This is a genomic window from Variovorax sp. LjRoot84, assembly GCF_964254305.1.
In the GTDB taxonomy this organism is placed as follows: domain Bacteria; phylum Pseudomonadota; class Gammaproteobacteria; order Burkholderiales; family Burkholderiaceae_C; genus Variovorax.
In genome coordinates this window covers 612328-667891 of record NZ_CAXUTE020000002.1, presented here as the reverse complement: position 1 = coordinate 667891, position 55564 = coordinate 612328, and the positions used below count along the sequence as shown (strand labels likewise).

The following is a 55564-nucleotide window of genomic DNA, read 5'->3' as shown; positions in this document are numbered from 1 at the left end:
CTGCTTCTGCAGGAAGGCCGCGACCGCGCCGGTGAAGTCTTCCGTGCGCGCATTGGCGACGAACTCCGCCTGCTCCAGATCGAGCTGCGTGGGCAGGTCGTTTTCGAAGGAAGCGCGGATGAGCCGCTTCATGCGACCGATGGCCAATGTCGGGCCGGCGGCCAGGCGCTGCGCCACCGCGTCCACGCCGGCGTCGAGCTCCGCCAGCGGCACCACCTTGTTGACAAGGCCATAGCGCCAGGCCTCGGTCGCATCGAAGCTTTCGCCGAGCAGCGCGATCGCCATCGCATTGCGCATCCCGGCGACGCGCGGCAGCGACCATGAGGCCGACCCGTCGCAGGTGGCGCCGATGTTTACGTAGGCCAGGTTGAATTTCGTGCCCTCGGCGGCGATCGCCAGGTCGCACGCCATGGCCAGGCTCAGGCTGCCGCCGGCGACCACGCCATGCAGGCGGGCGATGAAGGGCACGTCGAGCATGGCCATCAGCTTGACCGCCTCGTGCACCGGCCCGATGAGGCCCGGCACCGCCGAGGCCGCATCGTCACCGGCGAGCTCGTTGAGGTCACCGCCGACGCCGAAGACATCGCCCTCCCCGCTGAGCACGACGGCGCGGATGTCCGGGGACGCCGCGATCGCCTGGCAGCACGCGAGGAAGGCGCGGGCCGTAGGCACGTCCACCGCATTGAGTTGCGCGGGGCGGTTGAAGCGCAGGCGGGCGACGGCGCCCTCGCGCTGCAGGATGACGGGTTCGCTCATGAAAGATCCCTTGAAAGAAGGCCAATGCGCATCAACCGAGCCACCGTTTTCGGCGACGATAGTGCTTGGTCGCGCGATAGTTCTTGCGCTCGCCCGCGACGCTGACCCCGAGATAGAACTCCTGGATGTCCTCGTTCGCGCGCAGCTGTTCGGCCGGCGCTTCGAGCACCACGCGACCGCCTTCCATGACGTAGCCATGGTCGGCCAGTCCCAAGGCAGCCTGCGCGTTCTGCTCGACGATGAGCAGCGACAGCCCCTGGGTCTTGAGCTTGGCGAGCAGCGCGAAGATCTCCTCGATCATCTTCGGCGCCAGACCCAGCGAGGGCTCGTCGATCAGCATCAGCCGCGGCTTACCCATCAGCGCGCGCCCAATCAAGAGCTGCTGCTGCTCGCCGCCCGAAAGGTAGCCGGAGGTGCGGTCGCGAAGTTCGGCGAGCCGGGGGATCGTCTCGTAGACGAATTCCAGTCGCTCGCGCACGCTCGCCATACCGGGCAGCAGGTGGCCACCGATGACCAGGTTCTGTTCCACGTTCAGGTGGCGCAGCACCTTGCGCCCCTCGACGACGTGAATCAGTCCGCGCGCCACCGTGTCCAGCGCAGCCAGGCCGGTGATGGCCTGGCCGCCGAAGCGGATGCTGCCGGCCGACACCGCGCCGTCGTCGATCGACAGGATGCCCGAGATGGCCTTGAGCGTCGTGCTCTTGCCGGCGCCGTTCGGCCCCAGCAGGACCGTGCAGCGGCCCTCCTCCACGCGCAGGTTCACGCCCTTGAGCGCGAGAATCACCTTGGCGTAGAGCACCTCGAGGTTCTCGATCGCCAGCAGTTCGCTCCGCGCAGCCTCCTGCGCCACGGTCGCCGCGGGCCGCTCCATAACCGCCGCGTCCATGTCGTTCACCAGAGGTCCATCTTCGGGACCGAATAGCCCAGCACTGCCGGCATCAGCTTGCCGTCCTTGACGACGCCGATGTTCACCTTCGGGTTCTGCACCGGGAACGGCGCGGAAATGTCGTACTTGATATCGCTCGAGTACCCGAACAGGCTGGCGCTCGTGAAGGTGGTCTCCAGCAACGTCTTGTGGATCAGCTCGCCGGTCAGCTTGTCGGGCCCGTACTTCTTCGCGCCCGCCTCGACCGCTCGCACCAGCAGCAGCGCTTGCGCGATGCCGCCGATCGTGATGCCGTTCCACGGTGCCTTGAGGCCGTACTTCGTCGCCAGCATGTCGTAGAAGCGCTTGACTTCGGTGTCGTCGTCCGTGGCCAGGGCGCCGCCCTGGGTCTCGTAGTCCCCTTCCATCGAGCCGATGCCGCCCATCGGCTTGGCGATGAAGCCCGGCGCGTTGTGCATCGCGAAGGCCACCGGCACCTTCTTGTTGAGCGCCTGCAGCGCGCGCTTGATGGCGATCGCCTGCTGGATCGATGCCGGTGCGAGGATGACTTCGGCGCCCGAATTGGTCACGCGCCGCATCTGCAGCGTCAGGTCGGCCGGCTGCGCTTCGGCGAACACCACCTCGACCAACTCGACCACCTTCGGATTCGCCTTCGCGAACGCGGTCACGCCCTTGGCCACATCGACATAGCTCGGCGACGACTCGGAGGTGACCAATGCCACCTTGATCGGGCGCTTGCCTTCCGCCTTGGTCTTCTGGTACCAGTCGATGAAGCCCACGAACTCATGCACGAAGGTGGGCCTCAGCGACAGAATCCACTGGTTGGGCCGCCACGCGAAGCCGTTGCTGGCCGAGGCGCTGAACATCACCACCTTGTCATTGGGCAGACGCTGCTGCAGCGCCGCGGTGTCGGGCCCCCCGAGCGCGAAGCCGACCAACGGCTTCTCGGCCAGGATGCCGGGCCACAGGCTTGCCGTCTGCGCGGTTTCGAAGCGCGTGTCGTAGGCCTTCATCTGCAGCTTGATGCCCTGCTTGGCGCCGACTTCCGCGTTCCACCAGTTGATGACCGCCTCGCGGCCGCCGCCGATAGAAGGCATGACGGTCGAGAACGGCCCTGAAAAGTCGGACAGCGAGGGCACGACGTAGGTCGTCTGCGCATGGGCCGTGCGCGGTGCGATCGAGCAGGCCAGCGCGGCCGTGGCGAGCGCCGCAGCGTATCGGATGGATGCGGTGAGTCTCATGATGTGTCTCCGGTGTAGTGGGCTAACAGGGGCGCCGTCGCGCAGGGAAAAATCCGCCGTCAATAAGGGAAAGGCCAACGCCGCCAGGCCTGCTTCGCCGTGTTCACGCGGTGCATCAGCCCCTTGGGCTCGAACAGCAGGAACAGGATCACCACCGTTCCGAGCAGTACGTTCATGCTGGCGAAGACGATGTCCTGCCCGACGATCGGGAAGGTCTGCGACAGCGACGAGCCGAGGTTCGCGACGCCTTCGCGCGCCAACTGGATCAGCACGGTGCCGATCAACGCGCCGACGATGGAGCCGAGGCCGCCGACGATCATCATGGAGATCAGCCAGATCGAGCTGAACAGCGTGAACTGCTCGACCGACACGTGCCTCAGCGCGATTGCCCACAGCCCGCCCGCGATGCCGGCATAGAACGCGCCGACGAGGAAGGCGCGCATCTTCGTCATCATGACGTTGATGCCCATCATCCCGGCCGCGACATCGTCGTCGCGCACGGCCTCGAAAGCGCGGCCGTGGCGGGAGCGCACGATGCCGAAGGCACCGAAGGTCATGATCACCAGCACGATCAGCGCGAAGTAGTAGATCGCCGTGTCGTTGGCCAGATTGATGCCGAAGGCCGTCGCGCCCTCCAGGTGCACGCCGCCCGGCCCGCCGAACCAGTTACGCGGCAGGTTGAGCGCGAAGAAATGGAACAGCGCCTGCGCGGCGATGGTCGTCAAGGCCAGGTAGAAGCCCTTGATGCGCGCCGCGGAGAGTCCGAACAGCGAACCGAAGATGGCCGCCGCCACGCCGCCGAAGACGAGCGCCAGCGGCACCGGAAAGGACCAGTGCGCCACTGCGACCGCGCAGGCATAGGCGCCAACGCCCATGAAGGCCGACTGCCCGATGTTGATCTGCCCGGCATAGCCGGTGCAGATCTGCAGGCCGATTACCGCCACCGCGGTGATGAAGATCGTGTAGCCCATGCTGATCCAACGCTCGGGCGCCACCCAGGGCAGCACCACCAGGGCGAACACGAACAATGCAAGAGCCACCCACTGCGGGCGGGTGCGGATCAGCGAACGGTCGCCGCCGTAGCTTGTGAAGTAAACACCGGAGGCATCCATTTCAGACCCTTTCGATCGCGCGCCATCCGAACAGGCCGGTCGGCCGTACGAAAAGCATGAACAGCATGAAGACGTAGGGCACGATGGTCGATGCGGAGCCGCCGACCGCCGAGTCCACGTAGGCGCTCACCAGCGACTGCAGGATGCCCATCACCGCGCCCGCCAGCAGCAGGCCGAAGATCGACTCGAGGCCCGCGAACAGCGCCACCGGCAGCGCCGCCAGCCCGATCTCGGCGGACACCAGCGTCAGCGAGCGGCCGTTGAGGTAGACGATGGCGCCGAGCGTGGAGATCGCCGCGCCCATCATCCAGGCCAGCGTGGTGGCGCGCTTGACCGAGATGCCCAGCGAGATCGCGGTGGCCGGATCCTCGGCCACCGCCGTGAGCGTGAGACCGAAGCGCGAGCGGTTGAAAAACCACCACAGCCCCGCCGCCAGGACCACGGTCAGCACGGCGCCGATCGTGAGCGAGGTCGGCAGGATCAGGTCGCCGACGATGATGGGCGCTGCCGGCAGCAGCGCCGGGAACTGCCGGTCCATCGGCCCCCAGATCACGAGGATCAACCCGCGGATCAGGATCACGAGGCCGATCGTGACCATCACCATCGAGAACACCGACTCGCCGATCAGTCGCGAGAAGAAAAGGCGCTCGATGATGACGCCATAGGCCAGCGCGGCGACGAAGGCCAGCGGCAGCGCCACCACCGTCGGCAGCCCGCTGGCCATGGTGAGCGTCCACACGGTGAACGCGCCCACCAGCATCAGCTCGCCCTGCGCGAAGTTGAAGACCTTGCTGGCCCGGTAGATGACGACGAAGCCGAGCGCCAGCAGCGCATAGAGCTGCCCGATCAGCACGCCGTTGAGCACGTAGTTGAGAAATTCCATCATTGCACCTCTTGGGCCTCGAGGGCCGACAGCACCGGGGAAGGCGCCCGGACGGGGGTGGCTGGCTGCGCCGGCAGGCTGGCGGTGCCGAGCCGCATCGCGGCGCGCAGCGTGCCGCTGCGCCCGTCCTGATAGCGCACGGGGATCGCGACGTTGACCTGCGAAATCCCGGCGTACAGCGCCTCGATCACGTCGCGGTAGCGCTCCTCGATGAACTCGCGCTTGAGCTTGCGCGTGCGCGTCAGTTCGCCCTCGTCGGCATCGAGCTCCTTGGGGAGGTTCGCGAAGCGCAACACGCGGGCCGCCGGTTCCAGCTTGGCGTTGACGGCGCGGATCTCCGCGGCCACCTGCTCGACGATCTCCGGCCGCTGCGACAGGTCAGTGAAGGTCGTGAAGCCGATGTTGCGCTGCTCGGCCCAGCGGGAGAACACCACCTCGTCGATGTTGACCAGCGCGACCACGAAGTCGTGCTGCGGGCCACCGATGACCAGCACCTCCTTGATGTAGGGCGAGAAGCGCAAGCGCACCTCGATGAACTGCTTCGGGTACTTGGCCCCCGAGCGCAGCTCGCTCATGTGCTCGATGCGGTCGTAGTAGATCAGCTCCGAGGCGGGCGAGCGGCCCACCGCGTCACCCGTGCGGTACCAATCGCCGTCGAACTTCTCGGCCGTCTTCTCGGGTCGCTTCCAGTAGCCGGTGAAGCCCGCGCCGCCGCGCAGCTGCAGTTCGCCCGCGTCGGAGATACGCCATTGCAGCGCTTCGCCCCACTCGGTGGGTTCGGTCAGGGGCCGCCCGATCGTTTCGGGGTCGTACTGCGCGCCGGTGTGTGCCGACACGAGGCCGAACTCGCTGCAGGCGTAGATGTTCCGCAGCGCGATCCCCATGCCTGCGAACAGGCGCACCACGTCGGGCGACATCGCCGCACCGCCGGTGATCGCAACCTTGACGCGCTTGAGGCCCAGTTGGTCGCGCAGCCCACGCAGCACGCTCCATTCCGCGACGACGTTGGCCAGCCGCGCCATCGGCGTCGACTCGCGGCCTTCGATGCGCGCCAGGTTCACCTTTGTGCCGGCGGCCAGGGCCCAGTCGACCCACTTCCGCCGCAGCCACCCTGCATCGATCATGCGGCTGAACACGCCCGAGGCCAGGTTCTCCCACTGGCGCGGGCCGAGCACGATCACCTCGACGGCCAGCTCGCGGATCGCTTCCTGTACCTGGTCCGGCCGTTCGGCGAAGTTGACGCGCATCGGCAGCGACATGCCCAGCGTCACGCCGAACCACTGCTCAGGCACCCACGAGAGCGGGATGTACGACAGGTACTCGCTGTGGGGCCGGATCTCCAGCGCACGCCGCAACCGCTCTGCGCAGTCGAGCAGCGCGCGGTGCGTCGTGACCACGCCTTTGGGGTGGCCGGTCGTGCCCGAGGTGTAGGCGAGCAGCGCGATGTCGTCGGTCTGCCCACGCTCGATCTCCTGCTCGACCCGCTGCGGGAATTCGCGCGCCAGCGACCGGCCGCCTTCGATCACGGCGTCCAGGCTCTGCAGCGCCGGCTGCCGGTAGTCCCAAAGGCCGCCAGGCTCACAATAGAAGATCGTGCGCACCCGCGGGCAGTGCGCCAGTGCCGAGAGCGACTTGTCGACCTGCTCCTGGTCCTCGGCGAAGATGGCCACCACCTCCGCATCGTCCGCGACGTAGCGCAATTCATCCTCGGACGAGTCCGGGTACAGCGTCACGGTCTTCGCGCCGATCGCCATCGCGGCCCACTCGACCCAGTAGATCTCGGGACGGTTCTCGCCGATCACCATCACGGTCTGCCCGCGCTCGATGCCCAGCGCCAGCAGGCCGAACGCCGTGCTTTGCACTTTGTCGTAGATTCGGCGCCAGCTGTACTCCGTCCAGATGCCACGCTGCTTGTAGCGATGGCCGACGAGCTCGGCGCGCTCCCGGCTGTTGTACAGCAGCCATTGCGGCACGGTCTGCGGCTTCATGCCTTGGCTCCCAAGTAGGCGGAGATCACCGCCGGGTCGTTCTGCACCTCGGCGGGTGTGCCCTCGGCGATCTTGCGGCCGAAATTCAGCACCACCACGCGGTCGGCGATGTCCATCACCACGCCCATGTCGTGCTCGACGAGCACCACGGGAATCTTCTTGAATTCGCGCACGTCGAGGATGAAGCGCGCGAGATCTTCCTTCTCCTCGGCGTTCATGCCGGCCATCGGCTCGTCGAGCAACAGTACCTGCGGCTCGGTCGCCAGCGCGCGGCCAAGGTCGACGCGCTTGCGCATGCCGTAGCCGAGCGTGCCGACCGGCTGGTGGCGGATGTGCTCGATCTCGAGGAAGTCGATGATCTCCTCGGCCTTCTCGCGGTGGCGGACCTCTTCGCGGTGCGCGAACGGAAAATAGGCGAAGGCCTGCAGCAGGCTGCTGTTCATGTGCGCGAACCGGCCGACCATGATGTTGTCGATCACGCTCATGCGCCCGAGCAGGTGCGTGCCCTGGAAAGTGCGCGCCATGCCCGCCACCGCCACGCGGTGCACTGGCCAGCCGCCGATGTCGGCGCCCTTGTAGCGCACGCTGCCGATCTGCGGCCGGTAGAAGCCCGACAGCACGTTGAGGAAGGAACTCTTCCCGGCGCCGTTCGGACCGATCAGCGCCACAAGCTCGTCGGCGTGCACCTCGATCGAGAGCTTCTCGAGCGCGGTCACACCGCCGAAGCGCAGCGTGACGTCGCGCACGTCGATGACGTTGCCGGCCGCCTGCTGGGTGCTGTTCATCGCGCGTCGCCTACGACAGCGTGAAGCCACCGCCGCAGACGATGGTCTGGCCGGAGATGTAGTTGGACTCGGGCGTGCAGAACAGGTAGACCGCACCAGCCGCCTCCTCGGGCGTGCCGCCGCGGCCCAGCGGGATCTGCACTTCCATCGCCTTCATCAGGTCCGGGTTCACGCCGACCTTGATCTCGCGTCCCTCGATGTCGATCTGCGCATTGGCGTCGGCCGTGGCCTCGGTCAGGCGCGTATGGATCAGCCCGAAGGCCACCGTGTTCACGTTCACGCGCAGACGGCCCCACTCCTTGGACAGCGCCTTGGTCAGTCCCGTCACGCCGGCCTTTGCCGCCGCGTAGTTGGCCTGGCCGGCATTGCCGCCGAGCCCTGCGATGGACGAGATGTTGACCACCTTGCGGTAGTTCTGCACACCGGCCTCCGCATCGGCCTTGACCAGCGAGCGGATCGCCGGCTGTGCGGCGCGCAGGATGCGGAACGGTGCCGTCAGGTGGCAGTCGAGCATGGCGTACCACTGCTCGTCGGTCATCTTCTGGATCACGTTGTCCCAGGTGTAGCCGGCGTTGTTGACGATGATGTCCAGGCCCTGGTAGGTATCGACCGCTGACTTGATGAAGCGGTCGGCGAAGTCCGGCGCGGTCACGTTGCCCCAGCACGCGACAGCCTCGCCGCCGGCGGCCTTGATCTCCTGCGCCGCCTGCTCGGCGACATCGCGGTCCAGGTCGTTGACGACCAGCCGCGCGCCCTCGGCCGCCAGCTTCAGCGCCAGTGCACGGCCGATGCCGCGGCCCGAGCCGCTGACCAGCGCGACCTTGCCGTTGAGATTTCCCGTTGTCATTGAAGTTCTCCGATCGATACGACGGCTTCGCCAAGCACCTTGGCCTCGCCATACTGGTTGTTCAGGTGGATCTCGACCCGCACGGCGCGCTCGCCGCCGTCCAGCGTGATCTGCTCGACCACGCGGCCGCTGCAATGGGCCTCGTTGTAGAGTTGGAAGATGCCGACGAAGCGCAGCTCGATGCTGCGGATGCGGTCCTGCTCGACCCAGTTCGTCAGCAGGCGGCCGAGCCAGGCGGCGCTCAGCATGCCGTGACCGAGGACGTCGGGCGCGCCGGCCTTGCGGGCTGCGTCGGTGTCGATGTGCAGCGGCACGTGATCGCCCGATGCGCCCGCGTAGAGCGCCAGCGTCGCCCGCGTCAGCGGCGGGACGACGAGTTCCGGCAATGCGGCGCCGACCTCGAAGGAAGGAGTCGATGGACGGCTCATGTCATTTGCCCTTCGCGTAGGCAGGATCACGGTAGATCACGGTCGAGGACAGCGTGGCGATGCGCGCATCGCTCTGGTTGCGGACCTCGGTCTTCTTGAAAATGAACTGCAGCGCCCCGCCCTTCTTCTCCTGGATGTCCTCGATGGAAGCGTCGAAGCTCAGCACGTCGCCCGCGAAGGCCGGCGCGTGGTAGTCGAAGCGCTGCTGCCCGTGCAGGATGTGCAGCAGGTTGACGCCCAGGTCCGTCAGCCAGTCGAGCGGTTCGGGGCCGTCGATCATTTCCAAGCAGAACAGGTAGGTCGGCGGCACCTGCGGCGCCTGCCCCGCTTCCTTGGCCGCGAACGCCTTGTCCTTGTCGCCGATGACATTCAGGAAGAAGCGCAGTTGCCCGGCCTCCACCGTGCGCGTCACGCGCCGCAGCGAGCGGCCGATGTGTGTGCGATCCAGCATGCGCGACTCCTAGGCCTGGCCGTACATGGTGACCACGGCAGCGCCGCCGAGGCCCAGGTTGTGTTGCAGCGCAAAGCGCGCGCGCTCCACCTGCGTGCCTTCGGCCGTGCCGCGCAACTGGCGCGTCAGCTCGTAGCACTGCGCCAGACCCGTGGCGCCCAGCGGATGGCCCTTGGACAGCAGGCCGCCCGATGGGTTGACGACCACGTCGCCGCCATAGGTGTTGCGCGCCTCGTCGACGAAACGCGCCCCCTCGCCGACCGGGCAGAAGCCCAGCGCCTCGTAGCTGAGCAGCTCGTTCTGCGCGAAGCAGTCGTGCAGCTCGCAGACGTCGACGTCTTTCGGGCCGATGCCGGCTTCGGCGTAGACCTTGGCCGCCGCGTCCTCGCTCAGGTGGAAGCCGACCAGATCGATCATCGAGCGCGAGTCGAAGCTGTTCGCGCGGTCCGTCGTCATCGCCTGGCCGAGGATCTGCACGCGCGGCGTCAGCCCCTTGCGCGCCGCGAATTCCTTCGAGACCAGAATGGCCGCAGCCCCGCCACAGGTCGGCGGACAGGCCATGAGCCGCGTCAGCACGCCCTCCCACAGCACCGGCGAGGCCAGCACCTCCTCGGGCGTGACCTCCTTGCGGAACAGCGCGAGCGGATTGCGCGCCGCATGGCGGCTGGCCTTGGCGCGGATCTTCGCGAAGGTCTCGAGCGTCGTGCCGTATTTCGCCATGTGCTCGCGGCCGGCACCGCCGAAGTAGCGCAGAGCCAACGGCAGCTTCACGCCGTCCGTCAGGCTGTCGCACAGCGCATCGAAATTCTCGAAGGCATTGGGGCGGTCCTGCCAGTGCATGGCCAGGGCGCCGGGCTGCATCTGCTCGAAGCCGACGGCGATCGCGCAGTCCACCGCGCCGCTGGCCACCGCCTGGCGGGCCAGGAACAGCGCCGTCGAACCGGTCGAGCAGTTGTTGTTGACGTTGACGACCGGAATGCCGCTCATGCCGACCTCGTACAGCGCACGCTGGCCGCTGGTCGAGTCGCCGTACACGTAGCCGGCATAGGCCTGCTGCACCTCGTCGTAGTGCAGCCCCGCATCGGCGAGAGCCTGGCGTGCTGCCTGCGCACCCATCTCATGGTACGGCAGGCTGTCGCCCGGCTTCTTGAACGGGATCATGCCGACCCCTGCGACCAGTACTTGCTTCATCTCAGTCCTCAAAAAGAAACCTTGTCCGCGCCCTTGAGCGCGAGGATCGCGCGCGCCTCGTCCGGCGTCGCGACCTCGAGGCCCAGGCCTTCGACGATGGCGCGCGCCTGGCGCACCTGCTGCGCGTTGGACTCGGCGAGCCGCGCCTTGCCGGCCCACAGCGAGTCCTCCAGGCCAACGCGCACGTTGCCGCCTTGCGCCGCGCCCATCGCCACCAGTGGCATCTGGCTGCGGCCGGCGCCGAGCACCGACCAGCGGTAGTTGTCGCCGAACAGCCGGTCGGCCGTACGCTTCATGTGCTGCACGTCCTCGGGATGCGCACCGATGCCGCCCAGCAGCCCGAACACGGTCTGGATGAACAGCGGCGCCTGCACCAGGCCCTCCTGCCAGAAGTGTTGTAGGTTGTAGAGATGGCTGGTGTCGTAGCACTCGAACTCGTAGCGCGTACCGGTCTCGTTGAGCGTGCGCAGCGCGTAGCCGATGTCCTTGAAGGAGTTGCGGAACACCAGGTCGCGCGAGTTCTCCAGCATCTCCGACTCCCAGGCGTGCTTGAAGTCCTTGAAGCGCTTGAGCATCGGAAACAGGCCGAAATTCATCGAGCCCATGTTCAGGCTCGCTACCTCGGGCTTCCAGACGGCGGCCGGGCGAATGCGCTCCTCCATCGACATGAAGGGCGAGCCGCCGGTCGTGAGGTTGACCACGACGTCGGAGCGGCGCTTGATCTCGCGCAGGAAGGGCTCGAAGGCCTCGGGCGACTGGTCTGGCCGACCGTTGACCGGATTGCGCGCATGCAGGTGCACGATGGCCGCTCCAGCCTCGGCGGCGCCGACGGCGGCCTCGGCGATCTCCTCGGCCGTCACCGGCAGGTGCGGCGACATCGAGGGCGTGTGGATCGACCCCGTGACGGCACAGGTGATGATGACTTTGCGCTCAGGCATGGGGGCTTCCTTCGGATGACGTTGAATCGCCGAAGTGATCAGGGCGGCCAGCGGTCCAGAGTTCGCCCCACAGGCGCCCGCCTCCGTCGACGGTCATGACCTCGCCGGTCATGAAGCTGGCGGCCGGACTCGCGAGGAACACGGCCGACTCGGCGATCTCGCGCAGGCTGCCCGGTCGGCGCAGCGGATTGGCGCGATGGAATTCGCGGCGCGCCTCGGGCGGATAGACCTCCAGCCCTTCGCTGGCCGTCAGCCCCGGCGCGAGGCAGTTGACGCGCACGCCCAGCGGCGCCCATTCGACGGCCACCGTGCGCGTGGCGCCGATCACGCCGGCACGCGCCGCGATGGAATGCGCGATGCCCGGGATGCCGCGCTCGACAACGGCAACCACGTTGACGATCGCGCCGGGCGCGGCGGCGTCGCGCCAGTGGCGCGCGGCCGCCTGCATCATGTACCAGGTGCCGTTGAGGTTGGTGTCGACCACGGCGTTCCAGCCCTTGGGCGAGAAGTCGATCGCCGGCTGCGGAAACTGCCCGCCCGCGTTGTTCACCACAGCCGCCAGCGTGCCGCACTCCGAGGCAATGCGCGCGAACAGCGCTTCCACCTGCTGCGGGTCGCGCACATTGGCCGCGATGGGCAGTACGCGCGCACCCCTCTCCTTCGCGAAGGCGGCCACCTGGTCCAGTTTCTCCTGCGTGCGCCCGCAGACGATCACCTGAGCGCCGAGCCGCGCGAACAGCAGCGCGATGGCGCGGCCGATGCCGCTGCCGCCGCCCGACACGAGCACGCTGCGGCCCTCGAACAGGCTCGCGTGATAGACCGTCGGCTCTGCCCAGAGCGATTCAGCCATCGATGCCGCGATCGAGTTCGCGCTTGAAGCCGACGGCGTGGAGGTGCTCGCGCTCATGGCCGTCACCCGCGCAGCAGTTCGCCGCTGATGATCAGCTTGCGCACTTCGGTCGTACCGGCGCCGATCTCCAGCAGCTTGATTGACCTGTAGAGCCGATTGATCTCGGATTCCCAGATGTAGCCATAGCCGCCGTGCACCTGCACGGCTTCGTCGAGCACCGCATTCATGGTGTTGGCGGCGAACATGACGGAGGCGGCCGTCAACTTGTGGATCTCGCCGCGGCCCGCGTCGCCACCGTGCAGCGCACTGACCGCCCGCAGAGTTTGATAGGTGAACAGCCGCATGGCCTCCACCCCGACGTACATCTTCGCCAGCTTGTCCTGGATCATCTGGAAGTTGCCGATCGGCTGGCCGAACTGCTGGCGCGTGCGCGCGTACTCGATGCTCAGCTCCAGCGCGCGCTCGGCGATGCCCAGGCACAGCGGCGCGATCATGGCGCGCTCGAGGTCAAGCCCGCTCATCACCACCTTGACGCCGGCGTTCTCCTCGCCGATGCGATTGGCGGCCGGCACGCGGCAGTTGTCGAACACCAGCTCGCCGGTCTGGCTGCCGCGAAAGCCCATCTTTTCGAGCTTCTGCGCCACGCGGAAGCCCGGCGCGTCCTTGTCGACCAGGAAGGCCGAGATGCCGCGCGAGCCAAGCGACTTGTCGGTCTTGGCATACACCAAGAGCACGTCGGCGACCGGCCCGTTGGTGATGAAGATCTTCGTGCCGTTGAGCACGTAGTCGTCGCCGTCGCGTACCGCCGTCGTGCGCATCGAGCCCAGCGCGTCGGAGCCTGCGCCCGGCTCGGTCAGCCCGAGGGCACCGACCCGCTGACCGCTGCACATGCCGGGCACGTAGCGCGCCTTCTGCTGCTCGTCGGCGTTGCGCAGCACGTTGTGCAGGCACAGGTTCTCGTGCGCCACCCAGCTCAGGGCCAGCGCGTGGTTCCAGCGCGCAAAGGCCTGCAGGACGAGGCCGCTCGTGAACAGACTCAGCCCGGCACCACCCAGCGCTTCCGGCGCGGTGATGCCGAAGTAGCCGTTGGCACCGATTTTCACGAACGCCTCGGCCGGCCACCATTCCTCGTCGTCCATGCGCTGTGCCAGCGGGTAGAGCTCGGCCTTGGCGAAGCGGTCGGCCTGCGACAGCATTTCCACCTCGTCGTCGGACAGGCCACTGAAGACCTGTGCGATCGGGCGTTGGGCTGCGGACAAAACACTCTCGGACATCGGTACTCCAGACGGTCGGCGGCCGAAGACGGCGCCTTGTTCACAAGCTTCCACTGCGAAGCGTTAATTGAGTCAGCCTCATAAAGTTACCACCATATGCGCCATCTTCGACTGGGGAAAACCATCATGTGATTAAATGAGTTGAACTCAATAATGAAAATCCGACGGGCCGAAGGCTCGCAAATATGGAGTGCAAGTGCAAAAAGACTGGCCGTTCGATTCGGTACTGATCGCCAACCGGGGCGAGATCGCGCTTCGCATCGTTCGCAGCGTGCAGCGGCTGGGACTCAAGGCGGTGGTGGTCCACCACGCCGTCGATGCCTCGTCGCTCGCGGTGCGCCACGCCGACGCGGCGGTCGAGATCCACGGCAGCACGCCGGTGGCCGCCTACCTCGACGGGGCGCAGATCATCGAGGCTGCCGGGCAGTCGGGGGCCGGCGCCGTCCACCCCGGCTACGGCTTCCTGTCGGAGAACGCCGGCTTCGCGCGCGCCTGTCAGGCGGCCGGACTGGTGTTTGTGGGACCCGCGCCGGAAGTCATCGACCTGATGGGCGACAAGGTCACGGCCCGCGCCTTCGTCGCGCGCAGCGGCTTTCCGGTCGCGCCGTCGGCCATCGAAGACGACGACCCGGCCAGCTTCGTCGAGCGTGCCCGCGCGGTGAGTTTTCCCCTGCTCATCAAGCCGGCGGCCGGCGGCGGCGGCAAGGGCATGCGCATCGTGCGCGATCCGAAGCTGCTGGCCCCGGAGATCGAACGCGCGCGCAGCGAAGGCCAGCGCTACTTCGGCGACGGCCGCCTGTACGTCGAGCGCTTCGTCGAGAACCCGCGCCACATCGAGGTCCAGGTACTCGGGGACAGCCACGGCAATGTGCTCCACCTCTTCGAGCGCGAATGTTCGGTCCAGCGGCGCTTCCAGAAGATCGTGGAGGAGACGCCCTCCCCGGCACTGACGCCCGAACTGCGCCGCGACATCTGCGCGACAGCGGCCGGCATCGCGCGCAGCGCCAAGTACAGCAACGCGGGCACCGTGGAGTTCATCTACGGTGACGGCGTCTTCTACTTCCTCGAGATGAACACGCGGCTGCAGGTCGAGCATCCGGTGACCGAAGAACTCCTGGGTCTCGATCTGGTCGAGCAGCAACTCCGCGTGGCGGCCGGAGAGCGGCTGGGCTTCGGGCAGGACGACCTGCGGCCCCAAGGCCACGCAATCGAATTCCGCGTCTATGCCGAAGACCCCGCCGCCGGCTACCTGCCGACCACCGGCGCGATCCTCGCGTTGCACGAGCCCGACGGGCCTGGTGTGCGCATCGACGCCGGCATCGCGGCCGGGCAGGACGTCACGGCCGCCTTCGACCCGATGCTGGCCAAGCTGATCGTCTCCGGCGCGACGCGCGCGGCAGCGATCGAACGTGCGCAGCAAGCCCTGCGCGACTATGTGCTGCTCGGCTGCAAGACCAACATCGGCTTCCTGCGGCGGCTGCTGTCGCATCCCGCATTCGCAGCCGGCGAGATCCACACCGGCTTTCTCGACGCACACCCGGAGGTCGCCGCCGAGCCCGCACTCGACACGGCCAAGCTGCACAAGCTGCTGGCTGTCGCAGCACTGGCCTCGCGGCCCGTGCGCGACGCGGCCGATGCCGTGCCCACCTTGCATGCCGCCATCGGCGCCTGGAGGAATTGATGGCCCATGCATTCCACCTGCTCGGCGCCGAACACGAAGTCTGGCTCGCGCGCGCGGGCACCACCTACCGGCTGCACGTCGGCGATGGGAGTCTGGCCGTGGCCCTGTCGCCGCGCGGCGACCATGCGCACGAACTGATCTTGCACGACGACAGCCACCGAGTGTTCGTCGCACGGCGCGGCGACGACGTCCACATCCACCTCGACGGCGACACCTACCTGCTGCACTACTCGCACAGCCTGGCGCGCTTCGCCGACCAGACGGTCGACGAAGGCGAGGCCGTCGCGCGCGCGCCGATGCCCGGCTCGGTGATCTCCGTCGCCGTACAGCAAGGCGAAGTCGTGCAGCGCGGACAGGCACTGCTCGTGATCGAGAGCATGAAGATGGAAACGACGATCAACGCCAGTTGCGATGGCGTCGTCCAGGCCCTGCACGTCGGCCTGGGCCAGACCTTTGAACGTGACGCTCCGCTGGTGACACTGGAGCGAGGAACAGCAGCGCCATGAAACGCATCGACTCTGCACTCAACACGCGCTCTGCCGACTTCCAGGCCAACCGCCAGCACAATCTGGCGCTGGTGGAAGGGCTGCGGCAGCAACAGGCCAGCGTGCGCCACGTCCGCCCGGAGCGTGACATGGAGCGCCTGGCCCGGCAGAACAAACTCTTCGTGCGCGAGCGGCTGCAGCAGTTGCTCGACCCCGGAACGCCCTTCCTGGAACTCTCCACCCTCGCCGCCAACGCGGACTACGACGGCGAGGTGCCGGGCGCCGGCGTGGTCACCGGCATCGGCGTCGTCAGCGGCCGCGAGGTGATGGTGAATGCGTCGGACGCCAGCGTCAAAGGCGGCGCCTGGTACCCGCTGTCGGTCAAGAAGATCGTGCGCGCCACCGACATCGCGGTCGAGAACCGGCTGCCGATGGTCCACCTGTGCGACAGCGCCGGCGGCTTCCTGCCGCTGCAGGCCGACCTCTTTCCGGACCGCCACAACGCCGGGCGCATCTTCCGCAACCAATCCATCCTCTCGAAGATGGGCGTGCCGCAGGTCTCCATCGTGCTAGGCCATTGCACGGCCGGCGGCGCCTACGTGCCGGCGCTGTCGGACTACAGCGTCATCGTGCGCGGCAACGGCGCCATCTTCCTCGGCGGCCCGCCGCTGGTGAAGGCGGCCACGGGCGAAGAAGTCAGCGCCGACGAGCTAGGCGGCTGCGACGTGCACACGCGGATCTCGGGGACCGCCGACTATCCGGCCAGCAACGAATACGAAGCCATCGCCATCGCGCGCGATGTGGTCGCGCAATGGAAGCGCCCGGTCAAGGCCGACGTGCAATGGCAGGAGCCCGAGGCCCCCCTCTACGACCCGCAGGAGCTGTACGGCATCATCCCGCGCGACATCAAGGTGCAGTTCGACATGCGCGAGATCATCGCGCGCATGGTCGACGGCAGCCGCTTCCACGAGTACCAGCCGGCCTACGCGCCCACGCTGCTGTGCGGCTTCGCGAACCTGTGGGGCTACAAGGTCGGCATCCTGGCCAACAACGGCGTGCTGTTCAACGAGAGCGCGCAAAAGGGCACGCACTTCATCGAGCTGTGCAATCAGAACCGCACGCCGCTGATCTTCCTGCAGAACATCACCGGCTTCATGGTCGGGCGCGACTACGAGCGCCGCGGCATCACCAAGGACGGCGCCAAGATGATCATGGCGGTGGCGGGCTCCGAGGTGCCCAAGTTCACCGTGATCTGCAACGGCTCCTTCGGCGCGGGCAACTACGGCATGTCGGGCCGCGCCTTCGATCCACGCTTCCTGTTCATGTGGCCGCAGAGCCAGATCTCGGTGATGGGGGCCGAGCAGGCGGCCAACGTGCTGGCCGACGTGAAGTTGCGGCAGCTGGCTCGCACGGGCGCGAACCTGAGCCTCGAGGAAGTCGCGGCCATCCGCGACCCGGTGCTGGAGGACTACCGCCGCCAGTCGAGCGCGCTCTATTCCACCTCGAAGATCTGGGACGACGGCATCCTCGACCCGGTCGACACGCGCAACGCACTGGGTATCGCGATCTCGGCGGCGCTGAACCAACCGATCGCGCCGCCCAGCTACGGCGTGTTCCGCATTTGAGGCCGATGGTGTCCGAAGACGACGCGCGAGTCCATGCCGCACGGCCCGAAACCGGCGTGGCGGTGCTGACGCTGCGCCGCAAAGCAGGGCCGAACGTCATCGACGGCGCCTTCTGCGAAGGGCTGAGCAGCGCCTGCGCCTCCTTCGCTAAAGACGATACCCTGCATGCGGTGCTGCTGCGTGCCGAGGGACCGGCCTTCTGCGTCGGCGCCGACATCGACCAGATGCGAGCCCGCCTGGACGACCTCCCGGTCTACCTCAGCGAGTTGATCGACCAGGCGCATGCGGCGGTGCTGGCGCTCAGCGGCCTGCCGGTGCCGGTCATCGCTTGCGTACACGCCGTGGCCGCCGGCGGCGGCTTCTCGCTGGCGCTCGCTTGCGACAGCGTGATCGCGTCGCGCTCGGCGCGCTTCGTCGTCGCCTATCCGCAGCTCGGCGCCACGCCGGACACCGGTTTCACGCATTCGCTCGCGGCGCGGGTCGGTCCGCACCGCGCGCTGGAGATCTGCCTTTCGCCGGCACCCCTGGGGGCCGAGCTGGCGCATCGGCTTGGCATCGTCAGCGAACTGGTCGATGAAGGGGGGCTCGATGATGCAGGCCTGGCGGCCGCCCGGCGCCTGGCCGCGCTGCCGCGTCTGGCGGTGGCCGGCGCGAAGGCCCTGCTCCAGGCCAGCGCACTGCCGGCCCTTGAGGAACGCCTGCGGCGCGAGAAGGAATGGTTCCTCCGCTGCGCTCGCACAGAGGTGCTGCGCGAGCGCGTGCGCGCCTTTGCGCAGCGCACCACCGGCGCCGCACATTGAACATTTTCAAGGAGCAAGACGATGGCAGGCCACTGGTTCGAGGAGTTCAGCGTCGGACAGGCGTTCGAGCACGAGATACGCCGCACCGTCACCGAAGCGGACAACATGTGGTTCAGCAACGCGACCTGCAATCCGGCCGCGATCCACATCGACGCCGAATACTGCAAGGGCACCGAGTTCGGCCGCCCCTTGGTCAACAGCATCTTCACGCTCGGGCTGGTGATCGGCCTGTCGGTGCAGGAGACGACGCTGGGCACGACGGTGGCGAATCTCGGCATGACCGACACGCGCTTTCCTTTTCCGGTGTTCACTGGCGACACGATCCGCTCGCGCACCACGGTGAAGGATTTGCGCGAGAGCAAGTCGCGCCCGAACGCCGGCATAGCGACCTTCCTGCACCAAGGCTTCAACCAGCGCAACGAAGAGGTCTGCACCTGCACGCGGCAGGCACTGATGCTCAAGAGGCCGACATGAGCGGTTTCAAGCTTCGCTCGATGCTGTTCGTCCCGGCGGACAGCGAACGCAAGCTCGCCAAGTCGGTGGAGAGCGCGGCAGACGTGCTGATCCTGGACCTCGAGGATTCGGTCGCGGATTCGCGCAAGTCCCGCGCGCGCGGCGCCGCGGCTTCCTTTGTCGGCGCCCAGGCGACCACACTGGCCTCGCGGCTCTTCGTGCGCATCAACCCGCTCGACACGGCGCTGGCGATGGATGACCTGGCAGCCGTTGTCACCCGGGGCCTGGCCGGCATCCTGCTGCCCAAGATCCGCAGCGCCGCGGACATCATCCACCTCGGCCATTGCTTGGATGCGCTGGAGGCGCGCGCCGGCATCGCGCCGGGCACCATTCGCGTCGTGCCGGTCGCAACCGAGACGCCACAGGCGATGCTCGGCATGCAGTCATTCACCACACCCCTGCCCCGACTGGCCGGCCTGACCTGGGGCGCCGAGGACCTCTCGACGGCCATCGGCGCGGTCTCCAACCGCGAGGAAGACGGCTGGTATTCGCCGCTGTACACACTGGCCAACTCGCTGTGCCTGTGCGCCGCGGCCGCCGCTGGCGTGCCGGCGATCGATACGCTGCACGCCGACTTCCGCGATGTCGCAGGCCTGGAGGCTGCCTGCCGGGTGTCGCGCCGGCGCGGCTTCCGCGGGCGCATCGCGATCCATCCCGACCAGGTGGCGACGATCAACGCGGCCTACTCACCAACCGAAGCCGAACTGGCGCATGCGCGCAGCATCGTCGACGCCTTCGCCGCGCAGCCGGAGGCCGGCACGCTCAGCATCGACGGGCAGATGGTGGACAAGCCCCATCTCACGCAGGCACTGCAGACGCTGGGGCTCGCGGCATGAACGCCCGGCCCGCGCCGCATAGTAAGCTCCGTGCGAAGACAACAGGCGCAATCCCGCACCCCATGAAGATCAGCACAAAGCGACCGCGCAGCAAGAGCGAGAAGGCCGACAAGCGCGCCACGGACAGCGCGCTCGCCCCGCTGTCGGAGCGGCGCCAGCGCCGCGCCAACGAGATCCTCGCGGCCGCGCGCGAGGTGTTCCTGGAAAAAGGCTTCCAGGGCACCTCCGTCAGCGAGATCGCGAGCCGCGTCGGCATCGTCGAAGGCCTGGTATTCAGTTACTTCCCGACCAAGCGCGACCTGCTCCACGAAGTGCTGCGCGAGCTCTACGAGCCACTGATCCGAGATGTCGGCGAGGGCTACGCGCGGCTCCAGGGCCTGCGCGCGCGCCTGCGCTTCATCATCTGGCGCCACGTGCGCGTCTACGTCGAGACGCCCGGCCTCGCCAAGCTGGTCCTGCACGAGGTGCGCACCGGTCCCGAATACACGAGCTCCGGCCTGCACGCGCTTCACGTGCGATACACGCAGTACGTCAGGCTCGCGCTCGAGGATGCGGCCCGGGACGGCGAACTCGGCGCCTCCGTCGACGTCGAATTCGTGCGTTCGATGCTCTACGGTGGGCTGGAGCACCTGATGTGGCCCGTGCTCTTCGGCACGCAGCGCGTCGACGTGGAGCTCGTCGCCGACCGCTATACCGATCTCATGCTGCGGGGCTTGCAACCTGCGCAGGAGCTCCGCGAGGACAACGTGGAGGCCCGCCTCGCGCGACTCGAGGCACTGGTCACAACAGCCAAGGCCACGCAGCGAAAATCTTCCTGACCCTCTTCTGAATCAAACTCAAAGGCCGCCGGCGACATCGCCCGCGGCCTTTTTCATTTGAGAGTCTCCCAGGAAAACTAAGTGTTTGCACCTAAGGCTCATTCATTTATTTGACCTAGACTCAAATTATCGCGAGCCGAAGCCGGCCGATGGCTGTTGAAAGTCTTCGAAGCCAAAACGAGCTCGACTCAAACAACCGCGCCCTGACACGGGCGGATACTGGAACGGAGACAGCGTGAGCGCAACGGAATCCGGGAGCCCTGTGGTCCTCGAATGCGAGGGCATCGAACGCTCGTTCGGCGGCCTGAAGGCGCTCAAGGGCGTGAGCTTCGCCGTTCGCCAGGGCGAGATCTTCGGGCTCGTGGGCCCGAACGGCAGCGGCAAGACGACCATGATCAACGTCGTTACCGGCTTCTACCCGCCGCAGGCAGGCCGCGTGCACCTCTTCGGCCAGGACATCACCGGCATGCGGCCCTACCGCATCGCGCAGCAGGCCGTGGCGCGCACCTTCCAGAACCTCGCACTCTTTCGCGGCATGAGCGTACTCGACAACATCCTGCTCGGTCGCCACGTCCACATGCGCCCGAGCGCGCTGGCCTCGCTCTGCTACTGGGTCTGGGCGGCGCGCGAGGAAACGGCGCACCGCCGCATCGTCGAGGAGATCATCGATTTCATGCAGTTGCAGGGCATCCGCGACGAACCGATCGAGTCGATCCCGCCGGGCCTGCAGAAGAGCGTTGAACTGGCGCGCGCCCTCGCCTCGGAGCCGAAGTTCCTGATCCTCGATGAGCCGATGGCCGGCATGAACCAGGAGGAGAAGGAATACCTCGCGCGCTACATCCTCGATGCTCGCGACGAGCGTGGCGTTTCCATCCTCCTGATCGAGCACCACATGGACGTGGTCACGTCGCTGTGCGACCAGGTGCTGGTCCTCAGCTACGGCGAGGCCATCGCGCAGGGACCGGCCCGCGAGGCGATCTCGTCGCCGGCCGTGGTCGAAGCCTATCTGGGCCATCGAGCAGCGCAGCGCGCGGGGGCGATCGCATGAGTGCCACCCGAACGAGCGAAGGCGCTCGCCTCCGCTTTCAGGAGGGGGCAGGGGCAGCAGACGAAGTGGCGCAGTCTGGCGGAGAAGGCCGTGCAACCGAACTGCGCACGCGCCTCGTTGCCGCCAGCGAACGCTGGCAAGGCGGCAGCGAAGGCGAACCCGCATCGCTGATCGCGGCCATGGCGCGCAACGTGCTCGCGTATCCAGCGCGCGTCGCGGTGCGCGAGCGCGATCGCGGCATTTGGGTCGAACACGACTGGGCGGCGATCCTCGGCGACGTGATCGCCCTGGCCGTCGGACTCCAGGAAGCCGGCGTGCGGCCCGGCCACGCGGTGATGGTGATCGGCGACAACCGTCTGCGACTGTACGAGGCGATGCTCGCCACCATGGCGCTGTGCGCCTTCCCCGCCCCCATCTATCCCGACGTGCCGCCGTCGGAGCTCAAGCACTACAGCCAGTTGGGCCACCCGGAGGTGGCCATCGTCGAAGACCAGGAGCAGGTCGACAAGCTGCTGGAGCTGCGCAAGCACAGCGACGGCCAGCCGCGCACCATCGTCTACCACGACCCGCGCGGTCTCAAGGCTTGCAACGAGCCGGGGCTTGTCTCGCTGGAGGCGCTGCTCGAGCGTGGACGCGCACGGCTGGGCCGCGAGCCGGCGCTCATCGACGCACTGATGATGCAGGCGACGCCGCGGGACACGGCCGTGCTGCTTCATTCCTCGGGCACCACGGGCATGCCCAAGGGCATTCCGCTGAGTCAGGCGAACATCATCGGCGGCGTACGCAACGCGGCCGCCGCGGGCTACTTCCAGCTGCACGAGGAGCACTACGCCTACCTGCCGATGGCCTGGGTCGGCGACTTCGTCTTCACGCTCGGCGCGGGGCTGGTGCTGGCCTTCACGATCAACATTCCCGAGCGCCAGGAGACGGTGCTGCACGATCTGCGCGAGGTGGCGCCCACGATGTATCTTGCGGCGCCGCGCGCCTGGGACCACATGCTCACGCGCGTGCAGGTCGGCATGGCCGAGTCGACGCGCTTCAAGCGCTTTCTTTACGAGTGGTTCATGGGCCGCGCCATCGAGGTCGAGCGACGGCGCCTGGACGGGCACGCGCCGAACATCGGCGAACGCTTCGTGCGGCAGCTCGGCGAATGGCTGGTCTTCGCACCGATCCGGGACATCCTGGGCCTCTCGCGCGCGCGGCGCGCCTACACGGGGGGCGAGGCGCTCGGCGAAGACACCTTCCTGACCTTTCGCGCACTGGGCATCAACCTGCGCCAGTTCTACGGACAGACCGAAACAGCGGCGCTCACGGCCGCCCAGGGCGATGGCGATGTCAAGCTGCACACGGTCGGCCGGCCGATGCCCAACGTCGAGATGCGCATCGACGAACGCGGCGAGATTCTGGTGCGTTCGGCCTCGGTGTTCGACGGTTACTACGAGAACCCCGACGCTACGGCCGAGGCATTGCACGAAGGCTGGCTCTCCACGGGCGACACCGGCTACTTCGAGCCGGATGGGCAACTGGTCGTGCTGGGCCGCGTCAGCGAGGTCAAGCACACCGCGGGCGGCGAACGCTTCGTTCCGAACTACATCGAGAACCGGCTCAAGTTCAGCCCCTACATCCGCAATGCGGCCGTGGTCGGCGCGGGGCGCGACCGGCTCGGCGCGCTGGTATGCATCGACTTCGAGGCAGTGGGCCACTGGGCCGAAGAACGCGCCCTGCCCTACACCTCCTATGCGGATCTTTCCCAGCGCCCGGAGGTGGTGGCGCTGATCGCAGGCGTGTTCGAGCGCGTCAACCGCGTGCTCAAGCCGGAGCTGGCCCTGCGCCGCTTCGTCAACCTGCCCAAGGATTTCGATGCCGACGACGGCGAGATCACGCGCACCCGCAAGCTGCGCCGCGGCACGGTCGAGGAGCGCTATGCGGTGGTGATCGAGGCACTGTACGGCGCTGCCGAGACGGTCGATTTCGACACCGCCATCACCTACGAAAGCGGCCAGACCAGCGCGATGCGCCGCACCTTGCAACTCAAGAGGGTCGACTGATGGACATCCTGCTGTATGCGGAACTCACGATCAATGGCGCCCTGGTGGGCCTGATGTACGCGCTCGTGGCGCTGGGCATCGTGCTGGTCTACAAGGCCTCGGGCTATGCCAACCTGGCGCAGGGGGCCTTCGCGATGGCGGGCGGCTACGCCTGCCTGCTGATCACGACGGCACTCGGGCTGCCGGTCTGGGCCGCAGCCCTGCTGTCGCTGGTGGTGCTGTTCTTGGCGGGCATGCTGGTCGAGCGCCTTCTGCTGCGTCGCATGATCGGCCAGCCCGTGGTGATGGTCATCATGCTCACGCTCGGTCTCGAGATCCTGTTGCGCGGACTGGTTCCTGGGTTGCTGGGCTCCTCGGTGAAGCGGCTGGACCTGGGGATCCCGCAGGCGCCGGTGCTGCTGGGCGACATCCTGGTCAACCGCGCCTATCTCGCGGGCGGCGTGATCGCCCTGGTGCTGATCGTTGGCTCGATGGCCTTCTTCAACTCGCCGCTGGGCGTGCGCATGCGCGCCGTGTCGGACGACAAGATCGCGGCCTGGTCGGTCGGCATCCGGGTCGAGCACGTGATCGCGGTCGCCTGGGGGCTGGCGGGCGTGTCCGCCGGGGCCGCGGGCATCCTGTGGGGCTCGGTGCAGGGCGTCGACTGGACGTTGTCTCTGCTGCTGCTCAAGGCGCTCGCGATCGCGATCCTCGGCGGGCTCGATAGCGTGCCGGGCGTGCTGGTCGCCGGCCTCGTGATCGGCATCGCGGAAAGCGTCGCGGCCGGCGTGCTGGACCCGCTCGTGGGCGGAGGCACGCGCGACATCGTCGCCTCGGTCTTCATTCTGCTGACGGTGCTGGTGCGTCCGCACGGCCTGTTCGGCAGCGAGCACATCGAACGGGTCTGACACCATGTTCTACCGCGCCGCCGGCATCCGCCACGTCAACTACCTGCAGACGCGCAAGCTCTGGCCGCTGCCGGCCGACCGAGCGACGCTCGGCATCATCGCGGCGCTGTTCCTCACGGCGCCCTGGCTGTTGAGCGCCCTGTACCTAAACTCCTACCTGACGCCGCTGCTGCTGTGGACCAGCGCGGCACTGGGCCTGAACCTGCTGATGGGCGGCGCGGGCCAGGTCCACCTGGGCTACGGCGCGGTGATGGCGATCGGCGCCTACGGCACCGTGCACATGACGCGCGCCGGCCTGCCCTTCGAGCTGGCGCTGCTGCTGGGCGGCACGCTGGCGGCGCTGGTGGGCACCGTGTTCGGTGCGGCGGCGCTGCGGGTCAAGGGTCTGTACCTCGCGGTGTCCACGCTGGCGCTGCAGTACCTGACCGACTTCGTCATCGTGCACGTGCCAGCGATCAGCGGCGGCTCGCAAGCCTCGCTGCAGGTGCCGGTGCTGCGGCTGCTGGGCATGCCGGTCACGTCCGACGCCGGGATGTACTTCGTCGCGCTGGGCGTCTGCGCGCTGCTGACGGTCTGGATGCTCAACATCCGGCGCACCAGCTTCGGCCGCGCGCTTGCGGCGATCCGCGAGAAGGACTACGCGGCGGAGATCCTCGGCGTGAGTGCCTTCCGCTACAAGCTGCTGGCCTTCTGGGTCAGCTCCTTCATCGGCGGCATCGTCGGCGCGCTGTACGCCTTCTGCTACTACAAGGCGGTGTCGCCCGAGCAGTTCCACATCGAGTTGTCGATCCAACTGCTCGCTACCGTCATCGTCGGCGGCCTGGGCAGCGTGCTGGGCTGCTACTTCGGCGCGGCGCTGATCCTGCTCGCGCCGCCCCTGCTCAACAACGCGCTGGCGGCGCTGTCGCGCCAGTACGGCGGCGCAATCGGCAGCGACCTGCTGACGCACGCACCGCTGATCCTCTACGGAGCGCTGATCGTCGGCTTCCTGCTCTTCGAGCCGCTGGGGCTGGCCAAGATCTACGACAACGTGCGCAAGAGCCTCCTGGTCTGGCCCTTCCGCCACACGCGGCGCCAGTGAGCATGAAACACGGCGATTTCGACAAAGCGAAAAGCCAACCGTCGCACGGGCGCCCGCCGGGACGGTTCGAACGCCCTCGTGCGGCGCTCTGGCACCTCTGAGCGGGCAAACACCCAGGAGACACCATGAAGGTAGACAGACGACAGTTCGTGGCTGCGGGCGCAGCAACCGCACTCATCACCACCCTGCCCCTCGCCCAGGCCCAGGAAAAGATCATCAAGTTCGGCATGGCGCAGGACTTCACGGTGGTCTACACCTTCGTGACCGCCGAATACAGTCAGGGCCAGCGCGACTACTTCTCGCTGGTCAACGAGCGCGGTGGCGTGAGCGGCTGGAAGATCGCGGCCGATATCGTGGACACGGGCAACGCGCCCCAGCGCGGCATCGAGGCCTACGAGCGCTTCAAGCGCAACGGTGTCGTGCTGGTCGACCCGTTGTCCACGCCGGTGAGCCGGGCACTCGTCTCGCGCGCGCTGCAGGACAAGATCAACCTGGTGACGACCTTCTCGGGACGCAGCGACGCGGCCGACGGTGCCACCTTCCCCTACGTCCTGCCGCTATCGGCCAGCTACTGGTCACAGGCCGCGATCCTGATCGAGTACATGGCGCGCCAGGACAAGGACCTCAAGGGCAAGAAGATCGCGTTCGTCCACATCGACACGCCCTACGGCCGGGAACCTCTGCCCCTCCTGCAGGCGTTGGCCAAGCGCCGCGGCTTCGAACTGCTGCCCTTCCCCTATGCACCGCCCGGCAACGAGCAGTCGGCCGTATGGACGCAGCTGCGGCGCGCGCGGCCGGACTGGACTTTGATCTGGGGCGGCGGCGTCGGCCAGACGGTGTCGCTCAAGGAGGCCTTGCGCAATGGCATCTCGCCCGATCGCATCGCGTCCGTCGTGTGGCTGTCGGAGTCGGACATGAAGGTGGTCGGACCCGATCAAGTCAAGGGTGTCCTCAAGTTCGAAGGCGCCGCCGCAGGCAGCGAACCCAAGGTGATCCAGGACATCATTCGCGACGTCGTCGGCAAGGGCAAAGGTGCGGGGCCGAAGGAGATGGTCGGCACCGCCTACTACAACATCGGCGTGATGGCCGCCGCGGTCATGGTCGAGGGCGTGCGCCGGGCGCTCGAAGTGACCAAGGGCGGGCCGGTCACCGCGGAGGCCCTCAACGAAGGGCTGCGCAGCATCAAGAACTTCACCGCCGACGGACTGATTCCGCCGCTGACGACGAGCAAGACCGATCACCAGGGCGGCGGCATGGGCCGCGTCGCCCAATGGGACGGCAGCCGCTGGGTACCCAAGAGCGACTGGCTTGCGAGCGACCAGGACGTGGTCTGGCAACTGATCCGCGCCTCGTCGGAAGAGTTCAAGAAGACGGGAACCTGAGATGCCCCTCCTGGCGCTCAACAACGTCGAGGTCGTCTACGACAGCGTGTCGCTGGCCGTCAAGGGCGTCTCCATCGACATCGAGGCGGGCGGGCTGGTCGCGTTGCTCGGCGCGAATGGCGCCGGCAAGAGCACCGTGCTCAAGGCAATCAGCGGCTTGTTGAGCGCAGAGCGCGGCAAGGTGAGCGGAGGGAGCATCACCTTCGACGGCGGCGATCTGCTGGGCCTCGGCGCACCCGAGCGCGTTCGCCGGGGCATCGCCCACGTGCTGGAAGGCCGGCGCGTCTTCGAGCATTTGACACCGGCCGAGAACCTGTTCGCCGCATCGTCGATGCACCGCGACCGCGGCCATGTCCGCGAATTGATGGACAAGGTGATGGCCTGGTTCCCGCGCCTGGCGCAACGGGCGGGATCGCCGGCGGGCTACCTCTCCGGCGGCGAGCAGCAGATGCTCGCCATCGGCCGCGCCCTGATGACCGAACCGCGCCTGCTGATGCTCGACGAACCCAGTCTCGGCCTGGCGCCGCTGCTGGTCGACGAGATCTTCGACATCGTGCGGCGCATCAATGCGGACGCGAGGCTGTCGGTGCTGCTGGTGGAACAGAACGCCGTTGCGGCGCTCGGCATCGCACAGCGCGCCTACCTGATCGAGAACGGACGGGTCGTCATGACCGGCAGCGCCGAATCCCTGAGCAGCAATCCGGACGTGCAGGAGTTCTATCTTGGGGGCGCGCAGGGTCAGCAGAAGGACTACCACGCCGTGAAGCACTACCGCCGGAGAAAGCGGTGGCTGACATAGAAAGCGGAGGGACTCGAAATGTTTCAAACGGCGACCCCATGCCTCCATTCCCGTCGAGAGCCGCGCGCATCCATCGCCCACACGGTTGTCCCTTCCCGATCATCCGATGCCTTAACGTTCGAGTCCAAACTCGGCTCGCATGACAATATAATACCGTAGTGTATAGTACTGCAACGCATCAAAATAAGCATGCGGCAGCGATGGCTGCATTGCCCGATCCATCATGAAGGCCAAGAAGAAGCAGCTCGACACCTTCAAGCCCGAAGACCTGGGCGTGGACGTCAAGCCGCGCCTGAAGACCCTGAAGGTCAGCGAGCCGCCGAAGCGCGGCGCCGGCATCAAGGTGCCCGATGTCGCCACCCTGGTGGACAAGCTCAAGAACGAAGCGAAGGTGATCTGACCATGACCGTACTTGTTATTGCCGAACACGACCACGCCACCGTCAAGCCGGCGACCCTCAACACCGTGACCGCGGGCATCGCCTGCCAGAGCGGCGACGTGCACGTGCTGGTGGCCGGCGCCAACGCCGCCGAAGCCGCGGCTGCTGCCGCCAAGATCGCGGGCGTCGCCAAGGTGATCGCGGCCGACAGCCCGTCGCTGGCCGAGAACCTGGCCGAGAACGTCGCAGCCCAGGTTCTGGCCATCGCCAAGAACTACAGCCACATCCTGTTCCCGGCCACGGCCAACGGCAAGAACGTGGCGCCGCGTGTGGCGGCCAAGCTCGATGTGGCGCAGATCAGCGACGTCACCAAGGTCGACAGCCCCGACACCTTCGAGCGCCCGATCTATGCGGGCAATGCGATCGCCATCGTGCAAAGCAGCGATGCGATCAAGGTGGTCACGGTGCGCACCACCGGCTTCGATCCGGCGGCAGCCACCGGCGGCAGCGCCACGGTCGAGAGCGCCGAGGGCGTGGCCGACAGCGGCAAGTCGAGCTTCGTCGGACGCGAAATCACCAAGAGCGAGCGTCCCGAACTCACGGCCGCCAAGATCATCGTCTCGGGCGGCCGGGCACTCGGCAGCGCCGAGAAGTTCACCGAAGTGATGGCGCCGCTGGCCGACAAGCTCAACGCCGGCCTGGGCGCCAGCCGCGCCGCAGTGGACGCGGGCTACGCGCCCAACGACTGGCAGGTGGGCCAGACCGGCAAGATCGTGGCGCCGCAGCTCTACATAGCCTGCGGCATCTCGGGCGCGATCCAGCACCTGGCGGGCATGAAGGATTCCAAGGTGATCGTGGCGATCAACAAGGACCCGGAAGCGCCGATCTTCTCGGTGGCCGACTACGGGCTGGAAGCCGACCTGTTCACGGCCGTGCCGGAACTGGTGAAAGAGTTATAGCTTCAGCCCTGCCTACTGCCCCACGGAATCTCCATGGCTCTTCTTCGACACTGCCTTCTCGAGCTCCGCGCCAAGCAAGGAGATCTCGATGCATGCGCGATCGAATATCCGGCGTCCATGTGGGAACAGGAGGCATGCATCTCCCACCCAAGCTGGCCTTCCAGTGCTTCAAGCGAGTCGTTCAGCGATGAAGGCCCGCCCCACATCGCAGAGGCGAGCCTGTTCTCTCGACGCACTCAGGATTGAACCTTCCTGTTCCGCATCGCCAAGCGGCGCTCTTCGATTTGCGCACGCGTCACACCCGTATTGTTGGAAACAGAGGCCTCGCGCTCCAGGATCAACGCGTCCGGCAGCGAGCGCTCGTCCTCCTGCTCCAGCAGGCGCTTGTAAAGCTTGAGAGTCTCCGGCACGCCGCTGAGCATCAGGGTGGCCAGCGTCACCGCGGTCGGCAGCAACTGCGCGGCCGGTACAACCTGGTTCACCATTCCCCAGCTGTATGCCTCGTTCGCATCGAAGAAGCGACCCGAGAAGGCGAGCTCCTTCGCCCGGTGCAGTCCCACGCGGCGCGCGAGCCGGACCGAGCCTCCCCAGCCCGGCAGCAGCCCGACCTGAACGTGCGTATCGGCGAAGCGCGCTTCGCTCGAGGCGATCAAAACATCGCATGCGAGTGCGATCTCCAGCCCGCCGGTGATCGCGAAACCGTTGACCGCACCAATGACCGGCCCGCTGAAGCGCGCCAGCGCAGCCACCGCATCAGCTTCATAAGCACCCGCCGCCGCGGGCAGACCTTCGGCGCCCCATTCGTCGAGGTCGAGTCCGCAGCTGAACGCGCGACCAGTCCCCGTGAGCACCAGCACCCGGACATCGGCGTCGGCCTCCAGCATGTCGACTGCCTCCAGCAACTCGGCCCGCAGCGCGAGCGACAGGGCATTGAGCTTGTCAGGCCGATTGAAGCGCAGGATCGCGACGCCGGCGACCGGATGTTCCACGAGCAGGTTCTGATACATGCTCAGCGTCCCCGAAAGGACGCCTTGCGCCGCTCGAACATCGCCGCCACGCCCTCCTGGGCATCCTCCGTGGACGAGATGCGCGCCAGCGTCAGTGCCTCGTCTTCCAGCTGTGCCTCCAGCTGCGCATGACCCGCACGCAGGAAGAGCCGCTTGATTTCGCCATAGGCCAGGGTCGGCCCAGTGGCCAGGCGCACAGCGATCTCACGGGCCGAATCCGTCAGCTGCGCATCGGGCACGACCTGGTCGGCCAAGCCCGCAGCCAACGCTTCAGCGCTGGACAGAACCTCTCCCATGAGCACGAAGCGTCGTGCGCGCGCCGCTCCCATACGAAACGTCAGCGTGACGCTGGAGCCGGAGTCACAGCTGAAGCCGAGGTGGGAGAACGCCGAGCCGAAGCGCGTCGACTCGGCCGCCACCACCACGTCGCACCCGGCCAGCAAACCCACCGCGCCGCCCATCGCCCAGCCCTGCACCTCGGCCACGATCGGCACCGGCAGCTGCCAGGCGCGCGACAGTCCCACATGAAGATCGCTGGTCAGCCGCCGCACCATTGCAGGCAGCGCATGGCGAACCGGATGAAAGGTCTTGAGATCGCCGCCGAAGCTGAAATTCGAGCCCTCCGCGCGCAACAGCACAGCGCGCAGGCCCTGCGTGTCCCAGAGTTCGAGAAAGACTTCCTTGAAGTCTCGCGTGAAATCGCCGTCGATCGGGTTGCCGCGCGCGGGCTGGGTTAACGTCACCGTCGCAAGGCCGTTTTCGATGTCGAGTCGCAGCGAGGAGAGATTCGTTGTCATTCGGGTTCTCCAGGTTCGGAATCGCTCATGGCTTTGCCTGCACCTCTACGCCGCTGGACATCTCCGCAAACATGGGCCTGGGCGAATACTTCAGCTCGAGGTCGAGTTCGGTGCGCATGCAAGCGCGGGCCAGCTGCTCGACATCGGCCACGAGCGTCGGTTCCAGGCTCTCACGCTCGGCGGCGAGCCATGCCAGCAGTTCCACGATTGCGCGATTCCCGCCATCGCGGAGAGATGCGAGCTCGGTGGGTGTGATCGGTTGCGGGACTTCGTCGATCGGCAGCGTCGGCGCGGCCGCCGCGCCGCTCTCCTGCAGCAACGCGCCGATCCGGGCAAAGGTGTGGCGCTGCGCGTCGACCTGAGCCCACAGGAAGTTCGTCGACCAGTCCGCGCGAACCTTGAAGGTGTTGAGCAGGTTGATGACGCCGAAGACCTGACCGCGCGCGAACTCATCTTCCAGCCGCGTCAACACTTCGCCGCGCAAGGTCGCGCACATGCCATCGATCAAACGGACGAAGGAGTTGTTCATGAGGCGGCCTCGATCGTTTTTTCCATCTGGCGCAAGCAGGTAGCGATCTGGCTGCCCATCGCCGGCATGCGCATGTCGTTGAAGCGCCCTTCCTCGAAGCAGCGCGCAGCCGCCATGTGCGTGGCGGCGAGCTTGAGCAGCGACAGCGCCTGGTAGTAGCGCACCGACGCCATCGAGACATCGAAGCCGGCCTTCTCGCCGTAGCGCGCATAGAACCAGTCGGGCTCGGCCAGCCGGCTGATCAGCTTGCTGCCGCCCATGTACATCGGCAGGCTGGCCCAGCCCAGGTCTTCATGTGGGTCGCCCAGATGCACGAGTTCCCAGTCGAGGATCGAGGTGATGCGCCCGTTCTTCTCGAGGAAGTTGCCGGTCCGGTAGTCGCCGTGCACGATCGCCACATGCGGCGCCACCGGGCAGTGCGCCTTCAGCCAGCGGATGCCCCAGTCGACCAGCGGATAGGGGCGCATCGCCCACCGTTCGATCTGCTTTTCCCAATACTCGACGTTCACCCGGGCAGCAGTTGCGGGCGTGATGCCCTGCGCCATCGCAGCGATCGGCTTGTCCTGCCACGGCACGCGGTGCAGGGCGGCCAGCACATCGATGAACTGCTCTGCCAATTGCCTGCGGTAACCCTCCTCCAGTCCGGGTTGACCGGCGGAAACCCATGGCACGACGGCCTCACCCTCCACCTTCTCGCAGAACAGGAACGGCGCTCCGAGGATGCTCGGGTCATCGCTGCTCCAGTAGGCGCGCGGCAACGGCACGGCACTGCCCCCCAGCGAGCGCATGGCCTGAACCTGCGGGCCGGCGCTGTAGGGGGCGAAGAGGCCGTAGTCGGGGCCGAGCCGCAGGATCAGCTCTTGCGTGTCTTCATGGTCGGGAAGACCGGTCACGGGAACCGAGAAAGTCAGCCACGAGAAGCCGACCGGAAAGCGCCGGACCGTCCCCACTTGAACGGCAGATCCCACCTGCTGCGCGAGGTAGTGCGCGATCCGCTCTGCGAGCGCGGATTCGTCGCCGATCGTGCTCATGCATCCGTCTCTTTCTGCGCTTGCAGCATCTCCGGCATCCGGGCCCGGTGGAAGCCTTCGAAGGGCTGGCTGTTCTGGTGCGCCTGCAGCTTCCAGGTCCCGCGTGCGTTGGGTGTTCCGCCGTCCACGCGGATGCAGGAGCCTGTGATGTACGCCGCCGCGGGCGACAGCAGAAAAACGATGGCCGCCGACAGCTCGGCTTCGGTGCCGTAGCGCTGCAGCGGCACGGTGGGCGGGTACTCGCGGATCTTCGCCTTGGCTTCGGGCGTGTAGGTGTCGAACCCGCTGGAGGCGATGCCGCCAGGCGCCACGGTGTTCACGCGCACGCCCGACGAGGCCCACTCACAGGCCGCCGTTTCGCTGAGCGTGAGCATGCCGCCGCGCGCCGCGCCCGAGTGCGCGTAGTCGGGCCAACCGTGCCAGATGTCGGCGATGATGTTGACGATCGCGCCACCGTGCGCCTTCATCCAGCGAAGGTAGGTCTCGCGCATCACGATGAAGCCGCCGGTCAGGTTGTTTCGCACCACAGCTTCGAAGCCCTTGGTCGAAAGGCTTTCCATCGGCGCCCGGTACTGCCCGCCCGCGTTGTTCACCAGGCCGTCGATGCGGCCATGCTGCGCCAGCACGGCGTCGATGGAGGCCATGACCTGGGTTTCATCCCGGATGTCGCAGACATGCGTACTGCACCGGCCCCCGTCCGCCTCGATTTCCCCTCGCACGGCCTCGAGCTTCTCCGCCGTGCGGCCCCAGATGGCAACCGTTGCACCCAGCGATGCGAGCTCGTGCGCGGTGCAACGGCCAATACCGCTGCCGCCACCGGTCACGATGACGATCCGGCCGGCAAACAAGCCGTCGCGAAACACGGACTGATAGGGCATGTCGATCCTCCGCTTCAATATTGGACGGCCGCGCGCCCGATGCGCTCGCGGGCAATGATGAGTTTCATGATGCCGGCGGTGCCGTCACCGATCTCCAGGCCCATCACGTCGCGCATGCGCTGCTGATGCGGCAGGTCCTTGCTCCAGCCATAGTGGCCGAAGGTCAGCAGGCACTGGTGGATGACGTCGAAGGCATTGCGCGGCCCCATCCATTTGCACATCGCCGCCTCCGAGGTGTGCGGCTGGCCCGCGTCGCGCAACGCCAGCGCGTGATAGCACAACTGGCGCACGGCGGCGATCTGCGACTCGCCTTCCGCAAGCGGGAAGCTGACCCCCTGGAACTGGCCGATCGGCCGGCCGAAGGCCTCGCGTTCCTTCGCATAGGCCCAAGCCTCGTCGAGCGAGGCTTGCGCGGCGCCGCAGCACTGCAGTCCGATCAGCGCCCGGCTGTAGTCGAAGCCTTGCATCACCTGCGTGAAGCCCTTGCCCTCGTCGCCGAGCCGATGATCTACAGGCACGCGCACGTCGTCGAAGAAGACCGAGCCGCGGCCGATGATGATGCTGCCGACGTCATCGAAGCGGGTGCGCGAGATGCCTTTCGCGCTCGCTGGAATGAAAAAGGCCGTGACCCCCTTGGCGCCCTCTTCCGGCCGCCCGGTGCGCGCGAAGATCAGATAGGCATCGGCGCAGTCGGCAAAGGTGATCGAGGTCTTCTCGCCGTTGAGGACATAGTGGTCGCCATCGCGCCGCGCCTTCAGTTGCAGGTTGCTGGCGTCGGAACCGCCGCGCGGTTCGGTCAGGCAGATCGCCACCACCGCCTCGCCGCGCGTCATGCGCGGCACCCAGTCATGGACGAGCTCGGGCTGCGCATGGCGCATCAGGATCGCAGCGTTGAGCGAAATGCCCACCGGAACGGCGCTGACGTTGAAGTCGCCATATGCAAGTTCTTCGGCGATCAGGCCAGTGGTGACCGCGTCGGCACCGAGCCCGCCGAACTCCTCGGGCAGATCGACGCCGAGGAGGCCCAGGCGGCCCATTTCGGCGATCAGGTCGCGATCGAGCACGCCGATCTTCTCGCGCTTCTGATAATCCGGAAGCAGACGCTGGCGCGCGAAGCGCCGGGCAGTCTCCTGCAAGGCCTTTTGATCGTCGCTCAGGACCATGGGAAGTGTCTCCTAGGGTTCAATGGACCGCCGCAACGCCATCGACGGAAGCCGCCAGCTCGCGCAGCCTGAACTTCTGCACCTTGCCGGTGGCGGTCCTGGGCAACTCGTCGCACAGCACCACCTTCTCCGGCCAGTACTGCTTGGCCGTCTGCGACGACGCCATGTAGCGGGTCAGTTCGTTCATCTCGAAAACCTGACCCGGCTTGGTGACGACGAAAGCGCACGCCCGTTCCCCGAGGCGCTCGTCCGGGTAGCCGACGATGGCTGCACCCGCGACGGCCGGATGGCGAAGCAGGAGGCCTTCTATCTCGACCACGGGGACGTTCTCTCCGCCGCGGATGATGATGTCCTTGCTGCGGCCGTTGATCCGGATGTAGCCCTCGTCGTTCAGCACGTAGGCCAGGTCACCCGTGTCGAACCAGCCTTCGGCGTCGAGCGCGTTCAGATCCGGCCGTTTGAGATAGCCCACGAACAGTGAACTGCCCCGGAAGAGCAGGCGGCCGGTCACGCCAATTGCTGCAGGCGCGCCACTCTCGTCGACCACCTTGGTCTCGTTGCCGCGCACTGCCCGGCCATCGGCCAGCGCCGACAGTTCGCGCGAGCGCTCGACCTCGGTCAAGGTACCGGCCACGACTTCCGTCATGCCCCAGATCGAGCACACCGTCAGGTTCATGGCCTTGGCGGCGCGCTCGATCAGCACCGGCGGCACCGGCGCGCCGGCGCAGCCGAACAGGCGAAAGCTGGGCGCGCCCGGATCGCCACCCTCCACGGCAGCGACGAGATCGTTCAAGAACGGCGTCGCCGCAGAGCTGTAGCTCACCTGCTCGCTGCGCATCAGCGCCAGCGCGGCGAGCGGCTCCCACACATCCATCAGCACGATGGTGGCACCCAACATCAGCGGCATCATCGTGAGGTAGGCATAGCCCATCAGGTGGCCGACCGGCGACGCGGCGAGCACCACGTCGTCCGGCGTCAGATGCAGATCCTCGATGGAAGTCAGCAAGGTGGAAAGCAAGGTGTTGGAGGTGTGCATCACGCCCTTGGGCGCACCCGTGGTCCCCGAACTGAACATGAGCAGCGTCACATCGTCGGGTTGCAAGGGGCTGGCCTCCGGAGCCGGCGTACCGCTGCCTAGCAATACTGTGTCGAACCCATCGGCGCCGCTCTCTCCCACCACCACCAGTCGCTTCAGATGGGAAAGCTGCGGCACAAGGCCGCGTGCCATGGCCGCGTGGTCATGCCCTCGATAGCGTGCCGGCACGATCAGGATCTTGGCTTCGCAGAAGTCGAGCATGTAGCCCAGCTCGCGCTCCCGCAGGATCGGCATCAGGGGGTTCACCACCGCGCCGATGCGCGACGCGGCAAGCGCAACGACCACGAACTCCCAGACATTCGGGAGCTGCATCGAGACGACGTCCCCCGGCCCGATTCCGATCGAACGCAACGAACCCGCCGCCCTCGCTGCGAGATCGTCCAGCTCGCGATAGCTGATGCGCCGCGCAGCGCCGGCGCCCTGAACGTGGGCCACAAGCGCAACCTTGTCCGGAAAAGCCTGGACCGCGTCCCTGAAACAGTCGTTGATGGTCTTGTCCTTCCACCAACCATGCGCTCGCATGGCGGCGGCTCGAGATGGTGTGAGCGTTGTCTCGAATCGCATGATCTAGCCCCCTGGAACTACTCGTACGGTAGCGTACGATCTATATGAGTACCTACTGGGATTACCCTGATTTCGCGCCGCACACAGCTCAGACGGGGTCCCAGGTGAATACATCTCCCGAGCGGTCCAGTGGAAAGAAGCCCGCGCGCAGCATCGGCAATGCCGTTTCGATCACGCTTTCCGGCGTCCAGCCTTCCCCACGATGCGCATTGCGCACCGGCCGCGGCTGGCTGAAGAGATAGATCTCGTTGTTGCGCACGCCGAAGATCTGGCCCGTGACATCGCTGGCCGCGTCGGCACACAGGCCCACCACGAATGGTGCCACGCGCTCGGGGACAAGCTTCTTGAGCGAATCGACGCGCTTCTTCTGCTCGGGCGTCTCGTCAGGAATCGAGTCGATCATGCGTGTCCACGCGAAGGGCGCCACCGCGTTCGAGCGCACGCCGAACTTCTGCATGTCCAGCGCGATCGATTTCGACAGCGCTGCGATGCCCAGCTTGGCGGCGCTGTAGTTGGCCTGACCGAAGTTGCCTATCAGGCCCGAAGTGGAGGTCATGTGCACGAAGCTGCCGCTGCCCTGCGCCTTGAAATGAGTCGCTGCTGCGCGGCTCACGTTGAAGCAGCCCTTCAGGTGCACGGCGATCACGTCGTCGAACTCCTGCTCGCTCATGCGGTGGAAGATCGCGTCGCGCAGGATGCCGGCGTTGTTGATCACGATGTCGATACGGCCGAAGGTATCGACCGCCGCCTTCACCATGTTGTGGGCGGCATTCCACTCGGCGACGGAACCCCCGTCCGCGATGGCCTTCCCGCCCACCGCCTGGATGGCGGAAACAACCTCCAGCGCCGGCTGTTCCGCTTCCGGCTTGCCGTCGAGCCCCGCGCCGAGATCGTTGACTACCACGCTCGCGCCCGCCTCGGCCAATGCCAGCGCAATGCCGCGTCCCACACCACGGCCGCCGCCGGTCACCAATGCCACCTTGCCCTCGAGCAACCTGGTCATTCGCTTGCTCCCCAATTGAATCGCATCATCTGTCTCCTCTTGGAAAACGCCACCTACGCACCCCGGGGAAAACCCGGATCATCAACGCCAGAATTGGCTTGCCCGAATTTCGTGCGCTAGCGTATCATCCATCACATCACGATATCTCGCAAGACCAGCCAGGCAACGTTTTCATGGTCCATCCGACGAACGAATTCGGCGTGCTCGCCACCACCCGCTACCTGCCGCGGCTGCGGCTCGATCGGGCCGAGCTTTTCGCCCAGCACCGCTGGATGGCCGCCGGTCTGAAGGCGCATGCGCGGGGGCATCGCGCCATGGCCTCGTGGGATGAGGACAGCATCACCATGAGCGTCGAAGCGGCGCGGCAGTTGCTGGCCTCGCTGCCTTCGCAACCGCCGTCCCAACTGACGCTGGTCTCCACCACCCTGCCTTTTGCCGACCGCCTGAACGCCGGCGTGGTGGCGGCCGCACTCGGGCTGCCGAGCGACGTGGTCCTGCGCGACCTCGCCTCCAGCCCGCGCGCGGCAACGACCGAACTGGCCTCAGCGTTGGCCGATGGGCTTCCTGCCGCGCGCCTGCTGCTGGCCGCCGAGCGCCGCAGGCCGCGGCCGGCGAGCGCGCAGGAGATGATCTTCGGCGACGGCGCCGCCGGCGTTCTGATCGGCAACGGGCCCGCGATCGCGACCTTCGTCGTCCACCATGGCGTGCATGCCGATCTGGTCGATCACTTCCGGGAAGCCGGCAACGAGCACGACTACGGATGGGAAGAGCGCTGGGTGCGTGACGAAGGCTATATGAAGATCGCCGTCGACGCGATCCGGCAATGCCTGGCGAAGTCCGGCACCACGGCCGCCGAGATCGCACGCTTCGTGCTTCCGGCGCCGTTGCCCCGCATCAACGAAGCCGTGGCCAAGCGCGTCGGCATCCGCCCCGAGGCGCTGGTGACGACGCATGCCGAATCGGCCGGCGACCTCGGCGGCGCGCAGCCGCTCGCGATGCTCGACACCGCGCTGCGCGCGGCCGCGCCAGGCGAGCTGATCCTGGCCGTCGCCTTCGGCAGCGGCTGCGATGCTCTGCTGCTTCGGCGCACGGCCTTGCCCTGCCCCGGCGTCGAGCCCGCCGAGGGCCGGCCCGAGACAAGCTACATAAAGTACCTGTCGTTCACCGGCCAGATCGCGCTTGAATGGGGCATGCGCGCAGAGATGGACAACAAATCAGTCCTGACCGCGGCTTGGCGCGAAGGCGCGCACATCGCCCACTTCGAGGGCGGCAGGTGTTCGGCCTGCGGCACCGTGCAGTTCCCGTTCTCGCGCCTGTGCGTCAACCCGGCCTGCCGCGCGCAGGACACGCAAGAAGCCACGAGCCTGGCCGACACCGGCGCCCGCGTGCTCTCGCACACCAGCGACTGGCTGGCCTACACGCCGGCGCCACCCTTCCAGTTCGGCCACGTCGACTTCGACGGCGGTGGCCGCGTGCTGATGGAGTTCGCGGACACCGACACGGGCGAGTTGAGCGTCGGCCTGCCGTTGCGCATGGTCTTCCGCGTCAAGGACTTCGACACCAGGCGCGGCTTCCGCCGCTACTTCTGGAAAGCGACGCCCGTTCGGAATGCGGCGCAAGGAGCACCCCATGGCTGAAGGCATCCGCGACAAGGTCGCCATCCTGGGGATGGGCTGCTCGCGCTTCGGCGAGCGCTGGGACAGCGGCCCCGAAGACCTGATGCTCGAAGCCTTCAACGAGGCGATGGCCGACGCGGGCATCGAGGTCGCGCAGATCGAAGCAGCGTGGCTCGGCGTCTGCCTCGAGGAGAACAACGTCGGCAAGACCGCCGGCCCGCTGGCTCAGGCGCTGCGCCTGCCGCGCATCGCCGCCACCCGCGTCGAGAACGCCTGCGCCACCGGCACCGAAGCGCTGCGCGGTGCGGCCTATGCCGTGGCCGCCGGCGCCTACGACATCGTGCTTGCGCTCGGCGTCGAGAAACTCAAGGACACGGGCTACGGCGGCCTGCCGGTCCGCACGCGCGGCGTCAGCAACGACCTGTGGCTGCCCAACGCCACCGCGCCGGGCGCATTCGCCCAGCTGGCGGCGGCCTATGCGGCCAAGCACGGCGTCGACAAGCGCGAGCTCAAGCGCGCGATGGCGCACATCTCAGTCAAAAGCCACGCCAACGGCGCGCTCAACCCCAAGGCGCACCTGCGCAACCGCATCACTGAGGACGATGTGCTCAAGGCCCCGATGATCGCCGAGCCGCTCGGTCTCTTCGACTGCTGCGGTGTCAGCGACGGCGCGGCCTGCGCCATCCTCACCACGCCGGCGATCGCACGGCGTCTCAGGCCCGATGCGGAACTCGTGAGCATCAAGGCGGTGGAGATCTCGGTCAGCAACGGCGAGGAGTCGGCGTTCAACAACTGGGACGGCGCCCACATCGCGACCGCACGCACGGCCGGCGAGCGCGCCTACCGCAGCGCCGGCATCACCGCGCCGCGCGAGCAGATCCATCTGGCGGAGGTGCACGACTGCTTCTCCATCACCGAGGCGGTGCTGATGGAAGACCTGGGCTTCAGCGCACCGGGCCGGGTGATCCACGACGTGCTGGACGGCGTGTTCGACCTGAACGGCAAACTGCCGGTGCAGGCCGACGGCGGGCTCAAGTGCTTCGGTCATCCGGTCGGCGCGTCGGGGCTGCGGATGGTCTACGAGATCTACCAGCAGATCCACGGACGGGCGGGCGAGCGCCAGCTGAAACGCGTCGACCTGGGACTCACGCAGAACCTCGGCGGCCATCCCCACCAGAACGTGAGCGCCGTGGCCATCGTCGGACGCCACGGTGCCTGAGGCAGTTCGACTTCACCATCCACATCTCCAGGAGACACAGCGCATGAGAGGACTCAAGGGAAAGACCGCCATCGTGACCGGCGCCGGCAGCGGCATCGGCCGCGCCATCGCACTGCGGCTGGCGGCCGAGGGCGTCACGGTCGGCGTGTTCGACGTCAGCGAGAAGGGTGCGGGCGAAACCGTCGCCGCCATCGAGGCCGCCGGCGGCAAGGCCGTCGTCGCCGTGGCCGACATCACCGACTACACGGCCGTGGTCGCCGCGGTCCAGGCCTTCGAGTCATCGACGGGCGCGGGCACCGACATCCTGGTGAACAACGCCGGCTGGGACACGCCAATGCCCTTCCTCAAGACCGACGAGGCGTTCTGGAAGAAGGTGGTCGCGATCAACTGGTTCGGCCCGCTGCACGTGACGCATGCCGTGGCGCAGGGCATGGCGGCACGCAAGTCCGGACGCATCGTCAACATCGCCTCCGACGCGGGCCGCGTCGGCTCCAGCGGCGAGGTCATCTATTCCGGCTGCAAGGGCGCAACCATTGCCTTCGCCAAGGCGCTGGCGCGCGAGCTGGCCCGCAGCAACGTCACCATCAACAACGTCTGCCCCGGCCCGACCGACACACCGGCGATGGAGGCGTTCGTCGGCACCGGCGAGCAGGGCCAGAAGATCCGCGACGCCATGGTGCGCGGCGTACCGCTGGGCCGCATCGGCGTGCCCGAGGACTACCCCGGCCTCGTCGCCTTCCTCGCGAGCGACGATGCGGCTTTCATGACCGGCCAGACCATCAGCGTCTCGGGCGGTCTCACCATGCACGGCTAAGGAGACAGGCGATGAGCAAGGAATACAAGGACATCCTCTACGAGCTTCGCGACGGCGTGGTGCGCATCACCATCAACCGGCCCGAGGTCTACAACGCCTTCCGGCTGCAGACGCTGGAGGAGCTGATCGACGCCTTCCAGCGCGGCGGCGAGGAGAAGTCAGCCAACGTGATCGTCTTCGCCGGCGCCGGCGACAAGGCCTTCTGCACCGGCGGCGACCAGAAGGTTCACCTGAGCGAAGACGGCCTCTACGGGCCACGCGGCACCGTGGGCATGCCGATCGAGGAATTCCAGACCGCGCTGCGCGACGTGCGCAAGGTCACGATCGCCAAGGTGCAGGGCTTCGCCATCGGCGGCGGCAACGTCTTCGCCACCCTGTGCGATCTGACCATCGCTTCCGAGAAGGCCACCTTTGGCCAGGTCGGCCCCAAGGTCGGTTCGGTCGATCCGGGCTGGGGCACCGCTTACCTCTCGCGCATCGTCGGAGAGAAGAAGGCGCGCGAGATCTGGTTCCTGTGCCGCCGCTACACGGCGCAGGAGGCCTGCGACATGGGCCTGGTCAACAAGGTCGTGCCGCATGACCAGCTCGACGCCGAGGTCGACCAGTGGTGCAGGGAGATCAACGAGATGAGCCCGACGGCGCTGACCATCGCCAAGCGCTCCTTCAACGCCGACAGCGAGAACATCCGCGGCATCGGCTTCCTCGGCATCCAGGCCGTCAAGCACTACTATCAGAGCGAGGAATCCAGGGAGGGCGTGCGCGCATTCAATGAGAAGCGCAAGCCCGACTTCAAGAAATACGCCGGCTGACCGGCCGCGGAGGTTGCCGATGCTGATTCGCAGCGAGCTGGGCGTCGATGGGGTTCTGCTGGCCACGATCGACATGCCCGAGCGAACGATGAACGTGTTCTCGTTCGCATTGATGGATGCGCTCGAGGCGCTCATCGACGACGTGAACACGACTCCCGATGTGCAGAGCGTCGTGATCACCTCGGGCAAGTCGTCCTTTCTGGCCGGGGCCGACCTCGTGATGGTGCGCGGCTTCACCGAGCCCGGGCCGGGCGACACGCCGGAAGCGATGTTCGAGCGCTGCGGCCGGCTCGGGCGCCTGTTCCTTCGGGTCGAGGCGTCGGCCAAGCCGTGGGTGGCGGCCGTCAACGGCACGGCGCTCGGCGGCGGCCTCGAACTGGCCATGGCCTGCCGCGCTCGGCTCGTGGCCGACGACCCGCGCACCCTCATCGGCCTGCCCGAGGTGCGATGGGGCCTGCTGCCTGGCGCGGGCGGGACGCAACGGCTGCCGCGCTTCGTCGGCTTCGAGGAAGGCATGTCGATGCTGCTGACCGGCCGCGCCATCTCGCCGAAGCGTGCCGCCGAACTGAAGATCTTCGACCGCGCCGTGGCCCCGCCGGAACTGCTGGCCGAGGCACGCCTGCTTGCGCGCAGCCTGCAGGGCCAGGCGCCGGACAAGACATCCAAGTTCGCTCATGGCGCCCAAAGCGAAGTGCCTGTGCATTCGCAGGAAGAGGCACGCCGCGTCGCCCGCGCGCACGGTGTGCCCGATGCCGATTTCGACCGCTATCCGGCCTACGGCGCGATCATCGACAGCGTCCTGCTCGGCGCGCGCAAGCCGCTGGCCGAGGCCACCGATATCGAGATGCGACAGTTCCTGCGGCTGATGTTCGATCCGGTCGCCGGCAACATGGTGCGCACGCTGTTCCTGAACCGGCAGCGGGCCGACCGCGAGCTGGCCGCGCCGCGCGAGCTTCGCATCGAGCGGATCGTCCTCGGGCCGCTGTCCGCCACACGCCGGGCCTGGCAAGAGGCGGTCGCAACGTCGAAGCTTGTGCATGCGAACGACCCCGCGCTGCCCGCCGATACCGCGTCGATCACCGACACCCAAGGTCGCACCCACCGCGTCGCCTTGCGCACGCTCGACGCCGCAGAGGCCGCGCAGTCTTTCGACGAAGCCGCCGCGGTGCTCTCGCCAGCCGGCCCTTACGGCCGTGTGCTGGAGATCGTGGCGGCAGGCGACGAGACGGCGCAGGCGCTCGCCGCCGTCGCCGCGCGCCTGGGCGCCCTTCCCTGTCGCAGTCGTGGCAACAGAAGCACCCTGCTTCATCTCGTCGCGGCGGGCGATGCACGCAACGGCGGCCCTGCGCTGGATGCACAGTCGCTGGCTGCGATGCAACTCTTCGCCGAAGGCGATGCGACAGATCCCGAGCTCTTGGATGTTGCGGCCTGCACCGCCGGCATCGCACCCGCGTTCAGCGGCGGCCCGTTCACGCACCTGTGGCAGCAGCGCGGCCGACTGGCGGCGCGCCTGAGCGGCCCGGCTGCCGATGCGTGGCCCGCCGCGGAACAGAAGCTCGCAAGGGCCTATCCGTGATAGATCGCACACACATCGGCTTCAGCACGCCGCCGAGCTCGGTCACGATCGATGCCTGGCGCGTCAAGCTCTTCTGCCAGGCCACCGGCGAATGCGACGCCGTGTACTGGGATGCGGAAGTCGCGGCCAAGGCCGGATACAAGGCCTGCCCGGTGCCGCCCACCTTTCTCAAGGCGATGGAGACCGAGCACTTCAACAGCGCCTTGCTGATGGAGCGGCTCGGCGTGCCGCTGCGCACCGTGCTGCATGCGGCGCAAAGCTTCGACTGCCTCGCGCCGCTGCATGTGGGCGACCGGATCGAGATCAGCCGTCGGATCCGCGACACGTACGACAAGCGCGACGGCGCGCTGAGCTTCATCGTGATCGACACGCAGTACCGGCGCGACGGCGTCGCGGTCGGCAGCAGTTGCCAGACCATCGTGACGCGCAACGAGCTCGCGCCGACGGAGCAGGCCGCGTGAACGCTTCTGCGACCCAGCCACTCGAACAGATCCGCCTCGAATGCGGGCCGATCACCGCGGTGGACCTGACGCTCTATGCCGCGGCATCGTCAGACCACAACCCGCTGCACCTGGACGAAGACACGGCACGCGCTGCGGGCTTCGATCGCCCTGTGGTTCACGGCATGCTGACCATGGCGATGGCCGCCCGCCTGATGACGAGCCATTTCGGGCCGCACGCGCTTCGTTCGCTCGAAAGCCGCTTCGTCAATGTCGCGTTGCGCGGCCAGCGCATCGTGCTGACCGGCACGCTCCAGGGCACGAAAGACGGCATCGCCAGCTATGCGCTCGATGCGCGCAACGACGAGGGCCGACCGTTGATCACGGGAAGCGCATCGGTGCGCGTCGCCCCATGAAACGCCTTGCCGACCATCTGCAGCCCGGTGCACGGGTCTTCGTCCCGGGGCTGTGCGGCGAGCCCACCTTGCTGTTGCGCGAGTTGGCACAAGACCCCGAACGTGCGCGTGGCGCCCGGTTCGTCGGCGTGCAGTTTCCAGGCATCGGCAACGCCGACTACCTGGCCATCCACCCCGAGGCGCAGCAGACGGCCTTTTTCATGTCGCCTTCCATTCGGCAAGGGCTGCGTGAACGCCGCGCAGAGCTGCTGAGCCTGGACTACCCCGGCATCGCACGGCATCTGCAGCAGTGCCCGCCCTTCGATCTCGCCATCGGCCACTTCAGCTCGCCCGATGCGGACGGCTGGTGCAGCGCTGGTGTGTGCAGCGATTTCCTGCCCATCGCCTGGGCGCGCGCGAAGCGGCGCGTGGCTCAGCTCAATCCCTCGATGCCTCGCACCGTCAGCGCATTCCGAGTTCATCTGTCGGAACTCGATGCAGCGATCGAGGCCGACATCCCGTTGACCTCGTTCTCGGAAGCCGGCAGCGGCAGCGAGACGGAGCTGCGGATCGGCCGCCTCGCAGCGGAGCTGGTGCGCGACGGCGACACGCTGCAATTCGGCATCGGCTCCGTCCCCCTGGCGCTGGCCGGCTCGCTCACCTCGCATCGCGGGCTCCGGCTGCACACGGGCATGGTGTCGCAGGCGGCGCGCGCACTCGACGAAGCCGGGGCGCTCGACCCCGATGCGCCGATCACGACCGGCGTTGCGCTCGGCGACGCCTCTCTCTACGAATGGGCCGGCCGCCATCCGAACATCCGCTTCGCCGACGTGCGAAGCACGCACGATCCGACAGGCCTCGCGGCGCTTCCGCGCTTCGTCGCCATCAACTCGGCGATGGAGGTCGACCTGTTCGGCCAGGTCAACGCCGAGCGCAGCGACGGCGTGCTCCAGGCCGGATCCGGCGGCCTTCCCGTGTTCGCCCAGGGCGCGTTGCGCTCGCCCGGCGGCCGCCTTCTGATCTGCATGGCAGCCACTGCCAAACGTGGCACGCTGTCGCGCATCGTGCCCTCGCTCGACGCGCAGGGCCTGTGTACCCTGCCGCGCCACATGGCCGATGTGTTCATCACCGAGCATGGCGTGGCGCAGGTGCGCGAGCTCGGGCTCGATGCGCGCGCCGAAGCCTTGATCGCCATCGCGGCACCGGAACATCGTGCCGGGCTGGAAGAAGCCTGGCGCGCGATCCGCAACCGACTTTGAGGAAGAACATGGACGATGTTCCCGAAGGCTTCGAACCGGCGAGCATCGGTGGCCACTTCGCCAGCCGAAACGGCCCCCTGCACGCGCGCTGGCACGGCGGCCATCTGCTCGTCGGCTTTCGCGTCGGCCCACCCCACGTGAATCCGATGAATGCCTGTCACGGCGGCATGCTGGCGACAGTGGCCGACATCCTGCTGTCGACCGCCGCACAGTACCAGACCCCGCTCGGGCGGCGCTTCCTGCCGACCATCAGCCTGCAGATCGACTATCTCGCGGGCGCGAAGCTCGGCGACTGGGTCGAGGGACGCGCCGACATCCTGCGCACCACGCGCAACCTGCTGTTCTCCCAAGGCCTGCTCACGGTCGATGGCGCGCCGATCTTGCGCGCCAGCGGCGTGTTCAAGATCGGGCCACCCACGCCGTTCGATAAGGACGATGCCGGATTGCAGCTGCCCGGCATGCCGATCACTGTGCAGGCAGCGCAATGACGCCGGCGGCGCGCATCTCGTCGATCTGCGCGTCGTCATAGCCCACTTCGCGCAGCACCGCGCGGCCATGTTCGCCGAGCGCGGGTGGCGGCCGCCGCAGCGCGGTGCGCTCGCCGCCGAAACGCAGCGGCTGCGCGACGGTGCGCAGGCGACCCAAGCGCGCGTCCGCATACTCGTAGACCATGCCGCTCGCGGCGGTGTGGGGATGCGCCGACAACTCGCCCAGCGTGTGCAGCGGCGAACAGGGAATGCCGACGGCACCGAGCGCCTCGATCCATTCGTCGCGATCGCGCGTGGCGAGCACGCGCCGCACCAGCGCCACCGTTTCGTCGCGATGCGCCACGCGCGCCGCATTGGTGGCGAAGTGAGGATCGTCCACGATGTCCTGCAGGCCGGCGACCGCGCAGAAGGAACGCCACAGGCCATCGTTTGCCACGCCCAGGATCAGCGGCTTGTCGCGCGCCTCGAAGACTTCGTAGGGGCACAGCGATTCATGTCCCGAGCCGGGCCGCTCCGGCTCCGTGCCGCGCTCCCAGTAGCCCTGCAAAAAGTAGCCGAGGAAGCCGGTTGCCGTGTCGAACAGCGAGGCCTCGACCGTGCCGCCGACGCCAGTGCGCGAACGCTCGAGGAGCGCCGCGAGGATGCCGATCAACGCATGCAAGCCGGTCGCCTGGTCGACCGGCGAGAAGGGGCTGCGCACGGGGGGACCGTCGCGCTCGCCGGTGATCGCTAGCATGCCGCAGAAGGCCTGCAGGATCACGTCGTAGCCCTTGCCCTCGCACATCGGCCCGACGCTGCCGAAGCCCGAGATGCTGCAGCACACGAGCCGCGGATTGCGCGCGCGCAACGCGGCCGCGTCGACACCCAGCCGCTTCGCCACGCCCGGGCCGAAGCTCTCGATCACCACGTCCGACTGGTCCACCAGGCGAAGCACCGCCGCCAGTCCCGTCTCGCTGCGCAGGTCGATGGCCAGGCTGCGCTTGTTGCGGTTGGCGCTCAGGAATACGGTGCCGGTCTGCTGGCCCGTCGCGCTGCTGCGAAACGGCGGCCAGCCCCGCGTCTCGTCACCCGCGCCGGTGGTCTCGACCTTGATCACGTCGGCGCCCATGTCGCCCAGGTACTGCGCGCACAAGGGCCCGGCCAGCACCTTCGACAAGTCCAGTACCTTCAAGCCTGCGACAGGTGCCGGATTCATGTACGTCTCCTTCGAAGTATTCATCTTTATTGTAATGTAGCGTACGATACGCGAGCAAACTGTGTAGCATGAAAACAGGAGACACGAGATGAAGATGCGCGCATGGGCCAGCGTTGCCGTACTCGCCCTATGGTGCCTGGGCGCCGCTGCCCAGACCTGGCCCACCAAGCCGGTGCGCATCGTCACCGCCTTCGGCGCCGGCAGCGCCAGCGACATCGTGGCGCGCACGCTTGCCGACGAGCTGCAGAAGGCCTTCGGCCAGCCTTTCATCGTCGACAACAAGCCCGGGGCCTCGGGCATCATCGCGGCCGAGCAGGTGGCCAAGGCGGCACCCGACGGCTACACGCTGTTCCTGAGCACGAACACGGCGCATTCCGCGAACCCCTTCCTGTTCAAGAAGCTCCCTTACGAGCCCCTCAAGGATTTCACGCCGATCGCGCGCGTGTGCTATTTCCCTTTCGTGCTGGCGGTCAATGCCTCGCTGCCGGTGACGTCCGTGCAGGACCTGATCTCCTACGCACGTGACCCCGCGCACAAGCTGAGCTACGGCTATGGCAACAGCACGGGCCAGGTGGCGGGAGCAGCCTTCAACACGCTCGCGAAGCTCGATGCGACCGCAGTGCCCTACAAGAGCACGCCGCAGGCGCTGACGGACCTGATCGGCAACCAGATCGGCTTTCTATTCGTCGACTTGGCATCCAGCCAAGCGCATCTCAAGTCGAATCGCCTGCGTGCGCTCGCCGTCACGACCGAGCGTCGCAGCAAGATGGCGCCCGAGCTGCCGACGCTCGCGGAGAGCGCAAGACTCCCGGGCTTCGACCTCGCGGCCTGGGTCGGTGTGCTGGCGCCAGCCGGCTTGCCCAAGGACATCGGCGATCGGCTCAGCGTGGAGATCAACCGCGCGCTCGCCGACAAGAAGACCCTCGACAAGCTCACCGCGCTCGGAGCCGAGGTCGCACCGGGCGATGCGAACGAGCTTCGCAGCACCATGATCCAGCAACTCCAGGTGTGGGGCCGGAAGGTCAAGGAGGCAGGGATCCAGGCGGAGTAGCGAGCATGTCGCGCAGGACGCGCCGCAAGAGCTTGCCGGTGGGCGAGCGCGGCAGCTGCTCGACGACGCGGATGGCGGATGGCTGCTTGAACTTGCCCAGGCATCCGCGGTTGTGTGCCTCGATCTCGGCCACCAGCGCTTGCGGATCAGTCGAGCGGCTGCGGTCGGGAACGACAAAGGCGATGGGACGCTCGCCGAAGCGCTCGTCGCTCATCCCGACCACCGCGCATTCCCACACGCCAGGGACCTCGAGAATGGCTTGCTCGATCTCCTGCGGATAGATGTTCACGCCGCCCGAGATGATCATGTCGTCCTGGCGTTCGGTGAGGTAGAGATAGCCCTCGGCATCGACATGGCCGAGGTCGCCGAAGGTCTGCCAACCCTGCGGACTGGTTCGCGCCGCTGTCTTGGCGGGCTCGTTGAAGTAGGCGAAGGGCGTGGTGCCCGAGAAATGGACGGCACCGTTCTCGCCGGGTGGGAGTTCGCGGCCGTCTGCGCCGAGCACATGAATCTCGCCCTTGCGGCACCGCCCCACCGAACCCGGCTTGCGCAGCGAGTCCTGCGAATCGATCAGCGTGAGGCCCACGCCTTCGCTGCCCGAGTAGTACTCGAGCAAGATCGGCCCCCACCAATCGATCATCCGGCGCTTGAGCGCCACGCTGCAGGGTGCCGCGCCATGCACGGCCACGCGATGCGAGGGGCTCGAGAACGCCTGGCGCCGCGGTTCGGGCAACGCCAACATGCGCTGGAACATGGCTGGCACCCACTGGCTGTGGGTGATGGCCTCGCGCTCGAGCATGTCGAGTGCAAGCGCGGCATCGAAGCGCTCCATCACGTGCACAGTGCCGCGCGCTGCCGTCACCGCCAGCGCGAAACGCAGCGGCGCAGCGTGGTAGAGCGGCGCGGTCGAGAGGTAGCGCACGCCCGGCTCGCCCAGCCCGAACAGCTTCAGCAGATCGGCAGCGAACGCAGGTGTGCCGCGAAAGTCTTCTGGCGGCAGCGGCCGCCACACCCCCTTGGGCGCGCCGGTGGTGCCGGAGGTGTAGACCATCAATGCGCCGGGCGGTTCGTGCTCCCGCGCCGTGGGCGGCTGCACCTCGGCCAGCGATTCGAGGGACCGGCAATTCGCGATCGCGCCGCCGATCGACAACCATTCGACATCGCCCGCCACCATATCGGCCAGCCGTGCGGCCGGTTCGCCGAGGCTCGCATCCAGTACCACGAGCCGGGCTTCGGCATTCCGGACCATGTACGCGGCCTCGCCCACGGCCAGCGTGGTCGGCATCGGCGTGAGATAGAGACCGCAGCGATATGCGGCCCACGCCATCGCCAGTGCCTCCGGCCGGTTGCCGATCAGGCTGGCGATGTGATCGCCGCGACGCAGACCCTTGTCTGCGAGCACGCGTGCATACCGGTTCGCCATCGCCTCCAGCTCGGCATAGGAAAGCCGCGCATCACCGCACACCACGGCCGGGTGATCGGGCGCGCGCGCTGCGCACCGGCGCAAGTCCGTCGGGTCCATGGCCGCTCAGTCCTTGCGCAGCAGGCCGAGGCGTCCGAGCATCGCGCGTTCGGTGGCGACGGTGCGCCGCGCAAAGGACTCGTAGTCTTGCGAGTTCATATAGATCACAGGCAGCATGTAGCGGTCGAAGGCGGCCAGCACCTTCGGATCCTCGAGCGCTGCCTTGAAAGCGTCGTGCAGGATTTTCACCACCGCCGGGTCGGTGCCGCGCGGCACGCCGATACCGAAAGGCGATTCGTTGACGATGTCGACGCCGGCCTCGCGCAGCGTCGGCACCTCGGGAAAGGCCCTGGCACGCTGGGCGCCCATCGTTGCCAGCACACGCAATTTTCCAGCCTCCACATGCGGCGCGAACTCGGTGGTTCCGGCCATCATGGAAACCTGTTTGCCGAGCAGCGCACCCAAGGCCTCGATCGAACCCTTGTACGCGACGGCCGTCAGCGGGACGCCGGTCTTCATCGCGAGTTCCTCCATCGCCAGATGAGGAGTGGTACCGATGCCTGCATGGCCGTAGCTCAATGTGCCTGGATGGCTCTTGCCGTAGGCCAGCAGCTCAGCCAGCGTCCGGTACGGCGCGTCGGCCGGCACTGCCACGCCGAAGACGAAACCGCCCAGCCCGACGACGTACGCGATGTCGCGCAAGGGGTCGAAGCTGGTCTTCTGCATGAAGGCGATGCGAAAGACCGCCAGCGGCATCAGCGCCGCGGTGTAGCCGTCGGGCTTGGCCGAAGCCAGGGACACGGTGGCCAGGGCACCGCCGGCACCGGGGCGGTTCTCCACCACCACCGGCGCGCCGAGCTGGCGCGAGACGGCATCGGCCAGCGCGCGGCATACCGCATCGGTGGATCCGCCCGGCGCGGCGGGCGCGAGCAGCGTGATCGGCCGGGAGGGAAACTTCTGCGCAGCAGCCTGCGTGGAAAGCGCGAGCCCGATGGCCAACAGGCCGGCCCACCGGAGGATCGCGAAGCTCATGATGCCGCGCCGCCCGCGCTTCGCTGGGCCTTCTCGGCCTCGGCCCGGCCGCGCACCAGCGCCTTGGCCTCGGCCCAGTCTTCCGGCGTGAGCTTGCCGAGCTCCGCAAAGGTGCTGGGCGCGGCCAGATGGTGGCCGCCGTCGATCGCGATGTTCTGGCCGGTGAGGTATTCGCAGCCGTCGGCCTGCAGGAAGGTCAGCAGGTGCTGCAGCTCGCTCATTCTGCCGAAGCGCCCCATGGGCACCTGCTCGGACGATGCCGCGCCGACATTGGCCTTCGGGATCGGTGCCAGTTTTTCCCACGCACTCTCGGTCGGGAACGGCCCCGGCGCGACGGCGTTCACGCGGATGCGGTGGCGCCCCCACTCGACCGCGAGCGACATCGTCATCGCATGCACGGCGGTCTTGGCCATCACCGAAGGGAGCACGTAGGCCGAGCCGGTCCATACCCAGGTCACGAGCATGCTGACCACCGAGCCGGGCAGGCCCTGCGCGATCCAGCGCCGGCCGCAGGCCAGGGTGGAATGGAGCGCGCCGTCCATCACGGTCGAGCGAACAGCCTCGAAGCCGCGCGGGCTGATCTCGGTGGATGGTGCAATGAAGTTCGCCGCGGCGTTGTTGACCAAGCCGGTCAGCGGTCCGCCCTGCCAGATCCTCTCGACCATGGCGTCGATCTGCGAAGCGTCGCGCACGTCGCAGACATGCGATTCGATCGAGCCGCCGTGCGCTGCGAAACCGGCGAGCTCGGCCACGGCCTCGTCGAGCACGCCCTGCCGCCTGCCGCACACATACACGGCCGCACCGTGCGCGACGAAGGCACGTGCCAGCTCCTTGCCCAGACCCGTGCCGCCGCCGGTGATGAGGATGCGCTTGCCGCTCAGCACGTCGGGGCGGAAAGGGTCGTTCGAAATGGCGTCCGTCACTTGCATGTCTCCTGTCAGGTCGGATTCACGCCGACCACGCCTTCGCGTTCGCCGTGGCGCGGCCGGAAGCCGGCAAAGAGGTTGCGCCCGATGATGTGTTTCATGATCTCGATCGAGCCGCCGGCAATCTTGACGATACGGGCATCGGCGTAGGCGCGGGCAATCGGGTATTCCCACATGTAGCCCCAGCCGCCGAAGAGCTGCAGGCACTCGTCGACCACGCGGCAGTGCAGGTTGCTCAGAAACATCTTCGCCATCGCGGCATCGATGGGGTCGAGCCTGCCTTCCATGAAAAGCTGGATGCACTTGTCGGTGAACTGGCGGCCCACGGCCGTGTCGGTGGCGAGCTCCGCCAGCTTGAACTGGGTGTTCTGGAAGTCGCCGATGGTCCTGCCGAAGGCCTTGCGCTCGCCGGTGTACTGGACCGTGTACTCGATCACCCGCTCGGCTACCGCCGCCGAACGGATCGCCTGCGCAAGCCGTTCCTGCGCGAGCTTGGTCATCATCAGTTCGAAGCCCTTGCCCTCCTCGCCCAGCATCGCGGAGGCCGGCACGCGCAGGTCGTCGAAGAACAGTTCGGAGGTGTCCTGCGCCTTCATGCCCAGCTTGTCGAGGTTCTTGCCACGCCGGAATCCCGGCAGGCTGGTGTCGACCAGGAACAGCGTGATGCCCTTGGCGCCTGCGGCCGAATCGGTCTTGGTGGCGAGCACGAGCACATCGCACATCTGGCCGTTGGAGATGAAGACCTTCTGCCCGTTGATCAGGTAGTCGTCGCCGTCGCGAACGGCCTTGGTGCGGATGGCCTTGAGGTCGGAGCCGGCGTGCGGCTCGGTCATGCCCAGCGAGCCGATGGCCTCCCCCGCCACCATCTTCGGCAGCCAGTGCTTCTTCTGCGCCTCGGTGCCGAAGGACTTGATGTAGGTGGCGACCAGGTCGCAGTGGATCAGGAAGCCGGGGCCGGTGTAGCCGGCAGCGCCGATTTCCTCGAACACCACCACGTCGAACAGGTAGTCGGCGCCGAGCCCGCCGTATTCCTCGGGGATCGTGCAGCACAAGAGGCCCGCATCGCCCGCCTTGCGCCACAGTTCGCGCGGCACGACGCCGTCTCTTTCCCATTCGGCATGGTGCGGCGCGATCTCCTTTGCGATGAAGCGCCGCACGGTGTCGCGGAAGGCCTCGTGTTCCTGCTGGAATAGTTCTCTCTTGATCACGATGAGCTCCGTTGTTCAGTGCATCAATACGACTTGGGAAGGTCCAGCACCTTCTCGGCGATGAAGGACAGGATCAGCTGCTCGGTGATGGGCGCGATGCGTGTCACCACCACCTCGCGCAGCAGTCGCTCGACGTGGTACTCCTTGGCGTAGCCGAAGCCACCGTGCGTGAGCACGGATTGCATCGCCGCCTCGTAGCCTGCACGCGCGCCGAGAAATTTGGCGCTGTTGGCCTCGGCGCCGCAGGGAAGATGCTGGTCGTAGAGCCAGGCGCCCTTCATCACCATGCACCAGGCGGCCTCCAGCGCCATCCAGCGCTCGGCCAGCGGATGCTGAATGCCCTGGTTCTGGCCGATGGGACGTCCGAACACCACGCGCTCTCGCGCATAGCGCGTCGCGCGGCGCAGGGCATCCTGGCCGATCGCGACGGCTTCGGCCGCGACCAGCAGCCGCTCGGGATTCAGGCTGTGCAGGATGTAGCCGAAGCCCTTGCCCTCCTCCCCGATGCGGTCGGAATCGGGGATGAAGAGGCCGTCGATGAAGATCGCGTTCGAATCGACGGCCTTGCGGCCCATCTTCGGGATGCGGCGCACCTCGATCTTGCTGCGGTCGAGCTCGGTGTAGAAGATGGTGATGCCATCGGTCGGCCGCGCGCAATCCTCCAGCTTGGTGGTGCGCGTGAGCAGCATGATCTTGTTGGCGACCTGCGCGGTCGAGGTCCACACTTTCTGGCCGTGGACGAGGTAGCCGCCCTCCACCTTTTGCGCAAAGGTCTTGATGGCGGTGGTGTTGAGCCCCGCATCGGGTTCGGTGAAGCCGAAGCAGCACTGGTCGCGCCCCTCGACCAGCGCCGGCAGCCAGCGCTCGCGCTGCGCAGGCGTGCCGAACACCACGATCGGATGCGGCCCGAACAGGTTGATATGCACCGTCGAGGCCGCCGCCATGCCGCCACCGTGGCTGGCCACCTCGTGCAGCATGATGACGGCCTCGGTGACGCCCAGTCCGGCGCCGCCGTACTCGGGCGGCATGGTGATGCCGAGCCACCCGGCCTTGGCCATCGCCTGATGGAACTCGCGCGGGAACTCGCCGTCGTCGTCGCGCGCGAGCCAGTATTCGTCGTCGAACGAACGCACGACCGCGCCGACGCCGTCGCGGATCGCGCGATGATCCTCGGTGATCGAAAAATCCATGCCAGTTCTCCGTTTCTCGTCTAGTCGCCGAGGCCCAGCGTGCGCCGGGCCTGCTTCAGGTGGGGCATGTCGACCATCACCCCGTCGATGCTGAGCGTTCCCGCATCGGGTTGCGCCGCGAAGGCATCCACCACCCTCTGCGCGGCAGCCAGTTCGGCCTCGGACGGTGTGAAGGCCGCATTGATGATGTCGACCTGGTCGGGATGAATCGCGATCTTTCCGCGGAATCCGCGGCGACGCGCGGTGGCGCACGAAGCCGCGAGACCCGCCGCGTCGCGGAAGTCGGCGTGCAGCGTGTCGATGGCGGCGACGCCCGCAGAAGCGGCCGCGCAGAGACACAGCGAATTGGCCATCACGTAGAGCGGCGACAGGCTGCCGTCGGCCTCGCGGTTCGAGACGGCACCGATCGCGGCCGACAGGTCTTCGGCACCCCAGGTGATGCCGGCCAGGCGCGGGATGCCGGGCACGAAGGAAGCCATGGTCAGCATCGCCTGCGCGGTCTCCGTTGCCACCGGCACGATGCGCACCTCGCCGCCCGGCATGCCGCAGCGCGCCTCCAGCGCATCGAGGTAGTGGCCCAGGCGCAGCACGTCGGCCGCGCTGAAGGTCTTCGGAAGCATGATGCCGGCGAGGCCCGGCATCACAACGGCTGCGAGATCCTCCAGCGCCAGCCCCGAATCCAGCGGGTTGATGCGGACAAAAAGACGCGACGACAGGCGCCCGGCCTCCTTGGCAATGAAGCTCGTCGCCGCGGCGCGCGCCGCGGGCTTCTGCGCCGCAGCCACCGCGTCCTCCAGGTCGAGGATCAGCACGTCGGCCGAACTGCCCGTCGCCTTGGCGAGCTTTCGCTCGCTGTCGGCCGGCACGAAGAGCATCGAACGCAGCCTCATGCAGGAACCTTTCGCAACATCAGGGCCTGGCGCTTGCAGGTCGAGACCTCCTGCCCCTTCTGGTTGAAGCCCTGGTGCAGAAAGGTGACGATGCCGGCGTTGGGCCGCGATTTGCTGTCACGCACTTCCAGCACCTTCGTCGTCGAGCGGATCGTGTCGCCCGCAAACACGGGAGAAGGAAAACGCACGTCGGTCATTCCGAGGTTGGCGACCGTGGTGCCCAGCGTCGTGTCCTGCACCGACAGGCCGATGACCAGCCCGAGCGTGAAGATGCTGTTCATCAGCGGGCGGCCGAACTCGGTGCCCTTGCAGTACTCGGCATCGATGTGGATCGCCGCCGGGTTGTAGGTCGCGCCGCAGAACCACACGTTGTCGGCTTCGGTGACGGTGCGGCGTATCTCGTGCTCGAACACCTGGTCGACGCTGAATTCCTCGAACCAAAGACCTGCCATCGGTATTTCCCCTCACAATATGCAGTGGCGTAGCATGCGCATGTACATGGTACGCATGTGTACTATAACAAATCCCGTTGCGATGCAACTCGGTAGGAACCTTGATCGGAGACAGAAAAATGCCCCTCGCCATGAACCGCCAGGTGCGGCTGAAATCAAGACCCCAGGGCGTGCCGCAGGCCGAACACTTCGAGATCGTCGAAGCGGCGCTGCCGCCGGTGCACGACGGCCAGGTGCTGGTGCGCAACATCTACCTGTCGGTCGAGCCCGCGATGCGCGGCTGGGTCAATGCCGTCGGCAACTATTCGGAGCCGGTGGCCGTCGGCGCGGTGATGCGGTCTTTCGCCACGGGGCGCGTGGAGGCCTCCCGGCATCCCGGCTTCCGGCCCGGCGAATACGTCACAGGCATGTTCGGCTGGCAGGACTATGCGGCGGTCGACGGCGCGGCGATCCAGCGCAAGGTGGAGGACGACGGCCTGCCCTTGTCCGCCTCGCTCGGCGTG

General features: G+C 67.3%; 55 protein-coding genes and 1 pseudogene (2 of these 56 running past the window's edge). 26 read left to right on the top strand and 30 right to left on the bottom strand.

Annotated features, from left to right (window positions below; all coding sequences use genetic code 11):
* The 14 genes in view from ACSQ9I_RS33975 to ACSQ9I_RS33910 are tightly spaced (at most 59 nt apart) and all read right to left on the bottom strand, a layout consistent with a single transcriptional unit that may run on beyond the window.
* On the bottom strand, positions 1–756 hold the 5' portion of the coding sequence (locus tag ACSQ9I_RS33975; RefSeq protein ID WP_436316395.1) for an enoyl-CoA hydratase/isomerase family protein. It extends 24 nt beyond the left edge of the window; only the first 756 of its 780 coding nucleotides appear in the window; the start codon lies at positions 754–756; its stop codon lies beyond the left edge, outside the window.
* Between the two features lie 31 nt (positions 757–787).
* Positions 788–1642 carry an ABC transporter ATP-binding protein gene (locus ACSQ9I_RS33970; RefSeq protein WP_436316394.1) on the bottom strand — a complete coding sequence of 285 codons (855 nt, stop codon included), beginning with the start codon at positions 1640–1642 and terminating at the stop codon, positions 788–790.
* A gap of 5 nt (positions 1643–1647) precedes the next feature.
* Entirely contained in the window at positions 1648–2883 is a 1236-nt protein-coding gene (locus tag ACSQ9I_RS33965; RefSeq protein ID WP_436316393.1) for an ABC transporter substrate-binding protein, read from the bottom strand.
* 59 nt (positions 2884–2942) lie between these two features.
* Complete coding sequence (locus ACSQ9I_RS33960; protein WP_436316392.1) at positions 2943–3995, bottom strand: branched-chain amino acid ABC transporter permease; 1053 nt, start codon at positions 3993–3995, stop codon at positions 2943–2945.
* 1 nt (position 3996) lies between these two features.
* A complete protein-coding gene (locus ACSQ9I_RS33955) occupies positions 3997–4881 on the bottom strand; it encodes a branched-chain amino acid ABC transporter permease (protein ID WP_436316391.1) in 885 nt (294 codons plus the stop codon).
* On the bottom strand, positions 4878–6866 hold the full coding sequence (locus ACSQ9I_RS33950; protein WP_436316390.1) for an AMP-dependent synthetase/ligase: 1989 nt from the start codon (positions 6864–6866) through the stop codon (positions 4878–4880). The genes ACSQ9I_RS33955 and ACSQ9I_RS33950 overlap by 4 nt, the downstream gene beginning before the upstream one ends.
* Complete coding sequence (locus tag ACSQ9I_RS33945; RefSeq protein ID WP_436316389.1) at positions 6863–7651, bottom strand: ABC transporter ATP-binding protein; 789 nt, start codon at positions 7649–7651, stop codon at positions 6863–6865. Before ACSQ9I_RS33945 ends, ACSQ9I_RS33950 begins: the two co-directional genes overlap by 4 nt.
* 10 nt (positions 7652–7661) lie before the next feature.
* Complete coding sequence (locus ACSQ9I_RS33940; protein WP_436307085.1) at positions 7662–8498, bottom strand: SDR family NAD(P)-dependent oxidoreductase; 837 nt, start codon at positions 8496–8498, stop codon at positions 7662–7664.
* Positions 8495–8926: a MaoC/PaaZ C-terminal domain-containing protein gene (locus tag ACSQ9I_RS33935; RefSeq protein WP_436316388.1), complete on the bottom strand. Its 432-nt coding sequence runs from the start codon at positions 8924–8926 to the stop codon at positions 8495–8497. Before ACSQ9I_RS33935 ends, ACSQ9I_RS33940 begins: the two co-directional genes overlap by 4 nt.
* 1 nt (position 8927) lies before the next feature.
* Positions 8928–9377: a MaoC family dehydratase N-terminal domain-containing protein gene (locus ACSQ9I_RS33930; RefSeq protein ID WP_436316387.1), complete on the bottom strand. Its 450-nt coding sequence runs from the start codon at positions 9375–9377 to the stop codon at positions 8928–8930.
* A gap of 9 nt (positions 9378–9386) precedes the next feature.
* Positions 9387–10568, bottom strand: a complete 1182-nt coding sequence (locus ACSQ9I_RS33925) for a lipid-transfer protein (protein WP_436316386.1) — start codon at positions 10566–10568, stop codon at positions 9387–9389.
* A gap of 8 nt (positions 10569–10576) precedes the next feature.
* Positions 10577–11506: a 3-keto-5-aminohexanoate cleavage protein gene (locus tag ACSQ9I_RS33920; protein ID WP_436316385.1), complete on the bottom strand. Its 930-nt coding sequence runs from the start codon at positions 11504–11506 to the stop codon at positions 10577–10579.
* Positions 11499–12413: an SDR family oxidoreductase gene (locus tag ACSQ9I_RS33915; RefSeq protein WP_436316384.1), complete on the bottom strand. Its 915-nt coding sequence runs from the start codon at positions 12411–12413 to the stop codon at positions 11499–11501. Before ACSQ9I_RS33915 ends, ACSQ9I_RS33920 begins: the two co-directional genes overlap by 8 nt.
* Positions 12414–12418: 5 nt before the next feature.
* Complete coding sequence (locus tag ACSQ9I_RS33910) at positions 12419–13630, bottom strand: acyl-CoA dehydrogenase family protein (RefSeq protein WP_436316383.1); 1212 nt, start codon at positions 13628–13630, stop codon at positions 12419–12421.
* Between the two features lie 196 nt (positions 13631–13826).
* Between ACSQ9I_RS33910 and ACSQ9I_RS33905 the strand changes: the two genes are divergently transcribed.
* The 15 genes and pseudogenes from ACSQ9I_RS33905 (at position 13827) to ACSQ9I_RS33835 (ending at position 28971) form a co-directional block, all read left to right on the top strand.
* A complete protein-coding gene (locus ACSQ9I_RS33905; RefSeq protein ID WP_436296753.1) occupies positions 13827–15311 on the top strand; it encodes an acetyl-CoA carboxylase biotin carboxylase subunit in 1485 nt (494 codons plus the stop codon).
* Positions 15311–15817, top strand: coding sequence for a biotin/lipoyl-containing protein (locus ACSQ9I_RS33900; RefSeq protein ID WP_436316382.1), 507 nt, complete (start codon positions 15311–15313; stop codon positions 15815–15817). The genes ACSQ9I_RS33905 and ACSQ9I_RS33900 overlap by 1 nt, the downstream gene beginning before the upstream one ends.
* Entirely contained in the window at positions 15814–17421 is a 1608-nt protein-coding gene (locus tag ACSQ9I_RS33895) for an acyl-CoA carboxylase subunit beta (protein ID WP_436316381.1), read from the top strand. The genes ACSQ9I_RS33900 and ACSQ9I_RS33895 overlap by 4 nt, the downstream gene beginning before the upstream one ends.
* Positions 17422–17426: 5 nt before the next feature.
* Entirely contained in the window at positions 17427–18221 is a 795-nt protein-coding gene (locus tag ACSQ9I_RS33890) for an enoyl-CoA hydratase/isomerase family protein (RefSeq protein ID WP_436316380.1), read from the top strand.
* Between the two features lie 21 nt (positions 18222–18242).
* Entirely contained in the window at positions 18243–18695 is a 453-nt protein-coding gene (locus tag ACSQ9I_RS33885) for a MaoC family dehydratase (RefSeq protein WP_436316379.1), read from the top strand.
* Positions 18692–19570, top strand: a complete 879-nt coding sequence (locus ACSQ9I_RS33880; protein WP_436316378.1) for an HpcH/HpaI aldolase/citrate lyase family protein — start codon at positions 18692–18694, stop codon at positions 19568–19570. Before ACSQ9I_RS33885 ends, ACSQ9I_RS33880 begins: the two co-directional genes overlap by 4 nt.
* Positions 19571–19632: 62 nt before the next feature.
* Positions 19633–20388, top strand: a complete 756-nt coding sequence (locus tag ACSQ9I_RS33875) for a TetR/AcrR family transcriptional regulator (RefSeq protein WP_436316377.1) — start codon at positions 19633–19635, stop codon at positions 20386–20388.
* A 235-nt stretch (positions 20389–20623) separates the two neighbouring features.
* Entirely contained in the window at positions 20624–21436 is an 813-nt protein-coding gene (locus ACSQ9I_RS33870; RefSeq protein ID WP_436316376.1) for an ABC transporter ATP-binding protein, read from the top strand.
* Positions 21437–21501: 65 nt separating this feature from the next.
* Positions 21502–23484 carry an AMP-dependent synthetase/ligase gene (locus tag ACSQ9I_RS33865; RefSeq protein WP_436316374.1) on the top strand — a complete coding sequence of 661 codons (1983 nt, stop codon included), beginning with the start codon at positions 21502–21504 and terminating at the stop codon, positions 23482–23484.
* The gene (locus ACSQ9I_RS33860; protein ID WP_436316373.1) at positions 23484–24371 is read left to right on the top strand and encodes a branched-chain amino acid ABC transporter permease; all 888 of its coding nucleotides are present in this window, start codon (positions 23484–23486) and stop codon (positions 24369–24371) included. Before ACSQ9I_RS33865 ends, ACSQ9I_RS33860 begins: the two co-directional genes overlap by 1 nt.
* Before the next feature lie 4 nt (positions 24372–24375).
* A complete protein-coding gene (locus ACSQ9I_RS33855; RefSeq protein ID WP_436307102.1) occupies positions 24376–25452 on the top strand; it encodes a branched-chain amino acid ABC transporter permease in 1077 nt (358 codons plus the stop codon).
* Between the two features lie 125 nt (positions 25453–25577).
* Entirely contained in the window at positions 25578–26834 is a 1257-nt protein-coding gene (locus tag ACSQ9I_RS33850; RefSeq protein WP_436316372.1) for an ABC transporter substrate-binding protein, read from the top strand.
* A gap of 1 nt (position 26835) precedes the next feature.
* Positions 26836–27633, top strand: coding sequence for an ABC transporter ATP-binding protein (locus tag ACSQ9I_RS33845; RefSeq protein ID WP_436316371.1), 798 nt, complete (start codon positions 26836–26838; stop codon positions 27631–27633).
* Positions 27634–27850: 217 nt separating this feature from the next.
* A pseudogene (locus ACSQ9I_RS33840) lies at positions 27851–28033 on the top strand (electron transfer flavoprotein subunit beta/FixA family protein); the annotation flags it as partial.
* A gap of 2 nt (positions 28034–28035) precedes the next feature.
* A complete protein-coding gene (locus ACSQ9I_RS33835; protein WP_436316370.1) occupies positions 28036–28971 on the top strand; it encodes an electron transfer flavoprotein subunit alpha/FixB family protein in 936 nt (311 codons plus the stop codon).
* A gap of 236 nt (positions 28972–29207) precedes the next feature.
* Here ACSQ9I_RS33835 and ACSQ9I_RS33830 read toward each other — a convergent pair whose 3' ends face one another.
* The 8 genes from ACSQ9I_RS33830 to ACSQ9I_RS33795 form a co-directional block, all read right to left on the bottom strand.
* The gene (locus ACSQ9I_RS33830) at positions 29208–29978 is read right to left on the bottom strand and encodes an enoyl-CoA hydratase (protein WP_436316369.1); all 771 of its coding nucleotides are present in this window, start codon (positions 29976–29978) and stop codon (positions 29208–29210) included.
* A gap of 2 nt (positions 29979–29980) precedes the next feature.
* A complete protein-coding gene (locus ACSQ9I_RS33825; protein WP_436316368.1) occupies positions 29981–30775 on the bottom strand; it encodes an enoyl-CoA hydratase/isomerase family protein in 795 nt (264 codons plus the stop codon).
* A 25-nt stretch (positions 30776–30800) separates the two neighbouring features.
* Positions 30801–31304 (bottom strand): hypothetical protein, encoded by a 504-nt coding sequence (locus ACSQ9I_RS33820; RefSeq protein WP_436316367.1) that lies wholly within the window; start codon positions 31302–31304, stop codon positions 30801–30803.
* Positions 31301–32335 carry a phosphotransferase family protein gene (locus ACSQ9I_RS33815; RefSeq protein WP_436316366.1) on the bottom strand — a complete coding sequence of 345 codons (1035 nt, stop codon included), beginning with the start codon at positions 32333–32335 and terminating at the stop codon, positions 31301–31303. The genes ACSQ9I_RS33820 and ACSQ9I_RS33815 overlap by 4 nt, the downstream gene beginning before the upstream one ends.
* Positions 32332–33213 carry an SDR family oxidoreductase gene (locus tag ACSQ9I_RS33810; RefSeq protein WP_436316365.1) on the bottom strand — a complete coding sequence of 294 codons (882 nt, stop codon included), beginning with the start codon at positions 33211–33213 and terminating at the stop codon, positions 32332–32334. The genes ACSQ9I_RS33815 and ACSQ9I_RS33810 overlap by 4 nt, the downstream gene beginning before the upstream one ends.
* 14 nt (positions 33214–33227) lie before the next feature.
* Positions 33228–34376 (bottom strand): acyl-CoA dehydrogenase family protein, encoded by a 1149-nt coding sequence (locus ACSQ9I_RS33805; protein WP_436316364.1) that lies wholly within the window; start codon positions 34374–34376, stop codon positions 33228–33230.
* Between the two features lie 19 nt (positions 34377–34395).
* Positions 34396–35994 (bottom strand): AMP-binding protein, encoded by a 1599-nt coding sequence (locus ACSQ9I_RS33800; RefSeq protein ID WP_436316363.1) that lies wholly within the window; start codon positions 35992–35994, stop codon positions 34396–34398.
* Positions 35995–36124: 130 nt separating this feature from the next.
* Entirely contained in the window at positions 36125–37030 is a 906-nt protein-coding gene (locus ACSQ9I_RS33795; protein WP_436317104.1) for an SDR family NAD(P)-dependent oxidoreductase, read from the bottom strand.
* A gap of 182 nt (positions 37031–37212) precedes the next feature.
* Here ACSQ9I_RS33795 and ACSQ9I_RS33790 point away from each other — a divergent pair, with 182 nt between their 5' ends.
* From ACSQ9I_RS33790 to ACSQ9I_RS33750, 9 genes are read left to right on the top strand one after another with little or no spacing between them, the layout of a single operon-like run.
* Entirely contained in the window at positions 37213–38676 is a 1464-nt protein-coding gene (locus ACSQ9I_RS33790) for a 3-oxoacyl-[acyl-carrier-protein] synthase III C-terminal domain-containing protein (protein ID WP_436316362.1), read from the top strand.
* Entirely contained in the window at positions 38669–39874 is a 1206-nt protein-coding gene (locus tag ACSQ9I_RS33785) for an acetyl-CoA acetyltransferase (RefSeq protein ID WP_436316361.1), read from the top strand. The genes ACSQ9I_RS33790 and ACSQ9I_RS33785 overlap by 8 nt, the downstream gene beginning before the upstream one ends.
* A gap of 43 nt (positions 39875–39917) precedes the next feature.
* Entirely contained in the window at positions 39918–40688 is a 771-nt protein-coding gene (locus ACSQ9I_RS33780; RefSeq protein ID WP_436316360.1) for an SDR family oxidoreductase, read from the top strand.
* 11 nt (positions 40689–40699) lie between these two features.
* Positions 40700–41497 (top strand): enoyl-CoA hydratase-related protein, encoded by a 798-nt coding sequence (locus tag ACSQ9I_RS33775; RefSeq protein ID WP_436316359.1) that lies wholly within the window; start codon positions 40700–40702, stop codon positions 41495–41497.
* A gap of 19 nt (positions 41498–41516) precedes the next feature.
* Complete coding sequence (locus tag ACSQ9I_RS33770; RefSeq protein ID WP_436316358.1) at positions 41517–43073, top strand: enoyl-CoA hydratase-related protein; 1557 nt, start codon at positions 41517–41519, stop codon at positions 43071–43073.
* Complete coding sequence (locus ACSQ9I_RS33765; protein WP_436316357.1) at positions 43070–43534, top strand: FAS1-like dehydratase domain-containing protein; 465 nt, start codon at positions 43070–43072, stop codon at positions 43532–43534. The genes ACSQ9I_RS33770 and ACSQ9I_RS33765 overlap by 4 nt, the downstream gene beginning before the upstream one ends.
* Positions 43531–43929: a MaoC family dehydratase gene (locus ACSQ9I_RS33760; RefSeq protein WP_436316356.1), complete on the top strand. Its 399-nt coding sequence runs from the start codon at positions 43531–43533 to the stop codon at positions 43927–43929. Before ACSQ9I_RS33765 ends, ACSQ9I_RS33760 begins: the two co-directional genes overlap by 4 nt.
* Positions 43926–45167 (top strand): acetyl-CoA hydrolase/transferase family protein, encoded by a 1242-nt coding sequence (locus tag ACSQ9I_RS33755; RefSeq protein WP_436316355.1) that lies wholly within the window; start codon positions 43926–43928, stop codon positions 45165–45167. Before ACSQ9I_RS33760 ends, ACSQ9I_RS33755 begins: the two co-directional genes overlap by 4 nt.
* A gap of 8 nt (positions 45168–45175) precedes the next feature.
* Positions 45176–45655 (top strand): PaaI family thioesterase, encoded by a 480-nt coding sequence (locus ACSQ9I_RS33750; protein ID WP_436316354.1) that lies wholly within the window; start codon positions 45176–45178, stop codon positions 45653–45655.
* Here the strand turns inward: ACSQ9I_RS33750 and ACSQ9I_RS33745 are convergent.
* The gene (locus ACSQ9I_RS33745) at positions 45633–46850 is read right to left on the bottom strand and encodes a CaiB/BaiF CoA transferase family protein (protein WP_436316353.1); all 1218 of its coding nucleotides are present in this window, start codon (positions 46848–46850) and stop codon (positions 45633–45635) included. The genes ACSQ9I_RS33750 and ACSQ9I_RS33745 overlap by 23 nt on opposite strands.
* Positions 46851–46938: 88 nt before the next feature.
* Between ACSQ9I_RS33745 and ACSQ9I_RS33740 the strand changes: the two genes are divergently transcribed.
* Positions 46939–47901: a Bug family tripartite tricarboxylate transporter substrate binding protein gene (locus ACSQ9I_RS33740; RefSeq protein ID WP_436316352.1), complete on the top strand. Its 963-nt coding sequence runs from the start codon at positions 46939–46941 to the stop codon at positions 47899–47901.
* Here ACSQ9I_RS33740 and ACSQ9I_RS33735 read toward each other — a convergent pair.
* From ACSQ9I_RS33735 to ACSQ9I_RS33705, 7 genes are read right to left on the bottom strand one after another with little or no spacing between them, the layout of a single operon-like run.
* A complete protein-coding gene (locus ACSQ9I_RS33735) occupies positions 47873–49423 on the bottom strand; it encodes an AMP-binding protein (protein WP_436316351.1) in 1551 nt (516 codons plus the stop codon). The two genes, ACSQ9I_RS33740 and ACSQ9I_RS33735, sit on opposite strands and share 29 nt — an antisense overlap.
* Positions 49424–49429: 6 nt before the next feature.
* Entirely contained in the window at positions 49430–50395 is a 966-nt protein-coding gene (locus ACSQ9I_RS33730) for a Bug family tripartite tricarboxylate transporter substrate binding protein (protein WP_436316350.1), read from the bottom strand.
* Complete coding sequence (locus tag ACSQ9I_RS33725) at positions 50392–51324, bottom strand: SDR family oxidoreductase (protein ID WP_436316349.1); 933 nt, start codon at positions 51322–51324, stop codon at positions 50392–50394. Before ACSQ9I_RS33725 ends, ACSQ9I_RS33730 begins: the two co-directional genes overlap by 4 nt.
* A gap of 8 nt (positions 51325–51332) precedes the next feature.
* Positions 51333–52529 carry an acyl-CoA dehydrogenase family protein gene (locus ACSQ9I_RS33720; protein ID WP_436316348.1) on the bottom strand — a complete coding sequence of 399 codons (1197 nt, stop codon included), beginning with the start codon at positions 52527–52529 and terminating at the stop codon, positions 51333–51335.
* Between the two features lie 23 nt (positions 52530–52552).
* Complete coding sequence (locus ACSQ9I_RS33715; protein WP_436316347.1) at positions 52553–53719, bottom strand: acyl-CoA dehydrogenase family protein; 1167 nt, start codon at positions 53717–53719, stop codon at positions 52553–52555.
* A gap of 20 nt (positions 53720–53739) precedes the next feature.
* Entirely contained in the window at positions 53740–54609 is an 870-nt protein-coding gene (locus ACSQ9I_RS33710) for an HpcH/HpaI aldolase/citrate lyase family protein (RefSeq protein WP_436316346.1), read from the bottom strand.
* The gene (locus ACSQ9I_RS33705) at positions 54606–55061 is read right to left on the bottom strand and encodes a MaoC family dehydratase (protein WP_436316345.1); all 456 of its coding nucleotides are present in this window, start codon (positions 55059–55061) and stop codon (positions 54606–54608) included. Before ACSQ9I_RS33705 ends, ACSQ9I_RS33710 begins: the two co-directional genes overlap by 4 nt.
* Before the next feature lie 119 nt (positions 55062–55180).
* Between ACSQ9I_RS33705 and ACSQ9I_RS33700 the strand changes: the two genes are divergently transcribed.
* On the top strand, positions 55181–55564 hold the 5' end (the start) of the coding sequence (locus tag ACSQ9I_RS33700; protein WP_436316343.1) for an NADP-dependent oxidoreductase. It continues 636 nt past the right edge of the window; only the first 384 of its 1020 coding nucleotides appear in the window; the start codon lies at positions 55181–55183; the stop codon falls past the right edge of the window.

Bases quoted from the DNA above. Each gene is read 5' to 3' on its own strand.
- ACSQ9I_RS33740 (WP_436316352.1), top strand. From the start codon at position 46,939: ATGAAGATGCGCGCATGGGCCAGCGTTGCCGTACTCGCCCTATGGTGC.
- ACSQ9I_RS33970 (WP_436316394.1), bottom strand. From the start codon at position 1,642: ATGGACGCGGCGGTTATGGAGCGGCCCGCGGCGACCGTGGCGCAGGAG.
- ACSQ9I_RS33925 (WP_436316386.1), bottom strand. From the start codon at position 10,568: ATGAAGCAAGTACTGGTCGCAGGGGTCGGCATGATCCCGTTCAAGAAG.
- ACSQ9I_RS33960 (WP_436316392.1), bottom strand. From the start codon at position 3,995: ATGGATGCCTCCGGTGTTTACTTCACAAGCTACGGCGGCGACCGTTCG.
- ACSQ9I_RS33935 (WP_436316388.1), bottom strand. From the start codon at position 8,926: ATGAGCCGTCCATCGACTCCTTCCTTCGAGGTCGGCGCCGCATTGCCG.
- ACSQ9I_RS33875 (WP_436316377.1), top strand. From the start codon at position 19,633: ATGAAGATCAGCACAAAGCGACCGCGCAGCAAGAGCGAGAAGGCCGAC.
- ACSQ9I_RS33880 (WP_436316378.1), top strand. From the start codon at position 18,692: ATGAGCGGTTTCAAGCTTCGCTCGATGCTGTTCGTCCCGGCGGACAGC.
- ACSQ9I_RS33735 (WP_436316351.1), bottom strand. From the start codon at position 49,423: ATGGACCCGACGGACTTGCGCCGGTGCGCAGCGCGCGCGCCCGATCAC.
- ACSQ9I_RS33965 (WP_436316393.1), bottom strand. From the start codon at position 2,883: ATGAGACTCACCGCATCCATCCGATACGCTGCGGCGCTCGCCACGGCC.
- ACSQ9I_RS33815 (WP_436316366.1), bottom strand. From the start codon at position 32,335: ATGAGCACGATCGGCGACGAATCCGCGCTCGCAGAGCGGATCGCGCAC.
- ACSQ9I_RS33850 (WP_436316372.1), top strand. From the start codon at position 25,578: ATGAAGGTAGACAGACGACAGTTCGTGGCTGCGGGCGCAGCAACCGCA.
- ACSQ9I_RS33930 (WP_436316387.1), bottom strand. From the start codon at position 9,377: ATGCTGGATCGCACACACATCGGCCGCTCGCTGCGGCGCGTGACGCGC.
- ACSQ9I_RS33900 (WP_436316382.1), top strand. From the start codon at position 15,311: ATGGCCCATGCATTCCACCTGCTCGGCGCCGAACACGAAGTCTGGCTC.
- ACSQ9I_RS33785 (WP_436316361.1), top strand. From the start codon at position 38,669: ATGGCTGAAGGCATCCGCGACAAGGTCGCCATCCTGGGGATGGGCTGC.
- ACSQ9I_RS33705 (WP_436316345.1), bottom strand. From the start codon at position 55,061: ATGGCAGGTCTTTGGTTCGAGGAATTCAGCGTCGACCAGGTGTTCGAG.
- ACSQ9I_RS33775 (WP_436316359.1), top strand. From the start codon at position 40,700: ATGAGCAAGGAATACAAGGACATCCTCTACGAGCTTCGCGACGGCGTG.
- ACSQ9I_RS33715 (WP_436316347.1), bottom strand. From the start codon at position 53,719: ATGGATTTTTCGATCACCGAGGATCATCGCGCGATCCGCGACGGCGTC.
- ACSQ9I_RS33860 (WP_436316373.1), top strand. From the start codon at position 23,484: ATGGACATCCTGCTGTATGCGGAACTCACGATCAATGGCGCCCTGGTG.
- ACSQ9I_RS33885 (WP_436316379.1), top strand. From the start codon at position 18,243: ATGGCAGGCCACTGGTTCGAGGAGTTCAGCGTCGGACAGGCGTTCGAG.
- ACSQ9I_RS33780 (WP_436316360.1), top strand. From the start codon at position 39,918: ATGAGAGGACTCAAGGGAAAGACCGCCATCGTGACCGGCGCCGGCAGC.
- ACSQ9I_RS33805 (WP_436316364.1), bottom strand. From the start codon at position 34,376: ATGGTCCTGAGCGACGATCAAAAGGCCTTGCAGGAGACTGCCCGGCGC.
- ACSQ9I_RS33755 (WP_436316355.1), top strand. From the start codon at position 43,926: ATGAAACGCCTTGCCGACCATCTGCAGCCCGGTGCACGGGTCTTCGTC.
- ACSQ9I_RS33890 (WP_436316380.1), top strand. From the start codon at position 17,427: ATGGTGTCCGAAGACGACGCGCGAGTCCATGCCGCACGGCCCGAAACC.
- ACSQ9I_RS33745 (WP_436316353.1), bottom strand. From the start codon at position 46,850: ATGAATCCGGCACCTGTCGCAGGCTTGAAGGTACTGGACTTGTCGAAG.
- ACSQ9I_RS33750 (WP_436316354.1), top strand. From the start codon at position 45,176: ATGGACGATGTTCCCGAAGGCTTCGAACCGGCGAGCATCGGTGGCCAC.
- ACSQ9I_RS33910 (WP_436316383.1), bottom strand. From the start codon at position 13,630: ATGTCCGAGAGTGTTTTGTCCGCAGCCCAACGCCCGATCGCACAGGTC.
- ACSQ9I_RS33895 (WP_436316381.1), top strand. From the start codon at position 15,814: ATGAAACGCATCGACTCTGCACTCAACACGCGCTCTGCCGACTTCCAG.
- ACSQ9I_RS33845 (WP_436316371.1), top strand. From the start codon at position 26,836: ATGCCCCTCCTGGCGCTCAACAACGTCGAGGTCGTCTACGACAGCGTG.
- ACSQ9I_RS33730 (WP_436316350.1), bottom strand. From the start codon at position 50,395: ATGAGCTTCGCGATCCTCCGGTGGGCCGGCCTGTTGGCCATCGGGCTC.
- ACSQ9I_RS33820 (WP_436316367.1), bottom strand. From the start codon at position 31,304: ATGAACAACTCCTTCGTCCGTTTGATCGATGGCATGTGCGCGACCTTG.
- ACSQ9I_RS33710 (WP_436316346.1), bottom strand. From the start codon at position 54,609: ATGAGGCTGCGTTCGATGCTCTTCGTGCCGGCCGACAGCGAGCGAAAG.
- ACSQ9I_RS33950 (WP_436316390.1), bottom strand. From the start codon at position 6,866: ATGAAGCCGCAGACCGTGCCGCAATGGCTGCTGTACAACAGCCGGGAG.
- ACSQ9I_RS33835 (WP_436316370.1), top strand. From the start codon at position 28,036: ATGACCGTACTTGTTATTGCCGAACACGACCACGCCACCGTCAAGCCG.
- ACSQ9I_RS33800 (WP_436316363.1), bottom strand. From the start codon at position 35,994: ATGCGAGCGCATGGTTGGTGGAAGGACAAGACCATCAACGACTGTTTC.
- ACSQ9I_RS33920 (WP_436316385.1), bottom strand. From the start codon at position 11,506: ATGCCTGAGCGCAAAGTCATCATCACCTGTGCCGTCACGGGGTCGATC.
- ACSQ9I_RS33955 (WP_436316391.1), bottom strand. From the start codon at position 4,881: ATGATGGAATTTCTCAACTACGTGCTCAACGGCGTGCTGATCGGGCAG.
- ACSQ9I_RS33725 (WP_436316349.1), bottom strand. From the start codon at position 51,324: ATGCAAGTGACGGACGCCATTTCGAACGACCCTTTCCGCCCCGACGTG.
- ACSQ9I_RS33790 (WP_436316362.1), top strand. From the start codon at position 37,213: ATGGTCCATCCGACGAACGAATTCGGCGTGCTCGCCACCACCCGCTAC.
- ACSQ9I_RS33855 (WP_436307102.1), top strand. From the start codon at position 24,376: ATGTTCTACCGCGCCGCCGGCATCCGCCACGTCAACTACCTGCAGACG.
- ACSQ9I_RS33915 (WP_436316384.1), bottom strand. From the start codon at position 12,413: ATGAGCGCGAGCACCTCCACGCCGTCGGCTTCAAGCGCGAACTCGATC.
- ACSQ9I_RS33810 (WP_436316365.1), bottom strand. From the start codon at position 33,213: ATGCCCTATCAGTCCGTGTTTCGCGACGGCTTGTTTGCCGGCCGGATC.
- ACSQ9I_RS33770 (WP_436316358.1), top strand. From the start codon at position 41,517: ATGCTGATTCGCAGCGAGCTGGGCGTCGATGGGGTTCTGCTGGCCACG.
- ACSQ9I_RS33940 (WP_436307085.1), bottom strand. From the start codon at position 8,498: ATGACAACGGGAAATCTCAACGGCAAGGTCGCGCTGGTCAGCGGCTCG.
- ACSQ9I_RS33945 (WP_436316389.1), bottom strand. From the start codon at position 7,651: ATGAACAGCACCCAGCAGGCGGCCGGCAACGTCATCGACGTGCGCGAC.
- ACSQ9I_RS33825 (WP_436316368.1), bottom strand. From the start codon at position 30,775: ATGACAACGAATCTCTCCTCGCTGCGACTCGACATCGAAAACGGCCTT.
- ACSQ9I_RS33830 (WP_436316369.1), bottom strand. From the start codon at position 29,978: ATGTATCAGAACCTGCTCGTGGAACATCCGGTCGCCGGCGTCGCGATC.